The sequence below is a fragment of the Nocardia arseniciresistens genome (assembly GCF_046764875.1).
Classification (GTDB): Bacteria; Actinomycetota; Actinomycetes; order Mycobacteriales; family Mycobacteriaceae; genus Nocardia; species Nocardia arseniciresistens.
The window spans coordinates 342950-398318 of record NZ_JBKORD010000001.1; the positions used below are offsets into that span (position 1 = coordinate 342950).

56 protein-coding genes, 2 pseudogenes and 1 riboswitch (2 of these 59 cut by a window edge) are annotated in these 55369 nt (G+C 66.1%); of the genes and pseudogenes, 25 read left to right on the forward strand and 33 right to left on the reverse strand.

Annotation, left to right across the window (positions count from 1 at the left end):
* A protein-coding gene (locus ACLMAJ_RS01595; RefSeq protein WP_412011621.1) for a VOC family protein crosses the window boundary here: on the forward strand, window positions 1–92 show its 3' portion. It extends 67 nt beyond the left edge of the window; the window shows 92 of its 159 coding nt (coding positions 68–159); its start codon lies beyond the left edge, outside the window; it ends in the stop codon at window positions 90–92.
* An 11-nt stretch (window positions 93–103) separates the two neighbouring features.
* Here ACLMAJ_RS01595 and ACLMAJ_RS01600 read toward each other — a convergent pair whose 3' ends face one another.
* A complete protein-coding gene (locus ACLMAJ_RS01600; RefSeq protein WP_412011622.1) occupies window positions 104–670 on the reverse strand; it encodes a DUF4245 domain-containing protein in 567 nt (188 codons plus the stop codon).
* A gap of 310 nt (window positions 671–980) precedes the next feature.
* Between ACLMAJ_RS01600 and glpX the strand changes: the two genes are divergently transcribed.
* Together glpX and ACLMAJ_RS01610 are read left to right on the forward strand one after the other, a co-directional pair.
* Window positions 981–2024, forward strand: a complete 1044-nt coding sequence (gene glpX, locus ACLMAJ_RS01605; RefSeq protein ID WP_412011623.1) for a class II fructose-bisphosphatase — start codon at window positions 981–983, stop codon at window positions 2022–2024.
* Window positions 2025–2255: 231 nt separating this feature from the next.
* Window positions 2256–3659, forward strand: coding sequence for a class II fumarate hydratase (locus ACLMAJ_RS01610; protein WP_412011624.1), 1404 nt, complete (start codon window positions 2256–2258; stop codon window positions 3657–3659).
* A gap of 109 nt (window positions 3660–3768) precedes the next feature.
* Here the strand turns inward: ACLMAJ_RS01610 and ACLMAJ_RS01615 are convergent, their stop codons facing one another.
* The 3 genes from ACLMAJ_RS01615 to ACLMAJ_RS01625 form a co-directional block, all read right to left on the reverse strand.
* A complete protein-coding gene (locus tag ACLMAJ_RS01615; RefSeq protein ID WP_412011625.1) occupies window positions 3769–4638 on the reverse strand; it encodes an acyl-ACP desaturase in 870 nt (289 codons plus the stop codon).
* 108 nt (window positions 4639–4746) lie between these two features.
* Complete coding sequence (locus ACLMAJ_RS01620) at window positions 4747–5295, reverse strand: LGFP repeat-containing protein (protein ID WP_412011626.1); 549 nt, start codon at window positions 5293–5295, stop codon at window positions 4747–4749.
* 210 nt (window positions 5296–5505) lie between these two features.
* Complete coding sequence (locus tag ACLMAJ_RS01625; protein WP_412011627.1) at window positions 5506–6918, reverse strand: RNA 5'-3' helicase PhoH2; 1413 nt, start codon at window positions 6916–6918, stop codon at window positions 5506–5508.
* 294 nt (window positions 6919–7212) lie between these two features.
* Here ACLMAJ_RS01625 and ACLMAJ_RS01630 point away from each other — a divergent pair, with 294 nt between their 5' ends.
* Window positions 7213–7485 carry a hypothetical protein gene (locus tag ACLMAJ_RS01630; protein ID WP_412011628.1) on the forward strand — a complete coding sequence of 91 codons (273 nt, stop codon included), beginning with the start codon at window positions 7213–7215 and terminating at the stop codon, window positions 7483–7485.
* Here the strand turns inward: ACLMAJ_RS01630 and ACLMAJ_RS01635 are convergent.
* Both ACLMAJ_RS01635 and ACLMAJ_RS01640 read right to left on the reverse strand, forming a co-directional pair.
* Window positions 7469–7909, reverse strand: coding sequence for a limonene-1,2-epoxide hydrolase family protein (locus ACLMAJ_RS01635; protein ID WP_412011629.1), 441 nt, complete (start codon window positions 7907–7909; stop codon window positions 7469–7471). The two genes, ACLMAJ_RS01630 and ACLMAJ_RS01635, sit on opposite strands and share 17 nt — an antisense overlap.
* A 37-nt stretch (window positions 7910–7946) precedes the next feature.
* Window positions 7947–8684 carry a TetR/AcrR family transcriptional regulator gene (locus tag ACLMAJ_RS01640; protein WP_412011630.1) on the reverse strand — a complete coding sequence of 246 codons (738 nt, stop codon included), beginning with the start codon at window positions 8682–8684 and terminating at the stop codon, window positions 7947–7949.
* 105 nt (window positions 8685–8789) lie between these two features.
* Here ACLMAJ_RS01640 and ACLMAJ_RS01645 point away from each other — a divergent pair, with 105 nt between their 5' ends.
* The 4 genes from ACLMAJ_RS01645 to ACLMAJ_RS01660 all read left to right on the forward strand — a co-directional run bounded on the left by ACLMAJ_RS01645 (window position 8790) and on the right by ACLMAJ_RS01660 (window position 13198).
* On the forward strand, window positions 8790–9986 hold the full coding sequence (locus ACLMAJ_RS01645) for an FAD-dependent monooxygenase (protein WP_412011631.1): 1197 nt from the start codon (window positions 8790–8792) through the stop codon (window positions 9984–9986).
* 132 nt (window positions 9987–10118) lie between these two features.
* Complete coding sequence (locus ACLMAJ_RS01650; RefSeq protein WP_412011632.1) at window positions 10119–11351, forward strand: WXG100 family type VII secretion target; 1233 nt, start codon at window positions 10119–10121, stop codon at window positions 11349–11351.
* Window positions 11351–12088 carry an ESX secretion-associated protein EspG gene (locus ACLMAJ_RS01655; protein ID WP_412011633.1) on the forward strand — a complete coding sequence of 246 codons (738 nt, stop codon included), beginning with the start codon at window positions 11351–11353 and terminating at the stop codon, window positions 12086–12088. The genes ACLMAJ_RS01650 and ACLMAJ_RS01655 overlap by 1 nt, the downstream gene beginning before the upstream one ends.
* Window positions 12089–12217: 129 nt before the next feature.
* Window positions 12218–13198, forward strand: a complete 981-nt coding sequence (locus ACLMAJ_RS01660) for an LLM class F420-dependent oxidoreductase (protein ID WP_412011634.1) — start codon at window positions 12218–12220, stop codon at window positions 13196–13198.
* Window positions 13199–13263: 65 nt separating this feature from the next.
* Here ACLMAJ_RS01660 and glyA read toward each other — a convergent pair whose 3' ends face one another.
* Complete coding sequence (glyA, locus tag ACLMAJ_RS01665) at window positions 13264–14559, reverse strand: serine hydroxymethyltransferase (protein WP_412011635.1); 1296 nt, start codon at window positions 14557–14559, stop codon at window positions 13264–13266.
* A 127-nt stretch (window positions 14560–14686) separates the two neighbouring features.
* Window positions 14687–14772: riboswitch (ZMP/ZTP riboswitch) on the reverse strand.
* Window positions 14773–14843: 71 nt separating this feature from the next.
* Window positions 14844–15407: a TetR/AcrR family transcriptional regulator gene (locus ACLMAJ_RS01670; protein WP_412011636.1), complete on the reverse strand. Its 564-nt coding sequence runs from the start codon at window positions 15405–15407 to the stop codon at window positions 14844–14846.
* 97 nt (window positions 15408–15504) lie between these two features.
* On the opposite strand from ACLMAJ_RS01670, the gene ACLMAJ_RS01675 reads away from it, so the two are divergent.
* A complete protein-coding gene (locus ACLMAJ_RS01675) occupies window positions 15505–15969 on the forward strand; it encodes a PaaI family thioesterase (RefSeq protein ID WP_412011637.1) in 465 nt (154 codons plus the stop codon).
* Window positions 15970–16125: 156 nt separating this feature from the next.
* Here the strand turns inward: ACLMAJ_RS01675 and ACLMAJ_RS01680 are convergent, their stop codons facing one another.
* On the reverse strand, window positions 16126–17322 hold the full coding sequence (locus tag ACLMAJ_RS01680; RefSeq protein ID WP_412011638.1) for a DUF885 domain-containing protein: 1197 nt from the start codon (window positions 17320–17322) through the stop codon (window positions 16126–16128).
* 180 nt (window positions 17323–17502) lie between these two features.
* On the opposite strand from ACLMAJ_RS01680, the gene coaA reads away from it, so the two are divergent.
* Window positions 17503–18435, forward strand: coding sequence for a type I pantothenate kinase (gene coaA / locus ACLMAJ_RS01685; protein WP_412011639.1), 933 nt, complete (start codon window positions 17503–17505; stop codon window positions 18433–18435).
* Window positions 18436–18473: 38 nt separating this feature from the next.
* Here coaA and ACLMAJ_RS01690 read toward each other — a convergent pair whose 3' ends face one another.
* Window positions 18474–19262, reverse strand: a complete 789-nt coding sequence (locus tag ACLMAJ_RS01690; RefSeq protein ID WP_412011640.1) for an isoprenyl transferase — start codon at window positions 19260–19262, stop codon at window positions 18474–18476.
* Between the two features lie 113 nt (window positions 19263–19375).
* On the opposite strand from ACLMAJ_RS01690, the gene trhA reads away from it, so the two are divergent.
* The 3 genes from trhA (at window position 19376) to ACLMAJ_RS01705 (ending at window position 22028) form a co-directional block, all read left to right on the forward strand.
* On the forward strand, window positions 19376–20089 hold the full coding sequence (gene trhA / locus ACLMAJ_RS01695; RefSeq protein ID WP_412011641.1) for a PAQR family membrane homeostasis protein TrhA: 714 nt from the start codon (window positions 19376–19378) through the stop codon (window positions 20087–20089).
* Between the two features lie 66 nt (window positions 20090–20155).
* Complete coding sequence (locus ACLMAJ_RS01700; protein WP_412011642.1) at window positions 20156–20359, forward strand: hypothetical protein; 204 nt, start codon at window positions 20156–20158, stop codon at window positions 20357–20359.
* A gap of 49 nt (window positions 20360–20408) precedes the next feature.
* Window positions 20409–22028, forward strand: coding sequence for an adenylate/guanylate cyclase domain-containing protein (locus tag ACLMAJ_RS01705; RefSeq protein WP_412011643.1), 1620 nt, complete (start codon window positions 20409–20411; stop codon window positions 22026–22028).
* Window positions 22029–22039: 11 nt separating this feature from the next.
* Here the strand turns inward: ACLMAJ_RS01705 and ACLMAJ_RS01710 are convergent, their stop codons facing one another.
* From ACLMAJ_RS01710 to ACLMAJ_RS01720, 3 genes are all read right to left on the reverse strand, one after another.
* Window positions 22040–22471 (reverse strand): nitroreductase family deazaflavin-dependent oxidoreductase, encoded by a 432-nt coding sequence (locus ACLMAJ_RS01710; RefSeq protein WP_412011644.1) that lies wholly within the window; start codon window positions 22469–22471, stop codon window positions 22040–22042.
* 45 nt (window positions 22472–22516) lie between these two features.
* A complete protein-coding gene (locus ACLMAJ_RS01715; protein ID WP_412012014.1) occupies window positions 22517–24682 on the reverse strand; it encodes a thioredoxin domain-containing protein in 2166 nt (721 codons plus the stop codon).
* Between the two features lie 301 nt (window positions 24683–24983).
* Entirely contained in the window at window positions 24984–25913 is a 930-nt protein-coding gene (locus ACLMAJ_RS01720; protein ID WP_412011645.1) for a LysR family transcriptional regulator, read from the reverse strand.
* A gap of 137 nt (window positions 25914–26050) precedes the next feature.
* Between ACLMAJ_RS01720 and ACLMAJ_RS01725 the strand changes: the two genes are divergently transcribed.
* A complete protein-coding gene (locus ACLMAJ_RS01725; protein WP_412011646.1) occupies window positions 26051–26872 on the forward strand; it encodes an inositol monophosphatase family protein in 822 nt (273 codons plus the stop codon).
* A gap of 31 nt (window positions 26873–26903) precedes the next feature.
* On the forward strand, window positions 26904–27500 hold the full coding sequence (locus tag ACLMAJ_RS01730) for an NADPH-dependent F420 reductase (protein WP_412011647.1): 597 nt from the start codon (window positions 26904–26906) through the stop codon (window positions 27498–27500).
* Window positions 27501–28095: 595 nt separating this feature from the next.
* On the opposite strand, the gene yjfF is transcribed toward ACLMAJ_RS01730, so the two are convergent.
* Genes yjfF through ACLMAJ_RS01750 form a run of 4 tightly spaced genes read right to left on the reverse strand, consistent with a single transcriptional unit; the run spans window position 28096 to window position 32753 of the window.
* Window positions 28096–29118: a galactofuranose ABC transporter, permease protein YjfF gene (gene yjfF, locus ACLMAJ_RS01735; RefSeq protein WP_412011648.1), complete on the reverse strand. Its 1023-nt coding sequence runs from the start codon at window positions 29116–29118 to the stop codon at window positions 28096–28098.
* Window positions 29115–30209, reverse strand: a complete 1095-nt coding sequence (locus ACLMAJ_RS01740; protein ID WP_412011649.1) for an ABC transporter permease — start codon at window positions 30207–30209, stop codon at window positions 29115–29117. Before ACLMAJ_RS01740 ends, yjfF begins: the two co-directional genes overlap by 4 nt.
* Window positions 30206–31750, reverse strand: coding sequence for a sugar ABC transporter ATP-binding protein (locus tag ACLMAJ_RS01745; RefSeq protein WP_412011650.1), 1545 nt, complete (start codon window positions 31748–31750; stop codon window positions 30206–30208). The genes ACLMAJ_RS01740 and ACLMAJ_RS01745 overlap by 4 nt, the downstream gene beginning before the upstream one ends.
* A gap of 40 nt (window positions 31751–31790) precedes the next feature.
* Window positions 31791–32753: an ABC transporter substrate-binding protein gene (locus ACLMAJ_RS01750; RefSeq protein WP_412011651.1), complete on the reverse strand. Its 963-nt coding sequence runs from the start codon at window positions 32751–32753 to the stop codon at window positions 31791–31793.
* A gap of 136 nt (window positions 32754–32889) precedes the next feature.
* On the opposite strand from ACLMAJ_RS01750, the gene ACLMAJ_RS01755 reads away from it, so the two are divergent.
* Window positions 32890–33939, forward strand: a complete 1050-nt coding sequence (locus tag ACLMAJ_RS01755; protein ID WP_412011652.1) for a LacI family DNA-binding transcriptional regulator — start codon at window positions 32890–32892, stop codon at window positions 33937–33939.
* Here the strand turns inward: ACLMAJ_RS01755 and ACLMAJ_RS01760 are convergent.
* The 6 genes from ACLMAJ_RS01760 to ACLMAJ_RS01785 all read right to left on the reverse strand — a co-directional run bounded on the left by ACLMAJ_RS01760 (window position 33899) and on the right by ACLMAJ_RS01785 (window position 39817).
* Window positions 33899–34165, reverse strand: a complete 267-nt coding sequence (locus ACLMAJ_RS01760; RefSeq protein ID WP_412011653.1) for an aldose epimerase family protein — start codon at window positions 34163–34165, stop codon at window positions 33899–33901. The genes ACLMAJ_RS01755 and ACLMAJ_RS01760 overlap by 41 nt on opposite strands.
* 79 nt (window positions 34166–34244) lie before the next feature.
* Entirely contained in the window at window positions 34245–35081 is an 837-nt protein-coding gene (locus ACLMAJ_RS01765; protein WP_412011654.1) for an SMP-30/gluconolactonase/LRE family protein, read from the reverse strand.
* Entirely contained in the window at window positions 35081–36061 is a 981-nt protein-coding gene (locus ACLMAJ_RS01770; RefSeq protein ID WP_412011655.1) for a hypothetical protein, read from the reverse strand. Before ACLMAJ_RS01770 ends, ACLMAJ_RS01765 begins: the two co-directional genes overlap by 1 nt.
* 50 nt (window positions 36062–36111) lie before the next feature.
* A complete protein-coding gene (locus ACLMAJ_RS01775; protein WP_412011656.1) occupies window positions 36112–37140 on the reverse strand; it encodes a zinc-dependent alcohol dehydrogenase in 1029 nt (342 codons plus the stop codon).
* On the reverse strand, window positions 37137–38294 hold the full coding sequence (locus ACLMAJ_RS01780) for a mandelate racemase/muconate lactonizing enzyme family protein (protein ID WP_412011657.1): 1158 nt from the start codon (window positions 38292–38294) through the stop codon (window positions 37137–37139). The genes ACLMAJ_RS01775 and ACLMAJ_RS01780 overlap by 4 nt, the downstream gene beginning before the upstream one ends.
* A 2-nt stretch (window positions 38295–38296) precedes the next feature.
* Window positions 38297–39817, reverse strand: coding sequence for an aldehyde dehydrogenase (NADP(+)) (locus tag ACLMAJ_RS01785; RefSeq protein ID WP_412011658.1), 1521 nt, complete (start codon window positions 39815–39817; stop codon window positions 38297–38299).
* Window positions 39818–39842: 25 nt separating this feature from the next.
* On the opposite strand from ACLMAJ_RS01785, the gene ACLMAJ_RS01790 reads away from it, so the two are divergent.
* Window positions 39843–40292 carry a substrate-binding domain-containing protein gene (locus ACLMAJ_RS01790; RefSeq protein ID WP_412011659.1) on the forward strand — a complete coding sequence of 150 codons (450 nt, stop codon included), beginning with the start codon at window positions 39843–39845 and terminating at the stop codon, window positions 40290–40292.
* Window positions 40289–40918 (forward strand): annotated as a pseudogene (locus tag ACLMAJ_RS01795) (MmyB family transcriptional regulator); the annotation flags it as partial. The gene ACLMAJ_RS01790 and the pseudogene ACLMAJ_RS01795, both read left to right, overlap by 4 nt.
* A gap of 107 nt (window positions 40919–41025) precedes the next feature.
* Here ACLMAJ_RS01795 and ACLMAJ_RS01800 read toward each other — a convergent pair.
* Window positions 41026–41604: a TetR/AcrR family transcriptional regulator gene (locus ACLMAJ_RS01800; protein ID WP_412011660.1), complete on the reverse strand. Its 579-nt coding sequence runs from the start codon at window positions 41602–41604 to the stop codon at window positions 41026–41028.
* A gap of 146 nt (window positions 41605–41750) precedes the next feature.
* Here ACLMAJ_RS01800 and ACLMAJ_RS01805 point away from each other — a divergent pair, with 146 nt between their 5' ends.
* The 3 genes from ACLMAJ_RS01805 to ACLMAJ_RS01815 all read left to right on the forward strand — a co-directional run bounded on the left by ACLMAJ_RS01805 (window position 41751) and on the right by ACLMAJ_RS01815 (window position 44525).
* Window positions 41751–42137 carry a DUF2218 domain-containing protein gene (locus tag ACLMAJ_RS01805; RefSeq protein ID WP_412011661.1) on the forward strand — a complete coding sequence of 129 codons (387 nt, stop codon included), beginning with the start codon at window positions 41751–41753 and terminating at the stop codon, window positions 42135–42137.
* Window positions 42138–42373: 236 nt separating this feature from the next.
* A complete protein-coding gene (locus ACLMAJ_RS01810; RefSeq protein ID WP_412011662.1) occupies window positions 42374–43564 on the forward strand; it encodes an NAD(P)/FAD-dependent oxidoreductase in 1191 nt (396 codons plus the stop codon).
* A gap of 10 nt (window positions 43565–43574) precedes the next feature.
* The gene (locus ACLMAJ_RS01815) at window positions 43575–44525 is read left to right on the forward strand and encodes a sigma-70 family RNA polymerase sigma factor (RefSeq protein ID WP_412011663.1); all 951 of its coding nucleotides are present in this window, start codon (window positions 43575–43577) and stop codon (window positions 44523–44525) included.
* 16 nt (window positions 44526–44541) lie between these two features.
* Here ACLMAJ_RS01815 and ACLMAJ_RS01820 read toward each other — a convergent pair.
* From ACLMAJ_RS01820 to ACLMAJ_RS01830, 3 genes and pseudogenes are all read right to left on the reverse strand, one after another.
* Window positions 44542–44694 (reverse strand): annotated as a pseudogene (locus ACLMAJ_RS01820) (DUF255 domain-containing protein); the annotation flags it as partial.
* Window positions 44695–44769: 75 nt separating this feature from the next.
* On the reverse strand, window positions 44770–45822 hold the full coding sequence (locus ACLMAJ_RS01825) for a cupin domain-containing protein (protein WP_412011664.1): 1053 nt from the start codon (window positions 45820–45822) through the stop codon (window positions 44770–44772).
* Between the two features lie 841 nt (window positions 45823–46663).
* Window positions 46664–47059, reverse strand: a complete 396-nt coding sequence (locus tag ACLMAJ_RS01830; RefSeq protein WP_412011665.1) for a hypothetical protein — start codon at window positions 47057–47059, stop codon at window positions 46664–46666.
* A gap of 179 nt (window positions 47060–47238) precedes the next feature.
* Between ACLMAJ_RS01830 and ACLMAJ_RS01835 the strand changes: the two genes are divergently transcribed.
* The gene (locus ACLMAJ_RS01835; RefSeq protein WP_412011666.1) at window positions 47239–47976 is read left to right on the forward strand and encodes a response regulator transcription factor; all 738 of its coding nucleotides are present in this window, start codon (window positions 47239–47241) and stop codon (window positions 47974–47976) included.
* On the forward strand, window positions 47973–49328 hold the full coding sequence (locus ACLMAJ_RS01840; RefSeq protein WP_412011667.1) for a sensor histidine kinase: 1356 nt from the start codon (window positions 47973–47975) through the stop codon (window positions 49326–49328). The genes ACLMAJ_RS01835 and ACLMAJ_RS01840 overlap by 4 nt, the downstream gene beginning before the upstream one ends.
* A 126-nt stretch (window positions 49329–49454) precedes the next feature.
* On the opposite strand, the gene ACLMAJ_RS01845 is transcribed toward ACLMAJ_RS01840, so the two are convergent.
* A complete protein-coding gene (locus tag ACLMAJ_RS01845; RefSeq protein WP_412011668.1) occupies window positions 49455–50159 on the reverse strand; it encodes a class I SAM-dependent methyltransferase in 705 nt (234 codons plus the stop codon).
* Window positions 50160–50237: 78 nt separating this feature from the next.
* On the opposite strand from ACLMAJ_RS01845, the gene ACLMAJ_RS01850 reads away from it, so the two are divergent.
* Entirely contained in the window at window positions 50238–51188 is a 951-nt protein-coding gene (locus ACLMAJ_RS01850) for a LysR substrate-binding domain-containing protein (protein ID WP_412011669.1), read from the forward strand.
* Here the strand turns inward: ACLMAJ_RS01850 and ACLMAJ_RS01855 are convergent.
* Window positions 51140–52042 carry a serine hydrolase gene (locus ACLMAJ_RS01855; protein WP_412011670.1) on the reverse strand — a complete coding sequence of 301 codons (903 nt, stop codon included), beginning with the start codon at window positions 52040–52042 and terminating at the stop codon, window positions 51140–51142. The two genes, ACLMAJ_RS01850 and ACLMAJ_RS01855, sit on opposite strands and share 49 nt — an antisense overlap.
* 138 nt (window positions 52043–52180) lie before the next feature.
* On the opposite strand from ACLMAJ_RS01855, the gene ACLMAJ_RS01860 reads away from it, so the two are divergent.
* On the forward strand, window positions 52181–52780 hold the full coding sequence (locus ACLMAJ_RS01860) for a GyrI-like domain-containing protein (RefSeq protein WP_412011671.1): 600 nt from the start codon (window positions 52181–52183) through the stop codon (window positions 52778–52780).
* On the opposite strand, the gene ACLMAJ_RS01865 is transcribed toward ACLMAJ_RS01860, so the two are convergent.
* From ACLMAJ_RS01865 to mca, 4 genes are all read right to left on the reverse strand, one after another.
* Complete coding sequence (locus tag ACLMAJ_RS01865; RefSeq protein ID WP_412011672.1) at window positions 52759–53322, reverse strand: TIGR03086 family metal-binding protein; 564 nt, start codon at window positions 53320–53322, stop codon at window positions 52759–52761. The genes ACLMAJ_RS01860 and ACLMAJ_RS01865 overlap by 22 nt on opposite strands.
* Window positions 53323–53444: 122 nt before the next feature.
* On the reverse strand, window positions 53445–54755 hold the full coding sequence (locus ACLMAJ_RS01870) for an FAD-binding oxidoreductase (RefSeq protein ID WP_412011673.1): 1311 nt from the start codon (window positions 54753–54755) through the stop codon (window positions 53445–53447).
* 176 nt (window positions 54756–54931) lie between these two features.
* Window positions 54932–55201, reverse strand: coding sequence for a hypothetical protein (locus ACLMAJ_RS01875; RefSeq protein ID WP_412011674.1), 270 nt, complete (start codon window positions 55199–55201; stop codon window positions 54932–54934).
* Window positions 55201–55369, reverse strand: the final stretch of a protein-coding gene (gene mca / locus ACLMAJ_RS01880; protein ID WP_412012015.1) for a mycothiol conjugate amidase Mca. It continues 692 nt past the right edge of the window; the window shows 169 of its 861 coding nt (coding positions 693–861); its start codon lies beyond the right edge, outside the window; the stop codon is at window positions 55201–55203. The genes ACLMAJ_RS01875 and mca overlap by 1 nt, the downstream gene beginning before the upstream one ends.

Sequence of the window (55369 nt, forward strand, 5' to 3'; positions counted from 1 at the left end):
TCTACGCACTGCGCGACGAGCCATGGGGCGTCCGACGTTTCTTCGTCCGCGACCCGAGCGGCACCATCGTCAACGTCGTCGATCACAGCTGACCGACGACGACCTAACGCTTCAGCGGCTCGGCGGCGGTGACGGCACCGGCCAGGGTAGTGAAAGCGCTCCGATTACCCGCGCCGGTGATGAGGACACGCGACTGCCCGAAGTCGGCGATCCAGGCCGATTCCTCGGTGGGCTCGGAGTAGACGATCCATTTCTGGTCGCCGATCTGCTCGGTGCCGCTGGCGTAGCGAGAGCCGAGCACGAAACGGGAAAGGGACTCCTCGGTCGCGTTGCTCTGACTCATGCGCATGTAGGTGCCCTGTGGGGTCAGGAAACCTACGGTGCTGACCGGACCGCCGCCGGTGCCGGTGATGGTGTCGCGGCTGCCGGAGTTCGGGGTCCAGCCCGCGGGCAGGCTCGGGTTCTTGATCGGGAAGGTAAGGGTGCGGGCATCCGAACTCAGCGCGGCGGCGACGTCGAAGTGCGGAACCTGGCCTTGGGTCGGTCCCTTGGCCGCGAAGCTGCACTGGCTTGCCAACCCGGCGAAAACCACGGCGATCAACACCAACGGGAACAGCGACCAGAGCAGATCCCGGTAGTCGTTCAGAATGCGTGGCTTTTGGTACGACACGCTCCCCAGTATCCATGCTTGCCACAACGCCGGAACCGTGGCATGGAACCCGCAAGCGATCGGTGCTGATCATTTCGACCGACCCGCAAGCGATCGGTACGCACCATTTCGACCAACCCGCAAGCGATCGGTACGCACCATTTCGACCGACCCGCAAGCGATCGGTACGCACCATTTCGACCGACCCGCAAGCGATCGGTACGCACCATTTCGACCGACACGCAAGCAGTCGGTACGGGTGTACCTGATCGGCAACGGTGACGCTTCTGCGAGAATCACCGGTAGCAACGACCGTAGGAGGCACACCGTAATGACGGCATCTTCGCCCGCACCCAGCCGCCGTGAGGCACCGGACCGCAACCTGGCGCTCGAACTGGTCCGGGTCACCGAGGCCGGTGCGATGGCTGCGGGCCGCTGGGTCGGCCGTGGCGACAAGGAAGGCGGCGACGGTGCGGCCGTCGACGCCATGCGGCAGCTGGTCAGCTCCGTATCCATGCGCGGCGTCGTGGTGATCGGTGAGGGCGAGAAGGACGAAGCGCCGATGCTGTACAACGGTGAGCTGGTCGGTGACGGCACCGGTCCCGAGGTGGACTTCGCGGTCGACCCGGTCGACGGCACCACCCTGATGTCGACCGGCTCACCCGGCGCCATCGCCGTGCTCGCGGTCGCCGATCGCGGCGCGATGTTCGATCCGTCCGCGGTGTTCTACATGCGCAAGATCGCGGTCGGTCCCGACGCCGCGAACGTGATCGATATCTCGGCTCCGATCGCCGAGAACATCCGCCGGGTCGCGAAGGCCAAGGGCCTGCTGAAATCCGACATGACCGTCTGCATCCTGGACCGGCCCCGGCACGCCGAGCTGATCCAAGAGGTCCGCGATGCGGGCGCCCGCATCCGACTGATCTCCGATGGTGACGTCGCCGGCGCCATCGCCGCCGCCCGCCCCGATTCCGGAACCGACATCCTGGTCGGCACCGGCGGCACTCCCGAGGGCATCATCGCCGCCGCCGCCATGCGCTGCATGGGTGGTGAGCTGCAAGGCATGCTTGCGCCCACCGACGACGCCGAGCGGCAGAAGGCCCTCGACGCCGGTCACGATCTGGACCGGGTGCTGACCACCGAAGATCTGGTGGCAGGCGACAACGTCTTCTTCTGCGCGACCGGCGTCACCGACGGCGATCTGCTGCGCGGGGTCCGCTACTACCCCGGCGGCGCCTCCACCCGGTCGATCGTCATGCGCTCCAAGTCCGGCACCGTCCGCATGATCGACGCCTACCACCGCCTCACGAAGCTGCGCGAATACTCCTCGGTCGATTTCATCGGCGACGAAGACGCGAACCCTCCCCTGCCGTAATTTTGGCCGCGCCTCCGCGCGGCGTGTTCGCGGCCCCCTTATGGTTCGCGTCCGAGCGAACCGGGCCGCGAATGACAATGCTCGGTCTCGCTTCGCTCGAAACTCGGTGTTCTGCCAATCTGGTTAGGCTCGAGCGCGACATCGCGTCACCGGTATTCCCTATGGCTGCTGTGCGAATGCCCTCAGGCGTGGCAGCCCCACAGCAGTCTTCTCGGGCATAGGGTCGAGTTCATGACGACCGAGGAGAGTCCGTACCGGATCGAACACGACACGATGGGCGAAGTTCGGGTGCCTGCGCACGCGTTGTGGCGCGCGCAGACCCAGCGGGCCGTGGAGAACTTTCCGATCAGTGGGCGTGGCCTCGAACGTGCACAGATTCGCGCGCTCGGCCTGCTGAAGGCCGCCTGTGCCAAGGTGAACCGCGATCTGGGTCTGCTCGATGCCACGAAGGCCGACGCGATCATCGCGGCGGCCACGGAGATCGCCGAGGGCAAGCACGACGATCAGTTCCCGATCGATGTCTTCCAGACCGGTTCGGGCACCAGCTCGAACATGAACGCCAACGAGGTGATCGCCTCGATCGCCGAGGCGAACGGCGTCGCCGTGCACCCGAACGATGACGTGAACATGTCCCAGTCGTCCAACGACACCTTCCCCACCGCAACGCATCTGGCCGCCACCGAGGGCGCCATCAAGGATCTGATCCCGGCACTGGATCACCTGCGGCTCGCGCTGCTGGACAAGTCGACCGAATGGCGCACGGTGGTGAAGTCCGGGCGCACCCATCTGATGGACGCGGTGCCGGTGACCCTCGGCCAGGAGTTCGGCGGCTACACCCGCCAGGTCGCCGCGGGTATCGAGCGCATCATGGCGGTACTTCCACGCTTGGGTGAGCTGCCCATCGGCGGCACCGCGGTCGGCACCGGCCTCAACGCGCCGGACGGTTTCGGCACGAAAGTGGTTGCGGAACTGGTTCGATCGACCGGACTCGACGCGTTGTCCGAGGCCGAGGATCACTTCGAGGCACAGGCCGCCCGCGATGGCCTCGTGGAGGCTTCCGGCGCGCTGCGCACCGTCGCGGTGAGCCTCACCAAGATCGCCAACGACATCCGCTGGATGGGTTCGGGCCCGCTCACCGGTCTCGGCGAACTGCAACTGCCCGATCTACAGCCCGGCAGCTCGATCATGCCTGGGAAGGTGAATCCGGTACTGCCGGAGGCGGTTACACAGGTCGCCGCGCAGGTGATCGGCAATGACGCGACCGTCGCCTTCTCCGGCGCGAGCGGTGCGTTCGAACTGAATGTCTACATCCCGGTGATGGCGCGCAATCTGCTGGAGTCGATCCGCTTGCTCGCCAATGTCTCCCGACTGTTCGCCGACAAGTGCGTCAGCGGCCTCGTCGCGAACGTGGATCATCTGCGCACGCTTGCCGAATCGTCCCCGTCCATCGTGACTCCGCTGAATTCGATAATCGGTTACGAAGAAGCCGCGGCCGTCGCGAAAGAGGCACTGAAACAGCGCAAGACGATTCGTCAGACGGTCATCGATCGCGGCCTTCTCGATGAAAAGTTCACCGAGGCAGAACTCGACCGCCGACTCGACGTACTTTCGATGGCGAAGGTGAAAGACAAATAACAGCAAATGCCAAGTGCCGCGCGGCATGTATCTACACCGAGGTCGGTGCACCAAACTCAGTGCACCGACCTCGGTGGTAGTTCATTCGCGTTATCCGCGACAGCCTGAATCAGGCCAGCGACTCGGTTCGCAGATGTGCGAGCTCGGCACGGGCCTTTTCGCCCTCGTCACCGAGATCGGTCCGTTCGAAGACATTCCACCGCTTCAGCAGCGGCGCGAAGACCAATTCGTTTTCCTTGGCGGGGTCGTAGATACCCGCCTCGGCGAGCAGCTCATCGCTGCTGCGTCCGTCGGGCAGCGTCACCGTCGGCACATGGAAGCTCGCCACACTGTCGGCGATGGCGCGGATCGTCTGATCCGGTGCGAGCTCGAAGGCCGCGGCGACCAGGTTGGCGAACAAGACCAACTGGAGCTCGTCGTCGACCGCGATGCGCTCGGCGATGGCGGTGACCATCGCGTTCTCCCCGAGCGCGGCGGTGTTACGGTGCCGGATCGCGGCGGCCGACTCCTCGAACGCACAGGTGGCAAGCACATCGAGCAGGTGCAGCGCGGGACGGCGGAAGCCCTTGGTCATGTGGTCCATCCGCAACCGCTCCAGCTCGATCGGATCGACCGAGCGGGTGACCATGAGGTAATTGCGAATCATGATCTCGTGGCGGTTTTCCTCGGCCGTCCACCGGCCGACCCAGCGCCACCACGCACCGGTGCGCAGGTACTTGCCGATCTCGCGGTGATACGCGGGCAGGTTGTCGGCGATCAAGACGCTGACGGTCAAGGCAAGCTTGGCGGTGTCACTGAGCTCGGATTGGCCTGGCTCCCAATCGATGCCGCTGAGGAAGCCGAAGTTTCGGCCGTCGTCCCACGGCACGTACTCGTGCGGCTGCCAGCCGTCAGCGGCTTCGATGTGCCGCCGCAGATTGGATTCCACCTCGTCGGCAAGCTCTTGCAATAGCTCGCGATCGGTCAAGAGATTTTGCACTCACACAACCTAGCCGCTGGGCCCGCGATGCGGGAATCTACAGATGGGAATTCTGGATGGAGACCGGCGTCCGGAACGTACGCGCACTGCCCCGGACGCCGCGGCCGATCAGGCCTTGGGCGTGACTGTAGTCTGGCCGTCCACCCAGGTGATCGTGCCCCCGGTGAAATCACTCTGCTTGCCGCCGGCGATGTCCTTCTCGTCGGTGGTCGGGTAGCCGAGCTTGCCGTTGGCGCCGCCCTCGTCCTCCCATGCCTCACGGATCTCGCCCCACACGATGTGCGGGCCGCCGTCCTGGCGCCAGTAGATGGTGCCGCCGGCGAAGTCCTGGTACTTACCGTCGTCGGGCCCGGTCTCCACGGCTTCCTCCGGGGCGCCCAGCGGACCGTTCGGGCCGCCCGCCGCCTTGTACTTCGCGAGAATCTCGTCGGAGACAACGATCTCCCCACCCTGGGTGGCGATCTTGGTTTCCTCCGCGGCACCTGCGGTGTGCTCCTCGGAGTGCTCCATGGCCATCGACGTGGTCGTCATGGAGGAGGCAGCGTTCTTGTCTTTGTCGTCGTCGTCATTGCTGCAACCCGAGGCAAGCAACAACGCCCCCGTCGCGAGCACTGCGGTGAATCCAGCCGTTCGTCGAGCGAAGTGGTGCATTTCCATCCTCTCGAAAGTGGCTACCGGCGACACCGCGGGCGCGGTGACGTCGCGCGTAGCCTAGGCCGATGTCCGGCAACGACCCGGCGAATGGAAGACCGACTCGCCGGGCCGTTGCTGAACACCTATCGAGGTGGATGATACCCGCTCAATTGTGAGGTGAAGCACACCCTGAATAGTTGCTGACTATCCAGGATTTCGCGAAGACTTGCTTGCCTATGCGCTCGGGCCGTACTCCTCCAGCATCTCGGTCACCAGCGCGGCGATCGGCGATCGCTCGCTACGAGTGAGGGTGATGTGCGCGAAAAGCGGGTGCCCCTTGAGCTTTTCGATCACCGCAGCGACACCGTCGTGCCTGCCGACGCGCAGGTTGTCGCGCTGTGCCACATCGTGGGTGAGTACTACCCGTGATCCGGTGCCCAGTCGGCTGAGCACGGTGAGCAGCACATTGCGTTCCAGCGACTGCGCCTCATCCACGATCACGAACGAATCGTGCAGCGAACGACCGCGAATGTGGGTGAGCGGCAACACCTCCAGCATGCCGCGGCTGAGCACCTCCTCCATCACCTCACGACTGGCCAACCCGTCGAGGGTGTCGAAGACAGCCTGCGCCCACGGACCCATCTTCTCGCTCTCGGAGCCGGGCAGGTAGCCGAGATCCTGACCACCGACGGCATACAGCGGGCGGAACACGACCACCTTGCGCTGGGTGCGGCGCTCGAGCACCGCTTCCAGACCCGCGGTGAGTGCCAGCGCCGACTTTCCGGTTCCCGCACGCCCACCGAGCGAGACGATGCCGATGCTCTCGTCGAGCAACAGATCGAGAGCGATGCGCTGCTCGGCCGAGCGGCCGTGCAATCCGAACGCCTCGCGCTCGCGCACCAGCTGCACACGCTTGTCCGGCGTCACCCTGCCGAGCGCGCTGGAACTGGAGCCGAGCAGCCGGATTCCGGTATGGCACGGAAGTTCCTTGGCTTCGTCCAGATCGATCACGTTCTCGGAGTAGAGCTGATCGACCTGACCGGTACTCACGTCGAGCTCGACCATTCCGGACCAGCCCGAGGTCACCACGTCCTGCGCGTGGTATTCATCGGCCCGCAATCCCACCGCACTCGCCTTGACGCGCAACGGAATGTCCTTGGAGACCAGCACCACCGCGCGGCCCTCCGCCGCGAGATTGAGGGCACAGGCCAGTATTCGGGAATCATTGGTGTCGGTGCGGAACCCGACCGGTAGTACCGCGGGGTCGGTGTGGTTCAGTTCCACCTGCAGTGTTCCACCCTCGGTGCCGATCGGCACCTGCTGATCCAGCCTGCCGTGCTGCAAGCGAAGATCATCCAGGTTGCGCAGGGCTTCCCGCGCGAACCAGCCCAATTCGTGATGGTGTCGTTTGCCTTCGAGTTCGCTGATGACGACCAGCGGTAGAACGACATCGTGTTCGCCGAACCTGGTGAATGCCCAGGGATCCGACAGCAATACCGAAGTGTCGATCACGAAGGTCCTTGCACCGGAACCGTGATAGAGCGAGGGGCGGTCCCCCTTAGTGTCCGAAGCGACAGCGGCGGAATCCTTATTTTTCGCGGAGCGGGAGGGCGCCGAGGGAGCGGGGACGGAGCGTGCAGCAGTCACGGTGGGCTCCTATGTGTCCGCGCGGCACCCGCACAGACGATCTCGCTGGACCGGTCCGTCCTGATGGAATCCGACGTGAGTCAGATGCCACGAGGGCCGGGTGCCGGCCCCCTCGTACTGAGTAGCTCAGTCACGGTCAGGACCTCCCGTACGAATCACACCGACGCGACCCGCACTACCGACGCTACCGCCGAGTGACCGTTCCTCGCTCACGGACGAGTAGGCGTGTCCGTGAATTTGTCGTTAACCCCAGCTCGCGGGAACCCGGCGCACGCAAGGGATAGAGTCGCAAGCATGGACGTGAACGAGGATCTGGAGAAGCTGTCGTCCAAGGAGTTGCACGACAGGGCGGTGAAACTGGCGGTCCGGCACGGGGACGTGAAGTATCTGTGGCGACTGCTCACCTCGATCCCCGCCGCCGAGGCCGCCGCCGGCAATCTCGGCGAGAGCGAGGCCGATATCAAGTACGTGGTACCGATGATCGACGACTACATCCACGCGGGCGATGGCGACATCGCCGAGGTGTTGCGGCCGTTCTACCTGGAGTACCTCAACAAGCATTCCTGACTCGGCCGCGGGAGAAGACCGCTCGCCACAGACCGACCGCGGTACCACGCAGGAAGTTCTCCCAGCTGAAGTGGTCGTGCCACAGGATGATCCGGCCGTCGCGCAGCTCGAAGGTACCCGCGACCCAGAACGCCACGCTCACCGGACCGAACCGGAGGATGTCGGTGCGGTCGGTGAGCACGATGTTGTCGTCCTCCGCCGCGATGTGATGCATCTGCACGGCGAAGCCGAACTGGTCTCGATGCAGGCCACGCAGGATGCGCCTGGCCAGGCCGCCACCCACGTCCGGCAACGAGGTGTTCTTCCAGACCAGGTCGGTGTGCAGAAGCTGCAGCGCCTCCTCCACCGCTCCCATTTCCAGCGCGGCCAAGAACTCGCGCACCGTGATGATCGCGTCTTCGGTCAGTTCGGTCTGTTCGGGCATGTTTCGACTGTATGCCGTGCGGAGGGGCTCCGGCAGGTCAGCCACGGCCGTCGATGAGGACGGCGAGTCCGTCGAGGATGCGGTCGATGCCGAAGTTCAGCGCATTGTCGCGGTTGGCCCCCGAACCGGACTGGCCGACGGTCGCCTGCTCGGCGAAGGCCGCGATTGTCTCGGGGTACCGATCGCCCGCTGCGGCGAGGACGGCACCGAGCTCACGCATCAGCTCTTGTTCCAGTCCTTCGTCGCCCATCGTCATCGTTTGCTGCGCGAGGCTGCGGACGTGCCCGTTCAGCAAAACAATGGTGTCGAGTCGTTCGGCGCCTGCCAGGCCGGTGTCCGCCAAGACCACGAGCGCGGCCTCCATCCACGCCAGTTCGTTGGGCCCGAATGGCCGCGCCCCGAGGGCGAGCTCCAGTGCCCACGGATGCGCGGTGTATTTCTCGAAAATCGTCTCCGCCCACCGTCGCAGGCCGATACGCCAGCGTTGCTCGACCGAATCCGCCTGGATGGCGGCCGTATCCGGCGGCGTGCCCATGGCCGCGTCCAGCATCAATGCGGTGAGTTCGGCCTTGCCCGGCACGTAGCGATACAGCGACATCTTGGTGAAGCCGAGGCGTTCGGCGAGGCGCTGCATGGACAGGCTCGCCAGGCCGTCGGCATCGGCAAGGGCGATCGCCTCGGCGACGATCCCCTCCAGCGATAGCGACGGTTTCGGTCCGCGTTTGGGTCGCTGCTGGATACCCCACAGCAGTTCGACGGCGGTAGGTGACGGCATAACCACATCCTTCCCGAGTAACGGCTTGACTTGTAACTGTGTCTATCATACTCTCATTCGCGTCCACCGGAAACAGATTCCATCGGACACACTAAAGGAGTCATTATGCGCAACAAAACCGTCCTCATCTCCGGCGCCAGCGTCGCGGGCCCCGCCCTCGCCTACTGGCTGCACCAGTACGGATTCGCCGTCACCGTTGTCGAGCGGGCACCGGCACTGCGCGCCGGTGGCCAGGCCGTCGACTTCAAGAGCGAAGCCCACCGCATCGTGCTCGAACGGATGGGGATCTGGGACGAGATCCAGCACCAGCGCACCGGCACGACCGACATGGTGTTCGTCGATGACGCCGGCCAGAAATTGGGCGTCGTGTCCGGCGAATTCACCGGCGGCGACGTGGAGATCCTGCGCGGTGACCTCGCGGCGATCATGTACAAGCAGACCGTCGATGAATGCGAGTACATCTTCGGCGACTCGATCAGCGCGCTCACCGAAAACTCCGACGGCGTGCTTGTCGAGTTCGAGCACGGCCCCGCACGCACCTTCGACCTGGTGTTCGGCGCCGACGGAATCCATTCGCGGGTACGGAAATTGACCTTCGGACCGGAAAAGGATTTCGTCAAGCACCTCGGCCACTACTACTGCATCGCAGGTGCGAGCCCTTGGAGCGTCGATTCCGACGGGCCGCACGAGCGCGCGACCGCCTACGCGCACAACGCCCCTGGCAGGCTCGCGGTCAGCGGCGGCTCGAAAGCGCAGCAGCTCTATATATTCGCCGCGAAAGAGCTCGACTACGACCGCAACAACACCGATGACCAGCGGCGCGTCATCAAGCAGACCTACGCCGATGACGGCTGGGAACTGCCGCGCATGCTCACCGAGATCGACGAGTTCGAGGATGTCTTCCTCGATTCGATCAGCAAGGTGGATATGAAGAAGCTCGGCTACAGCAAGGGGCGGATCGCGCTGATCGGCGACTCGGCCTACGGAAACACCATGGGCGGCTATGGAACCGGACTCGCGATCGTCGGCGCCTACGTCATCGCCGGTGAGCTCGCCCTCAACGCCGACCACACCACCGCCTTCGCCAATTACAACGAGATCATGCGCCGCTACGCCAAGATCGCGGGCAACAGCAACGCGGGTGCGTTCCTGGCACCGAAGACCGCGCGCGGTGTCAAAATGCGCAACTGGTTCCTGAACTCGTGGATGTTCACGCTGATGATGAAGTACAGCGACAACGCGGCGAACGATATCGACCTGCGCGATTACCCGACACTGGTCGCACAGTCCCGTGCGAACTGACACGCTGCGCGGTGCGAGTCCACTTCGGCGTGGCCGGCACCGGAGGACGGGGTGTGTTTCGATGGAACCGGGGCAGGGTCGAGTGCGTCTATAAGGTTAAGACGGCACTGATGGAAGGGCGGAGGGCCGGTCATGAGACCAACCGACGGCCGCGCGATCACCAATCCCGAGAACGCGCAAAACTTTTCGCACGCGGAGATCAAGCAGGCGTCGGTTCAGATGAACCCCGCCGGGCTGGACGGCGCCTTCGAGGCATGGTCGGGCATCGCGGCGGCGGTGACCAAGGCCGGAGAACAGTTCGAAACGGCCATCCAGCTAGCGGTGGACCAGGATTGGGAAGGCGCCGCCGCGGACAGCGCTACGCGGGGCATCCGTGACTTCGCCGAACGAATGAGCGAGCTCGGGCAGTCGCTGGATCAGCAGTCGCAGCCACTCTCGGCGGCGGCGGACGCGGCGGCCCGGTTCAAGGCGGCGGTTCCCGACCTGATCGAAAGTTCCGGAACCACAGGTGATCCGGAAGCACGCAACACCGCGGAAGAGCAGGCCCGCGGCGATATGAACACGCTGTACATCGAACCGTATGGGAACACCGCCCCTGAAATTCCGACGTTGCCGCCTCCGGTGCAGCCCATCGCGGTCGGAATCGGCGGCATCGGCGTCGCAATCGGCAATCCGAGCGGCACTGGTTCCGATGAGCCGACGCCGAGCGGGACCGAGCAGGACAAGCCCACTGGGCGCGACCAACCCAGCGGCCACGACGAGCCCACCGGGCAGGACGAGCCCGCGGCAGTGGACAAGTCCACGGACCAGGCCACACCGGCCGAGCAGGGCACACCGGAACTGTCCGAATCGGACAAGCCCGGAAAGACGGAAGAGGCCGCCGCGCAGCAAGTCTCGCCCGCATCGTCTCAGCACAACGGCACACCGACGACTCCGGCCGGAACGACACATACCCCGGCCGGACCGGCAATGGCCTCGCCACTCGTCCCCACGGCATATCCGGCAACGGCGCCCACCGCCTACACCCCGCTCTCGCTCGACAGCATTCCGAGTCGGGCCGCGACGCCGAGCTCGCCCGGTGCGGCACCGATCTACGGAAGCGAGCCCCGGCCGGGTACGTCGGTCCCCGGCCAACCGGGGCAGACGTCGGGAACACCAGGGCCACAACCCGTCTCGGGATCCGCCGGTCGCCCCGGCGCGACGGTCGGCGCAGGCTATTCGGGCATGTCCGCGCCGCGAACCCGCATCAGCGGGACCGACGACAACGAGCACGATTCACCGAAATACCTGCGCTCGGAGGAACACGCAACCGACCTCATCGGCACGGTCGAACCGACCGTCCCTCCCGTGCTCGGAGCCGACTGATGGCGCAATGGTCGCTCACGGCCGAGCAGTTCGCCGCCGCGTGGTTCGGAACCGGGATGGACCGCTTGCCTTTCCCGTTTCGATTCACCAGCCGCTTCGAGGGCCGCAACGAATACCAGGCGTATCAGCAACGGTTCCGCGCCGAACTGACCCATGAAGACCACATCCACCTGCGGCGTGCGCTCAGCGTGCTCGCCAAACCTGATTGGCGCATCGAACTTTTCGGCATCGATAACAACCGCGACCAGGCCGAGATTCGGGCCGTCGGGTGTGCGACCCGCGGCGGTCCCGGTGTCATCGCCGTGCAAATGCCCGGTTCCGACGGCGGCAAGGTACGCCTGCGCCGCTGCCGGGTCGATCAGCTTGCCACCGAACTGATCCGGCTACTACCCGACCCATCACCTGGCACCGCGACCGAAAAGAGTTACCTACTCGACGATCTCAACGACGACCGTCCCGATCCGTTCGCCACCGCACCCTCGCGCACGGTCAAGGAACGCTACTGCCGCTTCTGGCGTCAGGAATACGACACCAGGGGCACCGCGGTCGTATTGCTCGGCCCCCGCAACAGCGCACCTGTACGCACCGGCAAGCTGCGCTGGATCGATACGACGGAAGGTCGCTACTGCGAGGTTCCCGCCAACCGTGCCCTGATGGTCCGTCCCGCCACCAGCACGGATATCACCCGCTACCTGGACGAGGCCATCATTCGCGGCAAGGCCCGACTCGACGGTTAGACCCGAATTCACCCGGCAACCGCGCAGCATCACGATCGAACGCAATAGTCGCTACTCGTGTTGCGCGGGTTCTGCCAGGGTCAATTCCTCCCTGTATACCGAGCGTGTGTGCCCGTAGCGTTAGCACGCATGAGCATCCGCCTCGGTTATCAGATGCCGAACTTCAGTCACGCAGGCTCTGTCCGCGATCTGTTTCCGTCGGTGATCGCGCAGGCAAAGGAGGCCGAAGCGGCCGGGTTCGACACCACGTTCGTGATGGACCATTTCTATCAGCTGCCGGTTATCGGGCCGCCCGACGAGCCGATGCTGGAGGCGTACACGACGCTGGCCGCGCTGGCGACCGCGACCGAAAGCATCCAGCTCTCGGCGTTGGTCACGGGCAACACCTATCGCAATCCGGCGGTGCTCGCCAAGACGGTCACCACGTTGGACGTGGTGAGCGGCGGCAGGGCGGTGCTCGGCATCGGCGCGGGCTGGTACGAACTCGAGCACCGGCAGTACGGGCTCGAGTTCGGCACCTTCACCGATCGGTTCGCCCGGCTGGACGAGGCGCTGCAGATCATCGTCCCGATGCTGCGCGGGCAGCGGCCGAGCTTCGACGGCGCCTGGTATCACGCGGAAGACGCGATGAACGAGCCGCGAATGCGCGATGACCTACCGATCCTGCTGGGCGGTGGCGGCGAAAAGAAGACCTTCGCGCTGGCCGCCCGCTACGCCGACCACCTCAACATCATCTGCCACGCCGCTCAGCTGCCGCAGAAGCTGGCCGCATTGCACGAGCGCTGCGCCGAGATCGGCCGCGACCCCGCGACTCTCGAAACCAGCTACCTGGCCACCGTCATCCTCGACGAGGACGGTGACCGCGCCCGCAAACACCAGGCCGACCTTTTGGAAAAGCAGGGCGACGAATTGGCGGCGCTGCCTGTCGAACTGCGCGCCTCGCAATCCGATCGCCAATTCGTCGGTAACCCGGACGATGTCGCCGAACAGCTCCAGCGCCGGGTTCTCGACCACGGCATCGACGGCCTGATCATCAACATGGTCGTCAATGGGCACGAGCCGGGCATAGTGGACCTCGCCGGGCGCACTCTTCGCCCACTGGTGCAGTAGGACAACGACAACGTCTCCGCACACCTCATGCGGTATGCGGAGACGTTGTGTTCGGGTGAGTCGGCTCAGCCGAGCAGGTTCCAGTCCTCCAGACCCTGGTAGAGCGGGAGGTCGCGGGCCAGCTTGGTGACGCGGGCGCGCAGTGATTCGATGTCGGCGCCGCCGGCAAGTGCGGTGGCGATGATGTCGGCGACCTCGGTGAACTCGTCATCGCCGAAGCCACGGGTGGCCAGGGCGGCGGTGCCGATGCGCAGGCCGGAGGTGACCATCGGCGGGCGCGGGTCGAACGGAACGGCGTTGCGGTTCACCGTGATTCCGATTTCGTGCAGCAGATCCTCGCCCTGCTGACCATCGAGCTCGGAGTTGCGCAGGTCGACGAGTACCAGGTGCACGTCGGTGCCGCCGGTGAGGACGCTGATGCCCTTGTCCTTGACGTCGGCGCCGCCGAGGCGCTCGGCAAGGATCTTGGCGCCGGACAGGGTGCGCTCCTGGCGCTCCTTGAACTCGTCACCGCCCGCGATCTTGAAAGCGACGGCCTTCGCGGCGATCACGTGCATGAGCGGCCCGCCCTGCTGGCCGGGGAATACCGCACTGTTGAGCTTCTTCGCGTACTCCTGCTTGGCCAGGATCAGGCCGGAGCGGGGACCGCCGAGCGTCTTGTGCACGGTGGAGGACACCACGTCGGCGTACGGCACCGGCGAGGGGTGCAGACCCGCTGCGACCAGACCGGCGAAGTGCGCCATGTCCACCCACAGGTAAGCGCCGACCTCATCGGCGATTTCACGGAATGCGGCGAAGTCCTGATGCCGCGGGTAGGCCGACCAGCCCGCCACGATCACCTTCGGCCGTGCGGCGAGCGCGGTCTCACGCAGCTCGTCCATATCGATCCGGTGGTCTTCCTTGCTGACACCGTAGGAGTGCACCTCGTAGAGCTTGCCGGAGAAGTTCAGCCGCATGCCGTGGGTGAGGTGACCGCCGTGCGCGAGGTCGAGGCCGAGCAGCTTGTCGCCCGGATTCATCAGCGCCATCAGCACCGCGGCGTTCGCCTGCGCGCCGGAATGTGGCTGTACATTGGCGAATTCGGCGCCGAAGAGTTCCTTGGCACGATCACGAGCGAGGGTCTCGACAACGTCGACGTGCTCGCAACCACCGTAGTAGCGACGGCCCGGGTACCCCTCGGCGTACTTATTGGTGAGCACACTGCCCTGTGCCTGCAGCACCGCCCGCGGCACGAAATTCTCGGAGGCGATCATCTCGAGGGTGTCGCGCTCACGCGCGAGTTCACCGGCCATCGCGGCGGCCACCTCCGGATCGAGCTCACCGAGAGATTGAGTATTGACAGAGGAGGTAGTCTGCGTCACCTGATCGAGTCTATTGGCCGTCTGCGCGGCGCCGATCGGGGGGTTCGGCCTCTCGGTAACTCCGTGCTGATCCATCGCAACCTCCGTGATCCGGGACGCCGGGGGTGCGCACCCCAAGAGCCCATGTGCCCGGCACCCAGGCGCGCGGTGCGGGGCGAGGGTGCTTCCCGGTGGTTGCGTCCACCTTCGAATGCGCCAGTCGCGGTCCGATCATCCTAGTCGGAGCGCAGCACCGGGCGACGTTCACCATCAGGTCGGCAAGTGGTCTACGGAGCGGGGAACGGTCAGGCGTGGGCGGCGGGCAGGAGGGCCATGAGGTGCTCTTGGGCGTAATCGAGCGGGCGAGTGGATTTGAGTGCACGGGACTGGACGATCGCGCCTTCGATCGCACTGATGATGAGGCTCGCCAGTGACGCGGCGCGGGCCGCCGGCATGCCTTCGCCTTCTAGGGCGGTCGCGAGGTGGCCGGTCCAGTCGACGAGTGCCGCACCGGCGGCGGCCTGGACGCGGGGCTCGGATTCGGCGAGCGCGGCGCCGACGATCGGACATCCCGCGGTGAACGAGCTCTGCTCGAGGACGTGCTTCCACCAGCCGACCAGCGCGGCAAGCCACTGTTCGGACGGGCCCGCGGCGGTGACCTTGTCGATGACGGCGGTCATCCGGTCACCGGCGATCTTGGTCGCGGTCTCGACCAGTTCGCTCTTACCCGACGGGAAGTGCTGGTACAGCGAGTTGCGCGAGGCGTTGCCGCGGTCGAGCAGCGCGGCGAGCCCCGCGGCGTGCACACCCTGTTCGCGAACCAGCTCGATGGCACTCTCGATCAGCCGGGCGCGTGGTCCTGTGGTCATCGGCGTCCCCATCTCACTAACGCTTGCGTGAACCGATCGGTCCATGCTCCAATCATGACAGATGTGGACCGATCGGTTCACCGAAAGGATGGAACTCATGAGCTCGGAAACCGCGACCGCGCCGCGAATCGACTTCGCCGAACTGTCAGGGCTCGAGCTGCTACGAGCGGCGATGACGATGGAAGGACGCCCGCGTTTCATCGGCGACCTGCTCGGCATGGAAATCGACCTGCTCGAGCACGGCAAAGTGGTCTTCGCCCTCGAAACCCGCGCCGATTTCGCCAACCCGCTCGGCACAACGCACGGCGGCATCTGCGCGACGCTGCTCGACTCGGTGATGGGCTGCGCGGTCCACACCACATTGGACGCGGGCGTCGGCTACACCACCCTGGAATTGAAGGTCAACTACATCCGCTCGGTCCCCACCGACGGCAGGCGCCTCACCGCGACCGGCACCACCATCCACGTAGGCCGCACCACGGCCACCGCCGAAGGCCGCGTCGTCGACGACAAGAACCGCCTCGTCGCCCACGCCACCACCACCTGCGTCATCTTCCGCTGACATGAAATGGCCATCGGCCGTACCGAAAGTCCCTGTAACGCAACCACAGTCAGTTCCCGCTGGAAACCCGCGCCTGCCTGCCCGGGTTGCGGAAGAGGAAGCCGGCTACCTCAAACGACGCGCCCAGTGGGTGCGTGCGCCGCTCGAATACTCGGGTTACATGACGCGCACTGCGCCTGGAGTCAGTGGCTCGTCGAGGAGACGGCGGTAGCGGTCGGCGCGATCCTCGGAGGTCGACGCGCGATCGAGCCAGCCGCCGAGGAGGCGGTAGCCCTCGACGTAGGTACTGATGTAGGCCCGCCACAGCGGTGAGGACAGGAAGCGCAGCGACTGGCGGGCACGCTCGGGAGTGATCAGGCTCCAGCGCTGTAGGAACTGCGCGACCTCGTCGGCGTCGCGATGCCGGTCGTGGAGCAGCAGGGCCGCGTCCTGTCGCACGCCGAGTAGCTTGCCCGAAGCAATCGACAAGCGTTCCGCACGTTCGCCATCGAAGCGCATGCCGAGGTCGGCGTAGATTTCCTGCGCCCACTTTCCCCAGCCGGGTCCGACGATCGCGCCGAGCGCGAGGTCGGCCAGGCCCTCGGCCATGAGGCACTGCGGGGTGTTCACCAGGAAGAGCGTCTGTTCGGCCTGTCCGGTCGCGACAAGTCCGGCTTCCTTGCGGCAGTGCTCGGTGTGGTGGCCGGGGTAGGACTCGTGCGCGATGAGGTGCGGCAGGTTCGCCATGTGCTGTTTGAGATCGGAGTTGATCGCCACCGTGGATTGGTAGTTGCCCAGGTAGTAGTTGAATCCGGACCACGGCTTGTCGCCGACCACTTCATAGGTGACGTGCTCGTTGTCGGGCAGTGGGTAACGCTCTCGCACGAGTTCGCGCAGTGCGCCGGAGAACTCTTCGACACAGGCGCGCAGGCGCTCCGGCGGAATCTCATCGGCCTTGCGGTGTGCGGCGATCCGCTCTTCCAGCGGTCCCTCGCCCGCCAGCACCTCGTCCATTTGCCGGTGGGCGTCCCGATAGTCCTCTTCGTCGCCCGGCGCGATGTCGACATCGAAGTAGGCGCGGACTTCCTCGACGAATCCGATGTCGTCGCTCGCGAACTTGCGACCGGAACATTCCAGCGCGCGCAGGTGCACGTCCAGGAACTCGGTCCGTTCCTGCGCGAGTCCGGCCGTCGGCAGTTCGGCGCGCAGCGCGGCGGCACGACGGGCCAGCTCACGCGGGCGCGGCGCAGGCGCGTTCTCGACCTCGCGGCGCAGTACCGGATCACCGGTATAGGCGTCGACGAAACCTTCCTCCAGCCGGTCGAAGGCCAAACCGAGTTGCAGGTACTCGGTCACGAGCGGATGCGCTTCCATGCCGCTCGACATTAGCCGCTCGCCGCCCCCACATCGACCGGTTACCAACCGGTAGTAGTACCCCACTTTCCACCCGCTGTTGACGCGGAGCAGAATTCGGCTATGCGGCCAGAGCTAGACCGAATCTCACACAGGCGCCACGTTATGTGTGCGTGTTTGCCTAACAGGAGCGTCGGATAAGTGGCACGAATGAGCGAGCCGAGCCCGTATGTGGAATTCGACAGAAAACAGTGGGGCACGCTGCGGAAGTCGACCCCACTTGTGCTCACCGAAGAAGAACTGATCGGTCTTCGGGGCCTCGGCGAACAGATCGACCTCGAAGAGGTCGCTGAGGTCTATCTGCCGCTCGCCCGACTTATCCACCTCCAGGTCGCCGCACGTCAGCGACTGTTCGCCGCGACCGCCACCTTCCTCGGCGAGAAGCATCCCGACGAACAGGTGCCATTTGTCATCGGCGTCGCGGGCAGTGTCGCGGTCGGCAAATCCACCACTGCCCGCGTGTTGCAGGCGCTACTGGCTCGGTGGGACCACCATCCGCGTGTGGATTTGGTCACAACCGACGGATTCCTCTATCCCACAGCCGAACTGAATCGGCGCGGGATCATGCACCGCAAGGGCTTTCCGGAAAGCTACGACCGCCGTAAACTGCTCCGCTTCGTCACCGAGGTGAAATCCGGCGCACCGGAAGTATGTGCGCCGATGTATTCGCATATCTCCTACGACATCATCCCCGACAAGTTCCACTGTGTACGTCAGCCCGACATTCTCATTGTGGAAGGTCTCAACGTCTTGCAAACAGGTCCGCGACTCATGGTCTCGGACCTGTTCGACTTCTCGATCTATGTCGATGCCCGCATCGAGGACATCGAGAAGTGGTATGTCCAAAGGTTTCTCACGCTCAGGGAAACCGCGTTCGCCGACCCGAACGCGCACTTCCACCACTACGCCGGATTCACCGACGAGCAGGCGACAGCCACCGCACAGGAGATCTGGAACTCCACCAACCGCCCCAACCTGGTCGACAACATCCTGCCGACCCGCCCACGAGCCACCCTCGTCCTGCGCAAGGACGCCGACCACACCATCAACCGCCTGCGCCTACGCAAGCTGTAGCCCGTCCGTCAGCCGCGTCGGGCGCTGCGCTCGTGCCGTCAGACTCCGAAGCGACGATGTCGGGCGGCGAAGTCGCGCAGGGCGCGCAGGAAATCCACCCGGCGGAACTCCGGCCAATACGCCTCGGTGAACCATATTTCCGAGTATGCGCTCTGCCACAGCAGGAATCCGGAAAGTCGCTGCTCGCCGGATGTGCGGATGACCAGGTCGGGGTCCGGCTGACCGGAGGTGTACAGGTGCTGGCCGATGGCGTTGACGGTGATCGACTGCACCAGGTCCTCGCCGGTCTCACCCGCCGCCATCTCCTGGCGAACCAGCTTGCGAACCGCGTCGGCGATCTCCTGCCGACCGCCGTACCCGACGGCCACATTCACGTGCACCCCGTCGCGGCCGCTGGTGCGTTCGGCGGCGGTGCGCAGCCGCTTGGCGATCAGCTCCGGGAATCCCTCGAGCGAGCCGACGATGCGCACGCTCCAGTTCTGCTCATGGTCGGACAGTTCCTCGACCACATCGGTGATCACCTCGAAGAGGGTTTCCAGCTCATCGGGATCGCGCTGTAGGTTCTCGGTCGAGAGCAGATAGACGGTGACCATCTCGATGCCCTCGTCGGCACACCAGCCCACCAGCTCGGCGATCTTCAGCGCACCTACTCGATGACCGTGGCTGACATCGGTGAAACCGTTCTCCCGCGCCCAGCGGCGGTTACCGTCGCACATCACCGCGACATGCCGGGGATGTTGTTTGCCGGCCAGCTGCTTCGACAGCCGCGCCTCGTAGATGCGGTATGGCAAACCACGCACCGGACTCGGAAACTCCACGGCGACCAACAGTACGCCTCACCGGCAAGATACCGGCAGCGACCGTGCATCCCGTACAGTGACGGACAGCCCGTAACTTACGGTACCGTAGGTTACTGGACGGTACAAACAGGAGGTAACTGGTGTCCGAATCTGCCGCCGCCGACGGCGCATCCGTCGCGGTTCCCGGGACGGCAGGCCGAGAACCGGCAATACCGCTCGGCAAACCTCGACTGCGCGGCTGGATACACACCTGGGCGGTCGGCATCGCGGCAGTCGCGGTGATCGTGCTGGTCGCGAAGGCAGCGACCATCTCGGCGACCGCGGGCTGGTCGACACTGGTCTACGGGCTGACGGTGTGCGGCCTGTTCGGGATCAGCGCTGTCTACCACCGGGTCACCTGGCCGACCCCGAAGGCACGCATCAGGATGAAGCGCGCCGACCATTCGATGATCTTCTTGTTCATCGCGGGCAGCTACACCCCGTTCGCGTTGCTCGGGCTGCCCGGACGGACCGGGCAGACGCTGCTGCTGGTGGTCTGGGTCGGCGCGCTGGCTGGTGTCGCGCTGAAACTGCTGTGGCCGACGGCCCCACGCTGGGTGGGCGTTCCGCTGTATCTGCTGCTCGGCTGGGCCGTCGTTCCGGTCGCCGGGCAACTGAACTCGCACGTCGGCATCGCGCCGCTGATCCTGCTCTTGATCGGTGGGCTCATCTACAGCGGTGGCGCGATCCTCTACGCCACCAAATGGCCCAATCCGTGGCCGACGGTGTTCGGCCATCACGAGTTCTTCCACGCCGCGACCGTGCTCGCCGCGCTGTGCCATTACGTCGCGATCTGGCTGGTCGTACTGCGCTGACCGGCCGCGCGGCCCGAAGTGAGAATAAGGTCGGACACGAGGTAATCCGATTCGGGGCGGCAGGCAATGGCACAAAAGACGACCGACACCGGTAGACGGGTCACGGCTCGGCAGCTGGTCGGCGGCGTGAGCGCGGAATTCGCCGGCATGTCCGACGAGATCACCAGGAAACTGCCGTTGTCGGCAGCCCTGTCTCTATGCTGCTCGTTCGTGTTCCCCGTCGCTGCGCTCCGCAGCATCGCGCTGCCGGTGAAGGCGATCCTGATATGAACCTGTTTGCCCGGCCGCCGACGACCTCGCGGCAAGGCGTGCGAACGCGATGATCGCCAAGCTGGTCGTCTGGGCGCTGCGGGCACGCTGGGGTCTGGCCGCGGTCGTCATCACCTGCAACCTCAGCGGCCTCGCCGTCATCGTCACCGAGCTGTGGCTGAGCGGCTTCTTCAACAGGCTCGGCCCGGACACCCTGCACGCCATGGCTCTGGTCGCCATCTACCCCGCACTCGGATTCCTCGTCGGTATCGCACTCGCGATCCGCGACCGGACGGTGTACTTCGGCTGGCTCGACGAAGGACGCGAACCCACAACGGACGAGGCACATCGCCTGTTGCGGCTACCCATCGCCATCACAACGCGCGCCCTTGCCCTGTGGCTGCCGGGTGTGATCGTGTCTGCCGTGGCGTTCGCGCGGGTGACGCCCCAAAACGACCTTGCCGTCATGATGTCGATGTTCATCCTGGGCGGATTCGAGTCGGCCGCACTGACTTTCCTGATCGTCGACCGGCTGATCCGGCCGACCATTCCGATCGTGGCCGCGGTGCTCGGCGCGACGATGCACTGGAGCTCTACGGTCTTCGTCCGGGTGGTACTGACCTGGGCCGTGTCGGGGGCGGTGCCGCTGCTGATGCTGATCGTGGTGCTCGCGAATCCGGTATCGAGTACCTCCGACCGCATCCGGACGGGCATCTATGTCGCCGCGGTCGGGATCGGCGTCGGCGCGCTCGCCACCGCGACGCTGGCGCGCGCCGTCGCCGCCCCGCTGCGGATGCTGCGCCGCGCACTCGACCTGATCACCCGCGGTGAACTGGATGTGCGCGTCCCGGTCGGCAGCGCAAGTGAGATCGGGCGACTCGAGCACTCGGTCAACGAACTCGCCGCGAATCTGCGTGAGCGGATGCGGATGCGGGATGTGTTCGGCAGGCACGTCGGCGCGGAGGTCGCCGCACGCGCGCTGGCACGCGGGGTCGATCTGACCGGTGATGTGCGGGTGGTTTCGGCGCTGTTCGTCGATGTCACCGGATCCGTCGAACTCTCCACCGGGCTGCCACCGCAGGAGTTCGTCGCCAAGCTCAATCGGCTGCTCTCGACCGTCGTCGCGGCGACTGAGGAGAACAACGGGCTGGTCAACAAGTTCGAGGGCGATGCGGCACTGTGCATCTTCGGAGCACCGATCGCCCTGGGGGACAATGCAACCCCCGCCTTACGCGCGGCGCGTCGGATCCGCGACGAGGTGATCGCCACCGGCGAGCTGGACATCGGCATCGGGGTCGCGCTCGGCCTTGTCTTCGCCGGAGACGTCGGCACCGATACCCGTTTGGAGTACACCGTCATCGGCGACGCGGTCAACGAGGCGGCCCGCCTGACCACCGAAGCCAAGGAAGTTCCACGGCGAATCCTGGTGAGCGGGTCGGCGATCGCGGCGGCAGCACCCCACGAGCGGTCGAAATGGACGCTTTATGAGAACATCCTGCTGCGTGGCATGCCGGAACCTACGCCGTGCTGGACCGATGTCGACTCCGCCGATGCCACCGCGCAACCCGGGACCAACGGAAGCGACTCGGACGCCGCGCTCGTTGTCACCCAGACTTCCGGCAGCACCGATCCGGCAACCGATCGCAGCCCGATCGCGGAGATCCGCACGGCGGCAACCGAAGCCGAGTGAGGTGGCCCGCGCTACTTACCCGCAGGGGTCAGTGCGATGGTGGGAAACTGACGGTCGGTCTTGGTGCGGTACTGCGCATAGCCGGAGTACATCGCATCGAGCTTCGACCAAAGCTCGGACCTCTCCTGGTCCGATACCTCGGCGGCAACAACCGAGATGATCTCACCACGGACCTGAATCGTCGTCTCCGGCTTGGCTTTCAAGTTGGGCCACCAGGCCGGATCAGTCGCCGAACCACCATTGGACGCGACGACGATGTAGCGCTCGCCCTCACGCAGATACAACAGCGGTGTCGTGCGTTCCTTACCGGTCTTGCGTCCCACGGTGTGCAGCAGCAGCACCGGAGCACCGAACATTCGACCCCCGACCCTGCCTTTGCTCGCTCGATAGATGGCGGCGTTCAACCCGGTGAATACCTTCTGCATCGTTGTCTCGAAGCTCATCTCGCGAGCCTAATAGGCTCAGCCGGAGCGAAGGCGGAGGTACGCTCAATCGCGCTCGACTTCCTCGGCCTCCAGAGCCGACCGGACGTCGTCCCCGGTCGAGACCGGTAGGTCGCAGACGGAGCCTCGGCAGACGTACACCGCCGCCGCGCCATTCACCAGCGGCCGATCGGCCAGCAGTGGCACCGAGTCCGGTTCGCCCGCGATGATTACCGAGCCCCCTGGCGCCCATCGCCTCGCGGCCGAGAGCAATCCGCGCTCGTCCTCGAACTCGCGGGCGCCCGGCGCGGTGGCAGACAGTTCGGCGCCACCAAGATATGCGCCGCTCGGGCCGACAATGGCGACCTGGAGCGGGCCACGCAGGGCCGCCTCGGCGACGGTCAACCATTGACCTGCCGAACGCGGCGCACGGGCGAGCACTATCGCGCCGCGGGTGAGGGTCAGGTCGGCCAGTTCGCGGTAACGCACCGCATCGACCGGATCGCTTGCGGCGCTTGCGGTCAGGAGTGCTTCGGCAAGCGCGGAGGCGCCCGCGGGGGTGGCGCCGTCGATCGGATCGCGCGGGCGGGTGACGAGGGTTTCCGCGTCGTCCGCGGTGTCGAACCAGCTGCCCGGCGAATCGGAGTCGGCGAAGTGCTCGATTGCCTTGTCCAGCAGGCGTTGTGCGTCCGCGAGCGCGCTCGATTCGCCCGTGGCCTGGTGCAGGGCGAGCAGCCCGACGGCCAGCCACGCGTAATCCTCCAGCACGCCGGGAGCCGCGCCTGCGACGCCGCCGAGGGAGGTTCGGAGCACCCGATCATCGACGACATGCTCGGCGAGCAGATAGCGAGCGCAACGCGCTGCGGCCGCCACCCATTCCGGGTGGCCGTGCGCGGCTCCGGCTTCGGCCAGCGCGGTGATCGCCATCCCGTTCCATGCTGTCACCACCTTGTCGTCGCGTGCGGGCTGCGGGCGGCGGTCGCGCGCTTCGCGGAGGGTGTCGCGAATGCGCAGGAAACGCGCCGGGCCGTCCGGATCGACGGGCACTGTCGCCTTGATGGCGTCGGGATCGGTGTATCGGGTGAGGATCGAGGTACCCTGCTCGAAATTGCCCGCCGTGGTGACTCCGAAAACATCTGCGGCCCAGGCACCGTCGATGGAGCCGAGCTCACCGATCAGTTCGGCCGGAGTCCACACATAGGTAGCGCCCTCGACTCCGGGGCCGTCCGGTTCCAGGTGGGTGTCGGCATCCAGAGCGGAGGCGAAACCGCCTTGTTCGGTACCGAGATCGTCGAGCAGGAAGCCCACGGTCTCCTCCGTGACGCGCAGCGCGAGCGGCCGCGCGAGGACCGTCTCACCCCGTGATGCGAAACCCGTCCGTCGCGCCAAATGTGCGTACGCGCGCAGCAATTGGGCGTTGTCGTAGAGCATCTTCTCGAAATGCGGTACCAGCCAGGCATCATCGACGGAGTAGCGCGCGAAGCCGCCGCGCAACTGGTCGTAGATGCCGCCGCGCGCCATCGATTCGGCAGTGTGGGTCACCGCCTCGATTACCGCGGGATCACCGGTACGCTCCCAGCTGCGCAGCAGTCCCTCCAGCAGCGCCGAGGGCGGAAACTTCGGCGCGCCGCCGAAACCGCCGTGCTTGTCGTCCACATCGCGCAGCACGGCGGTCACCGCGTGGTCGAGCAGTTCGGCGGTGATGCCGAAATCGCCCTCGGGCAAACTGGCCGCTTGCGCCCGCAATGCCTCGGTCACCTGAGCGGATGCCTTGGTCACCTCATCGCGCCGGTTGAGCCAGGTGTCGGTGATGGCGGCGAGCAATTGAGTGAAGGACGGCATCCCCCCACGCGGCAACTTCGGGTAGTAGGTGCCGCAGTAGAAGGGTTCACCGTCCGCGGTGAGGAAGCAGGTCATCGGCCAGCCCCCCTGACCGGTCATGGCCACAGTGGCATTCATGTAGACCGCGTCCAGATCGGGCCGCTCCTCCCGGTCCACCTTCACACAGACGAAGTTCTCGTTCATCAGCGCCGCGGTCGCCTCGTCCTCGAAGGACTCGTGCGCCATCACATGGCACCAGTGGCAACTCGCGTATCCGATCGACAGCAGAATCGGCACATCACGCTCCGCCGCCTCCGCCAACGCCGCAGCATCCCACTCGCGCCAATCCACCGGATTGCCGGCATGCTGACGCAGGTAAGGCGATGTCGCACTAGACAATTGGTTCACGATTCCAACCTTCCACACCTCGAGCGCGCACAGCGTGACCCACTCATAACCCCGCGGGGCCGAATGACACGCGACCGGTGAGACACCACATCGCCTCCCATCCGCCCACGTCGCGACCCGCCAGCACATAGGACTAGTTGCATCGTCATTGTCCCAATCGATCCGACCAGCCTGACAGGCAGGCGGCATACAGTTGGCTCCAACCGCGACCAGCGCCAATGCGAAGCACTCGATGCTCAGACCTACACCACGCACCGGCCGGAGCAGCAGCCCCCAGTGGCCGGCCTCTCTGCGTCGGCAGGTGTCAATGCGCCGTCTGACCCTGACCCTGTCCTCTCATCGCACTGGTCAACGCGGTCCGCGCCAGATCGCGTAGCCAGATGTGTGCGGGGTCGGTGTCATAGCGCTGATGCCATGACAGGTATGCCCGGGCCGGTGGCAGGTCGAATGGGAGCGGGAGCAGGACCAGGCCGAGATCTGCGGCGACTGAACGCGCCGTGCATTCAGGGGCGGTGACGAGGAGGTCGGAGCCGCGCACGAACTCGAGCGTGGCTCGTTCGGTGGGCGCGGTCGCCACCACGCGTCGGGTGAGGTCGAGCCGCGCGAGTTCCTCGTCGAGGATGTTGGTGAGTTTTCCGCGCCGCGAGACGGTGATGTGCTCGGCCGCGGCGTACCGCGCGGCGGTGACGGTCTCGATATGGGTGAGCGGGTGATCGTGCCGTACGACGATGACGTGCGGGGTCTCGGCCACCTGATCGGAGCGAATCTCGGGTGCGGTCGGGCGGTCCGCGTTCGCGGCGAGGTCGACTTCGCCGCGGCGCAGCTCGGGGGTGTCGATGCTCGATTCCGCGATGAAGCGCAGACGTACGCCCGGCGCTTGCTCGCGCACGGCGGTGAGCAGGGCGGGGCCGCTGAGGGCGACCAGTGCGTCATGCCAGCGCAGCGTGAAGGTGCGGTCGAGCGTCGCGAGGTCGAGTTCGCGGCTCGGCGCGAGCACGCCCTGGACCTGCATCAGCAGGTCGTGCACCTGTTCCCGGACCGCGAGCGCGTAGGGCGTCGGGGTCATCGTGCGGCCTGTGCGCACCAGTATCTGATCGCCTGTCGTGCGCCGGATTCGGCCGAGGCTGCGGCTCATCGCGGGGGCGGTGACGTACAGGCGCTCGGCCGCGCCGGCCACGCTGCCTTCCTCCAGGAGAGCGTCGAGCGCGGCGAGCAGATTCAAATCCAATTGCATGAGAGTCATGCTAGCCGTGCTTTACATGCACTTGATGTTAATGATTGCCGCTCTTAATGTTCGAGGTGCGGGCGCAAGAAGCCACGATTCCTCGCCCGGTTGACCTCATTACCCTTGCTCGGATTGGAGCACCCGTCATGCCCGAAAGAATTCAAAACACCGGTGTTGCAACATCTTCCGACGCCGAACTGCTCGCACAGACCGCAATCGCCGTACGCGCGGCGAGTTCGGGGCTGCGGGAGCGCTTCGGCGACGTGGTCCGGTACGAGACCCGCGAAGAGCTGATGCACGCGCTTGCCGCCAACGACGATACGGTTCTCGACATCCTGCGTCCCCGCCTCGAAGCCTTGCGCCCGGACGCTCACTGGGTGGGGGAAGAGTTGGACGGCGGCGCGCTGCCGGCCGGCGAATGGTGGGTCGTGGATCCGGTCGAAGGCAACGTCAACCACCTACACGCCCTACCGGAGTGGGCGGTGACCGCCACCCTCGTGCGTGACAACCAGCCGGTGCTCACCGCGGTCCATCTACCCCTGACCAGCGAGACCTACACAGCGCTCGCCGGCGGCGGCGCCCACCTCGACGGTCGGCCGCTGCACGTGTCGGGAACCAAGGACCTCGGGCTGAGCATCGTGGCCACGAGCCAGGCCAGGCCGGACGAGGACGAGAAGGTCGTGCGACGCGTCGGCTCCTCGATCACCGAGATGCTCATCGACGCGCTCGTGGTGCGCATAGCCGTGCCCGCCACCCTGCATCTGGTGAATGTGGCCGCCGGCCGGATCGACGCCTTCTGGCAGTTCGCCGGGGGCCGCGCGGATTTGCTTCCCGGGGCGCTGCTCGTCGCCGAGGCCGGCGGACGGATCTCCGACGCCGAGGGCCGCCCCTGGACCTTGGGGAGCGACAGCTTCCTGGCCGCGGCGCCCGGCATGCACGCCGATGCGGTCGCCACACTCTCCCGCTGACCAGAACCCAACAACCAGAAGGACTTTCACCATGAGCAAGATCGCCATTCTCGGCGTCGGCCGCGTCGGCGGCGGCCTGGCCACCGCTCTCACCCGGGCCGGGCACACAGTAACCGTGGCGGACCGCTTGCCGGGCGCCGCGGCCGACGCTGCCCGGACAGCACAGATCGTCATCAACGCCACGCCGGGCAACAGCTCGCTGGAGCGGCTCGCCGCGCTGCGCGAGCAACTGCGCGGCAAGATCCTCGTCGACGTCTCCAATGCCACCGTCGACGGACCGGACGGACTGCCCGCCGCTCTCGTCTACCCCGGCTCGAGCCTCGCGGAGCAACTCCAGGCAGCGCTCCCCGAGACGCACGTCGTCAAGACGCTCAACACGATGCTGTTCTCGGTGATGACCGCGCCCGCTACGCTCACCCAGCCGCCCACCGCGTTCCTCTCCGGCGAGGACCCGGAGGCCAAGCAGGTCGTCGGAGGGCTGCTCGCGGACCTCGGCTGGCACCAGGAGTGGATCACGGACCTCGGCGGTATCGAGACCGCACGCGCAGCCGAAGCCGCGATTTTGTTCGTACCGCACGTAATCCGATCCACCGGATTCGCACCCTTCGCGATCTCGATCGCTCGCTGATCCGCACAGACGGCGTCGCTGACGGTGCCACCACACCGTCAGCGACGCTCTACCTCGACCGCGAACAATGCCGGACCACTTGAGCCCGAGCGCCGGATTTCGTAAAAATTATGCGACCTACGCGGACGCTGCCCCGCGGGTCGATGCTTCATGCTGCCATGGGATCAGCCTTGCGATCGGATCAGTCGAACCGCGTCCAGCAGGGTCTGGTGGGCGGTCGTCGAGTCGTCCAGGTTCTCATGGGCCTTATAAGACGAGTTGCGCGACCGCGGCGCACACTACGTCAAGGCTCGAATCCCTATCCGAAAAGATCATCCACGCCCTGCAATGCCAGGGGCACGACCACTAGAGGAGACGCGGTCGTCGGTCACGCCGAGATCCAGGACACCGCCGCGACCGAGTGCACGCGCGCACTGATCCGCAAGAAATACGGCATCCTGGGCGCACTCTTCACATGGGCGGGCCGACGCCAGGGTCCGAACCATACCGTCGGCATTTCCATCGCAGCCCCCCCAACCGATACTCGACTGACGAAAATCAGCCCGCGACACCTGCAGAGCGCGCGAGGCGGGCAAATCCATCTACCCGTAGGGACTCAGCCTTGCCCGCGGGCGCGGCCGCCAAGGACACGCTGCAGCAGGATGAATACCAGCAGCAGGGTGCCGATGACGATCTTGGTCCACCAGGAGCTCAGGGTGCCCTGGAAGCTGATGATGGTCTGGATGACGCCGAGGGTCAGGACGCCGAGCACGGTACCCAGGACGAATCCGGTGCCGCCAGAGAGCAACGTGCCGCCGATGACCACCGCAGCGATGGCGTCCAATTCCATGCCGACCGCGTGCAGGCTCCACCCGGAGAGGGTGTAGAAGGTGAACAAGATACCGCCGAGGGCCGAGCAACCACCGCTGATGGCATAGGCGACAATCTTGGTGCGCGCCACGGGAAGTCCCATCATGACCGCGGACTGCTCGTTGCCGCCGAGGGCATAGACGGTGCGACCGAGACGGGTGTAGTGCAGCACCACGAAGGCAGCTGCCACTACGGTGAGCGCCACCAGCATGCCCACCGAGACGAAGACGGTGGAGCCGAGATGGATGCGCTGCTGGGCCAGGTGGGTGTAGGTGGGGTCGGTGATGGTGATCGAGTCGGTGCTGATCACATAGGACAGCCCGCGGGCGAGGAACATGCCCGCCAGGGTGACGATAAACGGCTGGATCTCGAAGTAGTGGATCACCGCGCCCATGCCCGCGCCGAATACGGTGCCGCCCACCAGGATCAGTGCCATCACCACCGGGGCTGGCCAGTGGTACACCGTGACCAACCACGCCGAGATCACGGTGCTCACGGCCAGGACCGCACCGACGGACAGGTCGATGCCGCCGGTGAGGATCACGAAGGTCATGCCGACGGCCAGGACCAGCAGAAAGGCGTTGTCGATGAAAAGGTTCACGAAGACCTGCGGGTAGCCGAACGCCGGGTAGCGCGCGACGCCGACGCCGTACATGATCACGAACAGCGCCGCGGTTACCAGCACGGGCGTATAGCGCTGACCGTGCAGCACAAGGCTTTTCAGCTCCGAGACCGGCCGTTCGGCCTCGTCGACGACGGGGGCGTTCATCGGTTGACCGCTTCCTGTTCGCTGGGCGCGGCGGCTACCGCGCCGTCTTCGGTGTCGGGCGCGGTCGGTGCCGCACGCTGCCGGTCCGGGCGAGCGGGGAACACCTTGGCCCGGAACACCGGTGATTGGACCAGGCAGACCGCGATCACGACCAGCGCCTTGAACAGCAGCGTGATCTCCGGCGGCACGCCGATGGTGTAGATGGTGGTAGTCAGCGTCTGAATCACCAACGCGCCCAACACTGTTCCGCCGAGATGGAACCGGCCTCCGGTGAGCGCCGTGCCCCCGAGCACGACAGCGAGGATGGCGTCGAGCTCGATCCACAAACCGGCGTTATTACTGTCGGCGGCCGAGACATTGGAGCTGATCACGAGACCGGCCACCGCCGCGCAGCAGGCGCACACCACGTACACCCCCGCGATCAGCACGGCCGCCCGGATTCCCACCAGCCGCGAGGCCTCGGCATTGCCGCCGACCGATTCCAGCAGCAAGCCAAGGGCGGTGCGCCGCAGCAGCAACGCGACCAGCACCGTGACCACGGCCGCGATCAGCACGGGCACCGGCACGGCGAGCAGGAAGCCCGCGCCGATCACGTGGTACGGACCGCTATTGACGGTGATGATCTGCCCCTGGGTGATCAGCTGGGCCAGACCGCGCCCGGCCACCATCAGAATCAGTGTGGCCACGATCGGTTGAATCCGGAAGCGCGCCACCAGGATGCCATTCCACAGTCCCAATGCCGCGGCCACGACAACGGCCACCCCGCCGGCCGCGAGCACGCCGCCCATCGATCCCGGATCCGACAGCTTTTCGATGCGCAGGCAGGCCAGTGCCCCGACGATGGCGACCACCGCGCCCACCGACAGATCGATTCCCCTGGTGGCGATGACCAGGGTCATGCCCACCGAGATCAGTACCAGCGGGGCGCCATAGCGCAGGATGTCGATCGGACCGCCGTAGAGATGACCGTCCTGCATACGCACGGCCAGGAAGTCGGGGGTGTGCACGACATCCACGGCCAGCAGCACCAGCAGCGCGGCCACGGGCCACACCAGGCGGTGGCGGATCAGTGCGGATGCCCATGCGCTCATGAGATCGACCCGCTCGCAATGGTTTCCATGAGCCGGTTCATGGTCAGTGTCGCGTCGTTGGGCAGCTCGGCGACCAGTCGGCGGTCGCGCAGCACTTCGACCTTGTGGGACAGACGTAGCACCTCCTCCAATTCGGCGGAAATGAACACCACGGCCATTCCTTCCTCGGATAACGACAGCACCAGGCGCTGAATCTCGGTCTTGGCGCCGATATCGATGCCGCGGGTGGGCTCATCGAGGATCAGCAGCCGCGGCTGCGTCACCAGCCATCGCGCCAGCAGGACTTTCTGCTGATTCCCGCCCGAGAGGGCCTTGACCGGAAGGGCCGGATCGGCGGGGGTGATACGCAGGGCCGCAATGTATTTCGATACCCATTCCGCCCGCTTGCGGGCCGGGATCGGCCGGGCCCAGCCGCGCGCGGCCTGGGCGGCAAGCAGGATGTTCTCCGCCACCGACAACTCGAGGATCAACCCTTGAGTCTTGCGATCTTCGGGGCAGAAGGCCACGCCGTGGGCGACTGCGGTGCGCGGTGATCGCAGCGGGGCGGTCGCGCCGGTCATCGCGACGCTGCCCGTTGCCGCGCGATCGGCCCCGAACAGCAGCCGAACCGTCTCGGTGCGCCCGGACCCGAGCAGCCCGGCCAGGCCGACCACCTCGCCAGCGTGCACCGTCAGGTCGAAGGGCGCGACCGAGTTCCGCCGCCCGCTCACCCCGGTGGCGGTGAGCAGCGGCTCGGGTTCGCCGGTCCGGGTGCGCGGCCCGTCATGTTGTGCGCTCTCCATTTCTATTTCTTCGAGGGTTCCAGCCGCGCTACCGAGCATGCGGGCGACGAGGGTCTTGTGTGTCAGCTCGGCTACCGCGTACTCCCCCACCAGGGTTCCGTTGCGCAGCACCGTCGCCCGATCGCACATGGCGAAGATCTGATCTAGGAAATGGGTGACGAACAGGATGGCGACCCCATCGGTGGCCAGGCGGCGCATGAGCGCGAACAGCTGCCCCGCCTCACCGGCGTCCAATGACGAGGTGGGTTCATCCAGCACCAGCACGCGCGCGTCCAGGTCGACGGCCCGTACGATGGCGATGAGCTGTTGCACCGCAAGCGAATACGAGCCGAGCGGCGCGGCGACATCCACCTCCAGCCCCATCCGGGTCACCAGCGCCGCTGCCGCCCGCCGCATCGCACGGAAGCGCACCAGTCCGGCCCGACGCGGTTCCCTGCCGATGTAGATGTTCTCCGCGACCGAGAGATTCGGGCACAGGTTCACCTCCTGGTAGACGGTGCTCACCCCGGCGCGCTGGGCCTGCTGCGGCCCGGTAAAGCGCACCGGCTGCCCGTCGAACAGAATGGTTCCGGCTTCGGCGGGGTGAATCCCGGTGAGCACCTTGATGAGAGTGGATTTGCCCGCGCCGTTCTCCCCGACCAGGGCGTGGATCTCGCCGGGGAACAGTCGCAGGTTCACCGCCGTCAGCGCGGTCACCGCGCCGAATCGCTTGCCGATGCCGGTCATGGACAGCAGCGGCGCGGTCGTGGAGTCCGACATCGCTTGCACCTCAGTCTCTTCGAGCAATCCCGAGCCTCGATCAGTACTTGCGGCTCGGCAATGCCGCGGCGGCCTGTTCGGGAGTGAAGGTGGTTTCGGTGGTAACGATGCGATGCTCCACCGGCTGCCCCGCCTTGACCTTCTCGAGCAGGTCCATCAGTTGCGGGCCGAGCAGCGGATTGCATTCCACGACATAGCTTTCCTTGCCGTCGACAAGAGCCTGCAGCGCGTCGTGCACACCATCGATGGATACGATCTTGATGTCCTTACCGGGCTTCAGACCGGCCTCCTCGATGGCTTGGATCGCGCCCAGGGCCATGTCGTCGTTGTGGGCGAACAGCAGATCGATCTTCTGATGCGAGGCCAGGAACGCCTGCATGACCTCCTTGCCCTTGGCGCGGGTGAAATCGCCCGTTTGCGAGGCGACGATCTTGAATTTGGGGTCCGCCGCAATCAGGTCGGCGAAGCCCTTCTTGCGATCGATGGCCGGGGCGGAACCCGTGGTGCCCTGCAACTCGGCGATGTTAACGGTCTCATTCGAGCTCCCGTAGGTGTCGACCACCCACTGCGCGGCCTTCTTGCCCTCCTCGACGAAGTCCGAGCCGAGGAAGGTGACATACAACGAGGGATCCTTGGAATCGACGGCGCGATCGGTTAGGATGACCGGGATCTTGGCGTCCCTGGCCTCTTTCAGCACGGTGTCCCATCCGGATTCGACCACCGGCGAGAAGGCGATGACGTCGACGCGCTGCTGGATGAACGACCGGATCGCCTTGATCTGGTTTTCTTGCTTCTGTTGCGCGTCAGCGAATTTCAGATTGATCCCGGCGTCCTTGGCGGAGTCCTGGATGGATTGGGTATTGGCGGTGCGCCAGCCGCTCTCGGCTCCGACCTGGGAGAATCCGAGGGTGGTTCCACCACCTCCCGAACTGCTTCCGCAGCCGGCCACCGCGGCGGTGGCGAGAGTGAGAGCGCTGACGACGATGACGAGCCTCTTGAACACGAGGTGTCTCCCTTGCGACGAACAATTGATGATGGGAAGATCCTGATAGTGTTAACGCTCACATTGATCTCGTCAAGAGTCTGATCAAACCCGTACCCTGGTTCAATCCGAACGAGACAGCCGAAAGGGCGCGCATGTGAGGGACAACGAGAGAGTTGCCGATGGCGCTGCCCCGCAGCGTGACCGGCCCGCGGTCATGATCGACGTGGCCAAGCGGGCAGGGGTCTCCCATCAGACCGTCTCCCGAGTGCTCAACGACAGCCCGCGGGTGCGCCCGGAGACCCGCGAGCGGGTGCTGCGCGCGGTCGAGGAACTCGACTACCGGCCCAATGCCATGGCCCGCGGCCTGGCGAGCCGCCGCTCGAAGGTGCTGGGAGTGGTCACTTTCGACACCGTCCTCTACGGCCCGGCGTCTATGCTGCTCGGCATCGAGCGCGCGGCACGGGCAGCGCACTACGGCGTCAGCATCGCGACCTTGCAGCGCGCCGACCGCGCCGAAGTCCTCGACGCGGTCGAGACATTGGCCGACCAGGGGGTGGACGGCGTCATCATCATCGCGCCGCTGGTGGTCGCGGCGGCGGCGCTGCACAGCCTGCCCGCCACGCTGCCTGCCGTCGCCGTGGAGGCCGGGCAGGACGCCGGTCTGCCGTCCGCGTCCGTGGACCAGGTCGAGGGCGCACGGCTGGCCGTGCAGCACCTGCTGGACCTGGGACACGAAACCGTCTGGCACATCTCGGGTCCCAATGGCTGGCTCGAGTCCCGCGACCGCGTGGACGGGTGGCGGCAGACTCTGCAGGCCGCGGGCGCGGTGGTGCCGCCGATCATCGCCGGAGACTGGAGCGCGAGATCCGGGTACGAGGCAGGCCCGGTGCTGGCCGCACAACCCGGGGTGACCGCGGTCTTCGCCGCCAATGATCAGATGGCACTCGGGTTGTTGCGGGCCCTCGCCGAAGGCGGGCTCCGGGTGCCGGAGGACATCTCTGTGGTCGGGTTCGACGACATCCCCGAAGCGGCCTATCTGTCGCCGCCGTTGACCACGGTGCGCCAGGACTTCGACGAGGTCGGCCGCTGCAGCATGCGAATGTTGTTGAGGCTCATCGAATCTGACGGCGCGCCACTCGAATCCCCGCAGGTCGTGCCCATTCTCATCGCGCGCGACAGCACCACCGCGCCGCGCGCACGTTGATCCGAATCTCGGTGCAGGGGCCCTGCCGCGGCTCGATACGCATGCCGGCGGGCAGATAATCGGGTCCGCGCTGCTCCTGCCAGCTCGGCGCGAAGTCGATTTCAACGGGCTCAGCACCCGGGCCAAGCGAACGATTGAACCACGGTTGCCATCCGGCTTGCGCGGGAAAGGCATCCGCCTCGGTCGCCACTTCGAATGCCAGCGTGAGCCCCTCCTCGGCGACCATGAATCGGGCACCAGCTGCAACACCACCATCCCGACCACCGCCGCCGTTGCCGCCCCCGGCTTCCCGGTGCCGGTGGGAGTCAGCCCTGGAATGCAGGCTGAGTCAGGCCCTGTCCCACTCCGGGAAGAACGAACAGACGCCCGGCCGCCGAATTGTCTGGGGACGACCCTATTCGGGCAGTGGTGACATAGAGGTCGGTCAATTCGGCACCGCCGAAAGCGCACGCGGTGGTCCGCGGTACCGGCAGCTCCACGACCCGGTCGAGGCGGCCGTGCGGAGTGTAGCGGCGGACCGCGCCGCCGTCCCACAGCGCCACCCAGATCGCCCCGGCGGCGTCCACGGTGAGTCCATCGGGCCAGCCGGCACCGGATTCGATGGTGACCCAAGGCTTTCTGTTATGGGCATGGCCGTCGATGAAATCGAAAGTATCGATGCGTCCGGTCGAGGAATCGATGTAATACATGCGCCGGCCGTCTGGACTCCAGCCGATGCCGTTGCTCACCGCGACATTGCCGAGGACCGTCTCGGCCGTGCCGCTGGGTGCTATCCGGGCGAGCGTACCGCCGCCACGCGTCTCGTCGTAGCGCATGGTGCCTGCCCACAGCGCGCCGTCCGGAGCGACGGCGGCGTCGTTGCCACGTCGTCCGGCGACCGGATCGTGAAACAGCCAGTCGAACGAACCTTCCGGGCCACGCAGGCCGATGCCATCACGCAGGTTCAGCACCAGTCCGCCGCCGCTGCGCGGTTTAGCCGCACCGACATGCTGTGGGACGGTAATCGATTCGACCGCACCGGATTCGGGATCCAGGCAGTGGACTCGGCAGTCCAGGATGTCCACCCACAGCAGTCGGCGCGTGGCGCTATCCCAGGTCGGCCCCTCACCGAGCTCAGCCAGCACCGAGGTAAGGATCTCCATCAGCTCAGCGCCACAGCCGATTCCGGCACCGGGAAGCGCTCGAGTTCGCCGGGCAGCCGGGCGCCGAGCGGCGACATCCCGCCGTCGGAGTCGAGCCGCCGCAGCAGATCCAGGACGAGCCGCCCGCGCCGCACCCTTTCCCGCGCGGTCGCGACCACGGTCTCGCGCAGATGCGCACCGGAGGGATAGATGCCGGGGGCCTTGGACAGGCCGAACTTCAGGTAGATCGGCGCGGCCCGCCGAATCAGCTCCGCCGCTTCGTACATGCGCACGTAGCCGCCCAGATCGTCGGGGGTTTCGACGTAGAGATCGAGCGGGACCCGGCTGGTGCGCCGGATTTCGGTGAAGTGCGCGGCGGTGAGATCCGAGGGCACGTTGATCGAATCCGCGCCCAGCCGTTCGTAGACCGCGACGGCGGCCGGGTTCACCGGCCCGATCAGGGCCGACAGTTTTAATGTCGTGTCGGCGGGCAGATTTCCGGCCGCGCGCAGCTGATGCAGCACCCACAGCACGCCTTCGTCGGCGACCAGGATGCAGCGCACACCGAGTTCGATGGCGCGCACGGCATCCTCGACGCAGCCCGCCAACCCGCTGTGCCCCAGAGCCCGTGGGCCGGTGCCACCGGCCGGTGTCCGGGTCCCCGCGCCGATGTCCCAGGTCGCGCGCGGTCCGGTGAACAGGCAGAGCTCGATATCACCGGCGGCGCAAGCGTCGACCATCTCGGTGATCTCGGCGTCGGTGAGCATCCAGATGCCGCTGCCCTGGCTGATCCGATGGATCGGTACGTCGAGCCGGTGAGACTCGGCGAGCACCGCCGCCAGTGCCTCGGGTCCCTCCACGGAGGGAATTTCGGTGCGCCACTGCCCGCCATCGGGGAAGCTGTGCGGCGAAGCGTCCTCCGAACGTGGCTGGGGCACAGCCAGTCCGAGCAGGTTCAGCTGAGAGTGCCCAGGCAGTCTGGGAATTCGGGAATCTGTCATCGAGAGTCCTTCAGATCGGAGGGGATCGGGCGAGCCGACGGGGAATTCCGTCACAGTTCGGCGGAATCGGGAAAGAGCAGCACCTTGCCGACCGCCGGGTCGCCGGAGTCGAGCAGCTTCATGGCTATAGCGAAATCCGTCAACGGCATTCGATGCGTGATCAGCGGCCGCGAGTCAAGAATCCCGGTGCTGAACGCGCGGACCGCATGGGTCCACGCCGCCGGTGGTGCGCCGAACACCGTGCGCACCTGCAACTGCCGCACAACCAGGTCAGTGGGATCGAGACCGATCGCGCCCGCCGCCGGAATCCCGATGAGCACCAGACGTCCGCCACGGCGCAGCAGTGTCGCGGCCGCGGCGGCACTGTCCGGGGCTCCAGCCGCCTCCACGACGACATCGAATTCGCCTTGATCGGACAGATTCTCGGCCAAACGGAACTCGGTCGCGCCGAACGCGAACGCTCGACCGGCGTGCTGGGGGTGACGTCCGACCGCGAGCAGCGCTGCCGGTGAGGTTGCCGCGAGCAGTTGGGCCGTCAGCAAGCCGAGCGTACCGGTGCCGACGACGGCGACCCGCTCACCAGGCCGGACCCCGGCGCACAAGGCCGCCGCCGCCGCACACGCCGCAGGCTCCATCAGCGTGGCCGCGGTCAGGTCGGCGTCGGAGTCGAGCACGTGCAGCAACCGCGCGGGCAGGGTGAGGGTCGTCGCCATCGCGCCCGGCTGGGTGAACCCGGTTTCCTCGTATCCCGCTGTACACAAGGAGGTTTCGCCGCCACGGCAACGGTCGCAGCGTTGGCAGTTCCGGAACCCTTCGCCCACCACTTTGCGGCCGACCAGGTCCACGGGCACCTCGGCGCCGACCGCAGCGACCGTGCCGGACCACTCGTGGCCGGGAATCACCGGATACTGCACATATCCCGCAGGTCGGGTGCCGCGCACGATTTCACGGTCGCTGCCGCAGATGCCGACTGCGTGCACGCGCACCAGCGCCTCACCGTGCGCGGGCGGACGTGGCAGATGCGGGACCAGCTCGAAGGTGTCCGGCCCGTCGACCACCAGCGCCAGTCCGCCGCTCACCGCGGCCCTGCGGGAGCGCGTTTCTCCCAGCCATCGGCCCACAGATCGAAATGTGCGCGCTGTTGCGGAAATTCGGCCGCCGCGTCGGCGTCGAATTCGACTCCCAACCCGGGTCGGTCGTGGCGGTGGAAATAGCCGTCGATCACCTCGGGCGCACCGGTGACCACCTTCTTGATCTCGGCGTCGGCGAAATCGTTGAAGTGTTCGAGTATCTTGAAATTTGGTGTGCTGAAACCGATTTGAAGCGAGGCGGCCGTGAGCACGGACCCGCCGACATTGTGCGGCGCCACCTGCATGTAGTGCGTCTCGGCGGTGGCGGCGAGTTTCCGAGTCTCGGAAATACCGCCGATGTGGCCCAGATCGGGTTGGATGATGTCCACGGCCTGGGTGTCGAACAGTTCCCGGAATTCGATGCGGTCGTGGATGCGCTCACCGGTCGCGATCGGAATATCGGTCTTGGCGGCCACTTTTGACAGTGCCGCGAGGTTTTCCGGTGGAATCGGCTCCTCCAGCCAGGCGGGCCGGAACGGTGCCAGTTCCCGGGCCAGGCGCACCGCTGTAGCAGGGCTGAACCGGCCGTGCATCTCCAGCATCAGCTCGGTCTCCGGACCGATCGCGTCACGCACCGCCTCGATCAAGGCGACCGCGGTCATGGTCTCGGCGTGCGACAGTTCGAAGTGCCCGGCGCCGAACGGATCGATTTTCAGCGCGCGATAACCCTTTTCGATAACGCCTCGGGCCGCCGCGGCATACGCCTGCGGGGTGCGTTCGGTGGTGTACCAGCCATTGGCGTAAGCCTTGACCTGATGGGTGACCGCGCCACCGAGCAACTGCCAGACCGGTACTCCCAGCGCCTTGCCTTTGATATCCCAGCAGGCCATCTCGATAGCGGCGATGCCGGACATGACGATCTCCCCGGCCCGTCCGTAATCGCCGTACTTCATGCGCCGCACCAGATCCTCGACCGCGAACGGATCCGAGCCGAGGACGTGATTGTGCTGCGCCTCCTGGAGATACCCCAGCAGTGCGTCGGTGTGGCCGAGCATGCGGGTCTCGCCGACACCGGTGATCCCCTCATCGGTGTGCACCAGCACGTAAGTCAGGTTGCGCCATGGCGTCCCGACGACGTGAGTCTCGATCTTGCTGATCCGCATAGCTATCCATCCATCTTCTTCGGCCCGCCGACGCGCCGGGGCAGGCCGAGCGGGTTGTCGTCGCGTAGTTCCAGGGGCAGCAGCCGTTCCGGAGTGTTCTGGTACGCCACCGGGCGCAGCCACCGTTCGATCGCGGTAGCTCCCACCGAGGTCGAGGTGGAGGTGGAGGCCGGGTAGGGGCCCCCGTGATGCTGGGCCGCGGTCACCGCAACGCCAGTCGGCCAGTCATCGATGACGATGCGCCCGGCGATTTCCGGGAGACGCGCCAGCAGGCGGGCAGTGGATTCGGTGCCGGTGCGCTCATTTGCGGAGATGTGGACGGTGGCGGTGAGGCTGCCGGGGACTCGGTCCAGCGTCGCGAGGATCTCCTCGTCCGTGTCGTATCGCACCACGACGGTGACCGGCCCGAAGCACTCTTCGAACAGCGGTTCGTGCTCGCCGTCGGCGAGTTCGCTCGCGGCAATCGTGAACGCTCCCCCGCGCACCGCGTGCTCTCCGGCCGCGCCCGGTGCGGGCGCGGCCTCGACGCCCTTCAGTTCGGCGCGTTCGGTGACGCCCCGCAGGAAGTTGTCCCGGATGCGGTGATCGAGCAGAACGCCCGGTTCGACTGTGTCCAATGCGCCCGTGAGCGCACCGACCAGCCGATCGCCGTGCGGGCCGGAAGGAGCAAGTACCAGACCGGGTTTGACGCAGAACTGTCCGACGCCGAGCGTCATCGATCCGGCGAGTCCGGCGCCGATGGCTTCGGCGCGCTCGGCGGCCGCGGCCGCGGTGACGACCACCGGGTTGAGCGATCCGAGTTCACCGTGGAAGGGAATCGGCGTCGGACGCGCCGCCGCCGCATCATGCAGTGCACGTCCACCGCGCACCGATCCGGTGAATCCCGCTGCGGTGACCAGCGGATGCTGGACCAGTCGTACGCCCGCCTCGAAACCGTGCACGAGTCCGACCACCTCGGGGGGTAGCCCGACCTCGGTCGCCGCCCCGCGCAGCGCGGACAAGGTCAGCTCGGAAGTGGCCGGGTGATCGGGATGCGCTTTCACCACGACCGGGCAGCCTGCCGCCAAAGCACTCGCGGTATCGCCGCCAGCGACCGAGAAGGCAAAGGGGAAATTCGACGCCGAATAGACCGCCACCACGCCGAGCGGCACCTGGTACCGCCGCAGATCAGGCTTGGCTCCGTCCGCGTGGTCGATGATGATGCCGAGGTATCCGCCAGCTTCGACGACCTCGGCGAAGGCGCGCAATTGCCCTGTGGTGCGCCCGATTTCGGATCGCATGCGGGGCAGACCCAACGCTGTTTCGGCGTCGCCCTCCGCGGCGAGACGGTCGATGTCGGCATCGAGGACATCGGCGGCAGCGCGCAGGAACCGGGCGCGGCGGTCGCGGTCGGCGAGCGCGTCGCGCGTCGCGTGGGCCGCGCGCACCACCCGGTCGACCTGTGCGGCATCGGCTTCGGTCCCGACCTGTGTGCGCCGCGAGTCCGTTCGGGGGTCCACACTCCATACCGTCAGATCAGGCATCCGCGGGACTCCTTTCGTTGGTCTGATGTGTTCTTCCGATGATGTTAGCGCTAACATTCGAAAACGTCGACGAGCGCGATTTCGCCGTGAAGGGCGGCGGATGAATAACAGGAAGCGCGCGGCCCGCGCGGCCGGCTCCGGCGTCAGCATCGTCACGCTGGAACGGATCGGCCGGGTCGCGGGCGTGACCGCGGTCTTCGCCGCCAACGACCAGATGGCGCTCGGCCTGTTGCGCGCCTTCACCGAACGCGGTATCCGCGTGCCCGTGGACGTGTCGGTCGTCGGCTTCGACGACATCCCCGAGGCCGCCTACCTCTCCCCGCGACTGACCACCGTCCGGCAGGACTTCGACGAGGTCGGCCGCCGCAGTATGGGGCTGCTGCAACAGCTGATCGAATCCGCAGAACCGGCCGAAGAAGCACCACCGGTGGTGCCAACCCTGGCGATCCGGGACAGCACCGCCCCGCCCCGCTGAACTCTGTTGCACAGCAGCGACTTCGGCACACATCCGGCGGCGCGCTACTTGTTGTAGACGTCGAAGGCGACCGCGGCGAGCAGGACCAGGCCCTTGATCACCAACCGCCAGTCACTGCCCACCCCGAGCATCGACATGCCGTTGTTCATCACACCCATGACCAGCGCGCCGACAATGGCGCCGACCACCGTGCCGATGCCGCCGCTCGCGGAGGCGCCTGCGATCCCGCGCTCATAACCCTCGTAGGTGAACTCGCCACCCACAGCCCCAAATTCCGTATCTGGTGGGCCGGACACACGGTGGCGGTGCACAGCAGCGGAACCAAAGCCATCCGCCACCCGGTCGTCGGTGAACTCACCCTCGCCTACGAGACCCTGACACTGGCCTCGGCTCCCGGCGTCCGGATTGTCACCTACCTCGTGGATACCGGTACCCCGTCGGCTGACGCTCTCAATCTGTCGCGACGTGCTCGACGCGTCGTTGTCGCGAACCTGGTTATCGCCGCCACCTTCATCACCGTCCTGGTGATCTGGGACCTCGTCGGACACCTCCCGCTGCCGTTGGGTGTGGCAGGCCACGAGGGGTCCACCGTGATCGTCGGTCTACGTCTGCTGCATTCGGCGGCTCGGCGGCGTGCGCGCAGCAGCAGCAGAGTAGAAACCCGGACAACGCGCCGCCGCCCGCGCGTTCGCACCGGCATGACCGGACGCCCGCGATCACCCCTCCGGGCGAACTACCGCGACTCCGGGCGCAGGCCACTGACGGTGATCGCGACGAGCCGGTCGATGGCCTTGGACGTGGTGAGCTCGGCCGCGGCAGACAGTGCGTGTAGGCAGTAGTTGGCCAGTTCGTCCGGGGCAATGTCGTTTCGGAGTTCGCCGGTATCGGCCCCCGCTTCGATCAGCTGCCGCACCATCTGGCGAAGCTGCGTCTGCGCGTCGACAATCCGCTCGTCGGGGTGCAGGAATTTCACCAATTGCCGGTCATGGCTACCGGTTTGGTGCGCGATGTGCGCGTAGGCGGTGAGCACGGCATCCAGACGCTCCCCCGGGCTGCCCGCACTCTGACGGACACGCGTGAGTTCGCTTATGTGTGTACCGATCTGGCGCGCATGCCACACCCGCAGGATCGCCTCGACATCAGGAAAGTACTTGTACAACGTCGCGCGGCCGATGCCGGTGCGCTCGGCGATCTGCGACATCGTGACCCCGCGCAAACCCTGCTCGAACACCAGCGCCGCGGTGGTGTCCAGGATCGCGTCGTGCACCTGCGAGCGGTGCGCTTCGATCGTTTCGTTCCATAGCTTCGGCACCCCTCAACAATACGCGATGCCTTTGCTGAATACATTGACTCTTGACTATAGACACAGTGTCTCGATAAATTGGGTTCAGGTCCCGCTCTTCCCGACCCGGACGGCGTCCAGGCGTGGCTGGCCACGATCACTCGGATGTGAGAACCATGCCAATCATCGAAGCCCGCATCACCACCGACCGGCCGGACCGATATCTGCGCCAATTCCGCAAGCACGCAACCGCAATGGCCTCACCACGCGCCCACAAGATACGCATGCACGGCAAAAACCCGGTCACCCGGGGACAGGTGCTATTGCGCGTCGAAGCGACCGACGCGCTCACCACGATCCACTTCGATACCTGGGGCCGCTGCATGATCAGCGCCGACGGAGACCTGCTCATCGTGCGCATCGACGCCACCGATGACCTAGCCCTGCAACGAATCCAGGACACCATTACCCGAGACATCGATCGATTCGGCCGAGGCGCACTCATCGCGGACTGGCGCGAACCCGACGACTCCGGCACGACGACCGCCGAGGCTGGGCAATGACCTCGACACATACCCGATCGAGCAGCCGACGTCACGCACCGCTGCTACTCGCGGTGGTCGTGACGGCGATGGTCGCCATCCACCTCGGTTCTGCCGGGTATGCGGTGATGACTCGAGCGACCCGCTGGCAGGCTGAACTCGGATCCGCTCCGGGTGATGCACGTCACCGGTCGGTGCTGTCAGGAATTCGGGGGCTGTCTCGTTCAGGCAGTACGCGAACCAGACAGGAGCGAATCATGAAGCACCGCATCGTCGTCCTCGGGGCCGGATACGCCGGAGCCTTCTCGGCCGGATACCTGGCCCGCCAACTGCATTCCGACGACTTCGAGATCACCGTCGTCAACGCCGAACCCGATTTCGTCGAGCGGTTGCGGCTGCACCAACTGGCCGCCGGACACGATCTCCCACACCGGCCGCTGTCGGAGGTGTTCGGGGGCACCGATATTCGGCTACGGGTGGCGCGGGTAATCAGCATCGACGCCGAGCATCGGACGGTCACGGTGGCCGACGGCGAGGGGATCGATAAGCTCGAATACGACACCCTCGTCTACGCGCTCGGCAGCACCGTCGCCGACCACGGCGTTGCGGGCGTCACCGCGCACGCCTTCCACGTGGCGGCACGGCCGTCCGCCCTGCGCCTGCGCGCCCACCTGGATGAGCTGGGTGAGGACGGGAGCGTGCTGGTCGTCGGTGGCAATCTGACCGCGATCGAGGCTGTCACCGAGATCGCCGAATCCCGTCCGGGACTGCGGGTCAGCCTTGCCACCAACGGCGAACTCGGCGGCTGGCTGGGCCCCAAGGCCCGCCGTCACCTGCTTCGCACCTTCGACCGGCTCGGTATCTGGATCCACGAGCACACCGCCATCGAGCGTGTCGAGGAGGCCGCGGCTTTCGCTGTCGACGGCACCGTTTTCGCCGCCGATGCGACCGTGTGGGCCGCCGGCTTCGCCGTCCACCCGATTGCCGCCGCCAGCGGCATCGAGGTGGAAGCCAACGGTCAGATCACGGTCGACCGTCACATGCGCTCGGTCTCGCACCCGGATGTCTACGTTGCCGGTGACAGCGCCTTCGTCATCGGCGACAACGGACAGCCGATGCCGATGTCCTGCGCGTCGGCGGGATTCACCGGTATGCAGGCCACGGCCGCGATCGTCGGCGACCTGACCGGGCGCAAGAGCAAGGCGACCGCGCTGACTTATTTCGGGAACCACATCAGCCTCGGCCGCAAGGACGGGATCTTCCAGCTGGTCGACAGTGACGCGCGCTCGAAGTCCGGGGCCCTGTGCGGCCGGTCGGCGGCGCGAGTCAAGGCGGCGATCGTGGGAACCAGCGGCTGGGCCGTGAGCCGCCCGACGTTCGGAAAGCCGAATCACAAGTACCGCTTGGCCGCCACCCGAGAGCACGCACCGGCCACGGCCGCCGTTTAGAGTCGCGTCCATGGTCATGGACACCGCCACCGTGGCGCGTTTCGAGGCCAGCCGCAATCGGCTGGCCTCACTCGCCTACCGTCTGCTCGGCTCGGCCGCCGACGCCGAGGACACGGTGCAGGACGCGTTCCTGCGGTGGCAGGCCGCCGACCGGGAGTACGTCGAGGTACCCGAGGCCTGGCTGACCAAGATCGTCACCAACTTGGCGCTGGACCGGCTCCGTTCGGCGCAGGTGCGACGCGAACGCGTGGCCGGCGCCTGGATGCCCGAACCGCTCCTGGACGGCGACCCGATGCTGGGCCCGGCCGACACCGTCGAGCAGCGCGAATCGGTGACTCTGGCGGTGCTGACGCTCATGGAGCGGCTGTCGCCGACCGAACGGGCCGTATACGTGCTGTACGAGGCCTTCGCGTACAGCCACGCCGAAATCGCCGAAATTCTCGGCATCACCGTGTCCGCGAGTCAGCAACACCTCCACCGAGCCCGGCGTCGAATCGGCGTCGCTCGCAACGGCATCGACATCGACCAGGCCGCCGCACGTCGCATCGTCGAAGCGTTCGTCGCCGCCGCTTCTTCGGGCCGGACCGAACGGCTGCTCGCGCTGCTGACCGACGACGCGACCGGCATCTCCGACGGTGCCGGACTGGGACTGGGGCTAGCCGAGAAGCTGATCCAATACTCGACCCCGGAACGGCTCGCCAACGCGATGCGAGTCTTCAAACCGTCGCCGGCCAAACGCAAACTCATCGGTGGCTCGCCCTCGATCCACGCCGTCGTGGTCAACGGCTGCCCGGCCATGCTCGTCACACTCGACGATCGGGTCGTGGGCGTCACGATCCTGGAGATCCGTGACGGCAAGATCGCAGGCGTGCGCGGCATCGCCGCCCCGGACCGGCTCGGTCGCCTCTCCAAGGAATGGCAGCGGCGGGAGCATGATGTCGCGCTGATCGAATCGTGGTGAATCAGCGCGCCGACAACCAATGGCACGACGCGTACCCGACCGACAGCAGAATCGGCACATCCCGCGCGGCCGCCTCCGCCAGCGCCTCGGCATCCCACTCGCGCCAATCCACCGGATTCCCGGCGTGCTGACGTAGGTAAGGCGATGTCGCACTTTCCAATTGGTTCACCCGTCAACCTGGTCATTTCAATCGCCGTATGAGCCGGCCACGCCGTGACTCGCGCTGGATGGGAGCCAGTGCGAGTCACGCTCGGTCGGCGACGGGGTCCAGGGGGTTGCGGCGGTTGACGAGTAGCGGGTCGGAAGGTGTAAAGGGAAAGTTGGGCAGGTCGTCGAGCGCGACGCCGAACGTGGCGGCGAGGACTTTGCGGGAGTAGGCGCTCATCGAGGCGCGGTAGCCGATATCGGCGGGGGTGGGCTGGTCGAAGAAGATGAGCAGGTGGATCTGCGGTGCGTCGATGACCTCGATGTGGTGGGGATAGGCGCGGGGGACGAAGTAGACCTCACCCTCGTTGACGATGTAGGTATCGAGGGCACCGTCAGGATTCATGATCGTCATCCGCGCCGAACCCTTGTGCACATAACCCATTTCGGCGGTAACCGGATGCCAATGCGGTTCGCGCATACCGTCTTCGCTGATTCGCAGGGAATACATCGAGATGTCGTGCAGCGCGGCCCAATACTGTTCACGCGCAGTACGGACCGATCCGGCCGAGGATTCCAGTGGTGGTGCGATTGCTTCGACGGCGAAATGATGAGGGTCGCCGAAATGGGCCGTCGACGGGATGTCGGGTGCGCCTTCGCGGCCAACTATCAGTTTGGCGGTGGTGCTGCGCCGGATGTCAGCGAAGGCCTCGGAGGGCAGGTCGTAGGTGTTGCCGAGGACCGCGTCGGTCATCGCGCCGAGGGCGGCACCGAAGCCGAAGTCTTCTGGTCGCTCATGGCGGAACGCAATGATGAACTCCGCGTCGGTGTCGCCGACGTTCTCCACGTGGTGCAACGCCCCTGATTCGATGTGGAACATCTCGCCGGCGCTGACCAGGAACGAGGAGAATTTACTTCCGTTGTCCAGGACCGACACGAGCGCTTGTCCGGAGGTGCAATAGGTCAATTCGGTGGCGTTGACATGCCAGTGCGGTTCGCGGATAGCGTTGGGAGCCAGCCGGAGTCGTTTGATCGACAGACCGTTCAAGACCGGGAAGTTGTCGGCGTTGAGCCGGTGGATCGAACCGAGTTCGCTGCGGAACATCTCTTCGCCACCCACTAGGGAGGCGACATGGATCGACGGTTTACGCATTGCTCCACCTTGTTCGCAGGGACAAGATTGTGCGCGTCGAACGTGCCTGACAATATGCGTGCGCCAATCATACATACCTGGCGATTGCCGACCTCATTTCATCGAAACGGCGTAGTTCCATTTCGAGGAGTTCACTAGATGGGTATGTGGCGAGTGCTTTTCGTCGGGTTCCACGCCACGGCTGGCGCGGTTCGAGGGAAGGACGCCCTGCGCCTAGGTTTCGGATCCGATCGCCGATTTACGGCGACCCGAGTTCTGCCTGCTGCTCTGCCCTCGAGAAGCGGGCCCGCGAACGCGACGACAAGCGGCCGAGCGCGGCCAACGCGAGTCACGTGCATACTCGGCGGGCGGACCAACCCGGCAACCGGGCAACAACGACGTCGCGCCGCTGCCTCGTTCTGCTGCAATGCCTGTGCCGGTGCGGCCCCGGTCGCGAAGAAACCCCCGGGGCCACGTATCCGAGCGTGCATACCGGTTGGTCTACACGCCCTCACTGTAGGCAAACTTCGAGCAGTGTCACCCGAACCATTCCCACCAGCAGTAAACGGATAGGTCCCGCCGCGTCAGATCCGGCTGGCAACCGTGGAGTGTCGCTCGTCGTTTGCGGCTCACGAGAATCGGAACCTTCGTACACCGCAAGATCACCCCGCGATGTGTCATTGCCTTCGAAAAGGCGTGGCCGATACCAAATCCGCCATCGAATCGGTTCATGGATCGAGGCCGGACGCGGTATAGCCGTCGAAGCCGGATCGGCGTGCTGACACAGATAGGTGACGTCGCACGTCACAGACCTGGACAACGGCGTCGTAAGCCGATGCCCAGGTCCAGCGCCACGGGCGTGCTAGCGGGTGGGTACCGGGATTCCGCAAGCCTCGAACGCCTCTTTGGCCTTGGCGATCTGCTCTTCGGAGGGCTTCCCGGCAGGCCTCGACTCTCGGGAAATGCCCTGGCCGGAAAGACATTGCTTCTGCTCGTCGGTGAGCTTAGGGCGTTCGGGCAAGGGGATTCCGCAGGCCCCGAACGCCTCTTTGACCTTGGCGATCTGCTCTTCGGAGGGCTTCCCGGCAGGCCTCGACTCTCGGGAAATGCCCTGGCCGGAAAGACATTGCTTCTGCTCGTCGGTGAGCTGACGGTGATTGCCCGGGCCATCGGCCGACGCGGTGCCGGCACCCAGCCCCACGGACAGTGTGATCCCGGCCGCGGCGACAGCCAGGAACGAGTAGCGGATGATCCGCATCGGATTCTCCCTTGTATCGAGCATCGACGCGATCTGCGACGACCACCGAAGTCTCGACAACCTGACTGGCGACTCCTTGAAGGATTCCTCGCGATTTCCTGTGGGGCGTCGGTCAATTCACAGGTATTCCCCAGCGATTCTTCAGGTAGCCGAGCAATTTCCGGTACACGGTATGGTTCATGCGCGAACCGACGATGCTGCCGGCACCCGAGTGGGACCTCAGTGAACAGGGCACGAACTCGCCACGGGTACTCGTCGTGGATGACGAGGAGAACATCGCCTATCTGGTCGGTACCGGCCTGCGCATGGCTGGATACACGGTGCGGACGGCGTCCACGGGCCGGGAGGCGCTGGCGTTGGCCGACACAATGCACCCGGATGCGATCGTGCTCGACGTCATGTTGCCCGACGACGACGGCTATACGGTGCTGCGACGTTTACGCGGAAGGGGTTGCGAGGCACCGGTATTGTTCCTGACCGCGCGTTCGGACCCCGCCGAACGGATCCACGGACTGACCAGCGGCGGCGATGACTACATCGTCAAACCGTTCGTCCTGGAGGAAGTGGTCGCGCGTGTCCAAGTCGCACTGCGCCGCAGCGGAGCCATCGCCGACCTGCCGGTACAACGGCGGGTGGCGGATCTGGTACTCGACGACCAGGCGCATCGCGTCTGGCGCGGCGATGACGAAATACATTTGACTGCAACCGAATTCACACTTCTGCGCTGTCTTATGACCAATGCCGGCCTGGTTGTGACCCGCGCGCAGATACTCGACCACGTCTGGCGATACAGCTTCGAAGGCGAATCGGCGATTATCGAAACCTTCATCAGCAGCCTGCGCAAGAAGCTCGACCGCGGCGGCACCAAACTGATCCACACCGTCCGCGGCGTCGGTTACACCATCCGGGAACCATGATGTCGCTGGCACGACGGCTGAGTCTGGCGCTGGTCGCGTTGGTGCTGACGCTGCTGGCCGCGGGCGCGGCGGTCGTACTAATCCAACGCCACTACCTGGTCCAGCAACTCGACCTCCAGCTCACCAAGTTGTCCAACATGCCCATGCCCGGACTGATGGCCGCACAGCACCCGTTTCGACCCGCGAGGTCGACGTTGGCCTTCGGCGACATCTATCTCGGAATCCGAAACGCCGACGGAACACTCACCACCGTGCAGGCACCGACCAATGATGCCGCTCTGGTCCCCGACCTGAACGGCGTGGACGAACTGCCCACCCCCACGGGCCGGCCGACGACCTCCGGCAACGTATCGGAGGTACGGGCGGTGACCGTCCGGAAGGGGGGCACCGACGTCGTCATCGCCCTCTCCGCACAGAGTGCGCAGGACGCCACCAAACAGTTGATCACCACCCTGGCCGCAGCGGGCCTCGTGCTCGCCATAGTGGTCGGCTCGGTGGTCTGGTGGGTGCATCGACTCGGGCTGACGCCCATCGCACGAATGACCGAAGCCGCCGACGCCATCGCCGCGGGAGCCTCTCATCGCCGTATCGAAGGTTGCGCATCGGGCACCGAAGCCGACCGGCTCGGCAAGGCCCTCAATACGATGATCGACACCACCCAGGCCACCGAGGATCGGATGCGACGCTTCGTCGCCGACGCTTCGCACGAACTGCGCACCCCGCTCACGACTTTGCGCGGCTACTCCGCGCTGCACTCGTCCGGCACCCGAACCGACGACGTGCACGACGCGATGCGGCGCATCAATGACGAAGCCCAACGTATGAGCCGAATCGTCGAAGCACTGCTCGACCTCAATAATCTCGACGTACACGGCCTCACCGACCGCGAACGCGTCGACGTCGTGGCCGTGATCGACGCAGTCGTCGAAGACTTGCATGTCATCGCACCCGAACGCCGAATCGAGGTCGACACCCCTCGATCTCTGTTCGCCGACGCCGTGCCGGATCGAGTGACCCAGGCGATCTTGTCCCTGACGACCAACGCCCTGCGCCACACTCCCCACGACACCCCGATTACCATCCGGGTGACCAACGCGACCGGGGTTCGAATCTCGGTCATAGACCACGGACCCGGCATCCCACCCGAACACCTGCCGCATCTTTTCGACCGGTTCTATCGAGTAGATTCCGGGCGGTCCCGCAGCGAAGGCGGCAACGGACTCGGCCTCGCCATCGTCGCCGCGATCATGCAGGCGCACAACGGCGACTACGGAGTCGATTCGCAACCGGGCATCGACAGCACGTTTTGGATCGAATTCCCCGAATACACACCGGCACAAAAGAATCGGTGACGCACCGTAGTCGACGCAACTCCGGCTCGCACTCCGAAGTGCTGAGGATGCTCAGTCCGCGAGCACCAAATCGGCACCCGAAGATCTCCCGCTCAACTCAGCAGGACAACACTCACGCCAAGGGGACTACCGCGCCGAGCCTGCGGCGCGCGCAGGCGCGGCGCTCAAACGAATAGCATCGGCTTGCGGAATCGCGTTGAGTAGATCGAGCCTGTCCAGGAAGTCGAGGTAGGTCTGCCGCTCGATTTCCTCGAGCCCGCGGAAGCGCGGAGAGTCGCGGCGCGGAGCTCGCCAGACCAGCATGGCAGGTCGTGCCTCGCCAAGGGCCGTGGCGTAGCTGAGGGTCGTGTGGTAATCGTGAATCGCGGACGCGATCTTGAAAACATCACCGTGCCAGTCCATTCCGGGCACGCCCGTACGGAATCTTTCGGCCATCGCGCGGTGATAATCGGGGATTACTGAAAAGATGTCGGTCGGCCACACATCGTCCAATACGATCACCGAGCGATCGTGAGTGTGGGTGAGCACGTTGCAGAAGTCACGGTAAGTCTGGGCGAAGGTGTGTAGTCCGTCGATATAAACGAGGTCGTAGGACACCGACGAGTCGAGTTGGGCGAAGAACTCATCGGAGGTACCGGTGAAGAAGTCTACGTTCGCGGTCGATGCCGCCGAGATATCGAATTGGAAGGCAGGATCGACACCGGTCTTGCGTGGAGCCTCGACAACGGCGAACGTGTCCCCGGTAGCGACCCCGATTTCCAGATAATTTCGGCAGCCGATGGCCGCGGCAATCGCGTTGAGTCGCTGCGCTTCCGGATTAGAGCCGGTCATTGTGGGGTCCATCCTGGCACGAGATCGACAGTAACAGCCGCGCCGGTTTCGCGCGGGCAGGCCCGATATCGTCGCAGCGTGGACCCCTTACGCCAACTGCGGTACTTCATCGCCGTCGCCGAAGAACTACATTTCGGGCGCGCCGCGCAGCGCCTCGGCATCGCGCAGCCGCCGCTGAGTCAGCGGATCCGGAAACTCGAAACCGATCTCGGTGCGCGACTGTTCGATCGCGACAGCCGTCGGGTCGAGCTCACCGAGGCCGGGCAGATCCTGCTCGCCGAATCCCGCGATCTGCTCGCGCGCTGGGAGCGGACGACATCGCTGGTCGGCAAGGCGCATCGGGGTGAGATCGACGCGTTGCGTGTCGGGGTGCCACCCGAGCTCGCAGGGCGGGTGCTCGCCGCCATCCTGACCGCATTCGAGAACCGTGACGTTCGGGTAGATCTACAGGAACTGACCACCGCCGAGCAGGTGCGCCTACTCGCCGACCGGCAACTCGACGCGGGGCTGCTGCAACATCCGGTCGACGTGATCGGCCTCGAACTAGGTCCCGCGGTGGACACGCCATTGGGCGTGGTGCTGCCGCGGGATTCGCCGCTTGCCATGCGTTCCTCGCTCACCCTCGCCGATCTGGCCGGGCACGGTCTGGTGATCTTTCCGAGGGCCGCCGCGCCCGGGCTGTACGACGCGACGCTGCGCACCTGCTGGGAGCACGGGTTCCGGCCGACGTCGGTACAGCACGCCCGCAATCCCGAATTCGTGCTCGGTATGGTGCTTTCCGGTCGCGGCGTGGCTTTCGACCAGGGCATGGTCGCGCAAAAGGAACCGAGGGTGGTCTGGCGACCGTTGCCGGAGGGCACGCTGAGCTGGCGACTGTCATTGGCTTGGCCCGCCGCCGCGCCACATCCGCTGGTTGGTGACCTCGCCGAGTTAATCGCGAATGTGGTACAGGGTGACGGCTCCTCACGCCCCGCGCCCGCTCAGGAGGTACCGCAGCGCCCGTGGAACGTGGTGTACGGCAGGCCGTGAGAGATGGTCTCGATCGCATGCCGTGCCGCGGTGCCGATCGCACGGTCCACCTCGGGCAGTCGCTGGGCGAGAGTGTCCGCTCTGGTGAATACCGCTACGGCATAACGACTTCCGCCGGGGTACTCGACGACACCGATCTCGTTGCGCACGCCCGGCAGGGTGCCGGTCTTGGCCCAGAGCCGCACCTCGGACGGAAAGGCCGCCGCGAGGCGGTGCCAGTTGACCTGCTGACGCATGAGATCGCGCACCCATCGACAGGTCTCGGCGGTGCTCGCCCGATCGGTGGCGATGAGCGCGAGCAGATCGGTCATGTCGCGCGGTGTGCTCGCGGTGGTCCGATGCGGGTCGAGGGCGCGGGTGCCGAGAACCTCCGCTGCGCTCAGCTCGGGATACCGCGCGGCGAATTCGATCGGATCGCGAGCTCCGATGTCCTCGGCCATGGTCTGCACGATGTGCCTGGGCGCGCCGACGATCCGCGTGCCGGTGAGCCCGAGCTCGCGCACGAGCGAGCGCACATTGTCGAGACCGACCCGATCGAACAGCAGATCGGCCGCGGTGTTGTCGCTCAGTGCGAGTGCGAAGAACGCGGCGTCGCGCAGACTCAGCTCGACATCGTCCACACACCCCGCCGTGCCGACGCCACCGAGGCGGTCCCGCGCGCCCGCGCGCACCCGATCGGCCGGGTCCAACTGCCCCGCGGCGACCTGGCGGGCGAACTCCAGCACCAATGGCACCTTGACCACCGACGCGAGCACCACCGGTTCGTCGGCACCCGACCCCACTTCGCCGCCGCAGTCGAAACACCTGGCGTGCACCCAGCCTCGTACACCGGCCTGCCGGAATATCTCGTCCACGACTGCCAGCATCCACTGTCGGCCCGACCGAGCGGCAGCCCGCACCATTCGAGCAACACCGCGAACCGACGTGTTGACTCTCCCGTCGTTGGAGGGTCCAGGCTGCCCCCGACAGGCAATTCGACAGGAGGACATCCGGTGAAGATCGATCTGGCCAAGACCGACAAGCACTACTACGGCGCGCGCCGCGATCCGGCGCTGCGAACATTCGACGCCTACGACTACGTGACGGTCACCGGTTCCGGCGCGCCCGGTGGCCAGGCGTACACCGACGCCGTCGCCGGGCTCTACCGCGCCGCCTACGGTGCCGCGAAGATCGCCAAAACCATCGGCCAGGATTTCGTCGTGCCGAAGCTCGAGGGGCAGTGGTGGGTGGAATCCGACGAACCGGCACTCTCGGTGCCGCGCGACCAGTGGCACTGGAAACTGATGATCCGGATGCCCGACGTCGTCACCGCGGACATGGTGACCGGCGCGATCTTCGAGTCGTTGACCGAGGGCGAGGCGATCCAGGCGCTGCACCTCGGCCCCTATTCGACCGAGCCGGAGACCCTTGCCCGCATGGAGGCGTTCATGACCACGGAAGGCTTGGCGATGAACGGCCGCCATCACGAGATCTACCTGTCCGATCCACGCCGGGCTCCGGCCGCGACCACCAAAACCATCCTGCGCCACCCGGTTCGCCGTATTCGCGATCGAGCCCTACCCGCAGGTGCTCACCAGGTCCTGCCGACGTAGCCGAGCAGCCGCCGATGGGCGGGTGCGTCGGCGGCAACGGCGATCTCGTTGTCGAACATTCCTGGATTGCGGAAGCCATTGATGCCGCCCATCTCCTGCATCGTCGCAAGCAACTCGGCGCACAACTCGTCGTCCGCGAGATCGGGCCGGTCAACGGCGAGCGCGATATCCACGCCGTGCACAACCAGTTCGGTGAGATGGACCGTCGCCGCGGCCCGGCCCGGCAGATCACCGAATAAGATGCGCACCGTCCCCGTCAGCGCGTCCGGCCGGTGCCATGCGGCGCGATCCACCGCGGCCGCCGCCGCGTACGCGCTCTGCGGGTCGATGCCGAGCCAGTCGTTGTCCTGCTCGGCCCCCGCGTCCATCCCGGTCAGCGCGGCGGCGAACCGGTGCGTGCCGCCGACCACATGATTCAGCACGGCACGAACATCCCAATCCCGGCACGGCGTCGGCGCGCCGAGCCGCTCGTCGTCCACCGTGGCGACGATCGCCTCCGTCATGTCCAGAGCGCGGTCGATCTGGTCGATCACAGAATCCATCGTCATCCTTCGGTTGGGGTTCGCTGTAGGAGTAGCACACCGGGCCGACATCCAAACCGCGACCAGTACGAACTGGTCATACCGAAAACCCCATCACCGTGCCGAAATTCGGATCGTCGAAGCTATCCGAGCACCGGATAGTTCGCGCGAATCACGCCGTGCGGGTCGCGGGCCCGCTCGAGCTCGCCGAGCCGCGCGAGGGTCGACCGGTCGAAGGCGGCTGCCGCGCCTTCCTCAGGGGCGAGGAATGTGTACGGTTTGAGCCCGCTGATGTGGCCGCCGATGGCGTCGACGATCTCGGTCAGCCTGGCCTTGACGGCCGCCGCGACGTGCGGCAATCCGAGGCCGAGCAGGTACAGCAGGTACGGCTCGGTCACCGGGCCGCGCGCACCGCCGTCCGGGTTGGCCTCGGCCAGTGCGCCGCCGAGGTGGCGGATCTGGATATTGATCAGCGGAGCGACGGGTTCTTCGAGCAGCGACTTGACGACCGCGTCATCGAGGTCGGTGAGCAGTTCGCCGCGCGAGAGCGACGGACTCGGGTCGGCCGGTTCGGCGGTGACATCGCCGAGGCTCGCCACCGGAAGGACGGCACGCTTGTCGGCGATGGGGCCATCGATCGCGTCAAGGCGGGCCAACAGCGCACGGCCTTCCTCGGCGGCACCGAGGTAGACGGCGTCCAGCGCGACCATCGGCGGCGCATCGGGGAACTGGAGCCGATGGAACCACACCGACAACTCCTCGGGAGCCGCTGCGGTGATCTCCTGGAACGCCTCGAATACCTCGTGAGTCCTGTTGCCGGACCACAACACCCGCCCGCCGTACACCGCAGGCGCGGCGAACAACTCGAACTCCAGCGCGGTCACCACGGCGAAATCGCCACCACCACCGCGCAATGCCCAGAACAGCTCCGGATCGCTCGCCGCGGTGATCCTGCCCTGCTTGCCCTCCGCGTCGACAATCTCGAAGGCGCGAACGGCGTCCGAGGCCCAGCCGTACTTACGGCTGAACCAGCCGAGTCCGCCGCCGAGGGTGTATCCGGTCACCCCGACCACCGGGTTGCTACCCGCGAGCCCGGTCAGCCCGTGTGCTCCGGCCGCAGCCTGCACCTGCCCCCACTTCGCACCGGCGCCGACACGCGCGATCCGCTGCCGTGCGTCGATCTCGACGTTGTCGATCCGGCCGGTGCGCAGCAGGATCGCATCCTCGATCCCGCCCGCCGCGCCGTGCCCTGTCGGCTGCGCTACCACCGGCATGCCGACCCGGCGCGCGTAGGCGACCACGGCGGCGACGTCATCGGCGTCCTCCACCTCGGCCACCGCCGCGACCGGCTGCGTGACGGTCAGCGCCCACGGCCGTGCCGCCTGCTCGAATCCGTCATCACCAGGCACCAGGATCCGACCGGCAACCGCACCACGCAATTCATCGAATGTCATTTCTTCGTCCTAACTTTCACATCGTCACCGAGCCGGACGCGCGACTGCGATCCACACCGAATGTCTGCTCGGCTATGCGGTGGATCGGGCCGCGACTACCCAATGACGAAATGGGACCCGCAAATGTGACAGTGGCCGCCCGCGGAGTGCGGACGGCCACTGTGACAGGCGGGAACTCAGGTCTTGTCGGTTCGGCCTTCGGGCTCGTCGACCTCTGCCGACCGGCGGGTGATGCCGGGCTCGGTGCCTTCGTCGGCCTCCTGATCGGGCTCGGGATGCTCCGGCTCGAAGGTGGCGGGCAGATTCTTCAGGTGCCGGTTCATCGAGCGCACCAGCAGCACCGTGCCCGCGAGCAGGATCAGGATGATGACGAGGCCGAGCGGCGATGCCTTACCGAACTCGGGGCCGGTAGGGGTGCCCGGCGTCTGCGCGAGCAGAACGAGCATCACTGATCCTCGATGCCTGCGAACAGGTCGTTCTCGGGGATCGCGGTGCTCACCTTGGTCTTGGCCAGCTCGAATTCCTCGGTGGGCCACACCCGTTGCTGCATCTCCAGCGGAATCGCGAAGAAAGCGCCGTTCGGGTCGATCTGCGTGGCATGCGCACGCAGAGCG

What these genes read in the sequence shown, in the direction of transcription:
- ACLMAJ_RS01700 (WP_412011642.1), top strand. Translation starts at nt 20,156, where the DNA reads ATGGCACAAAAGACGACCGACACCGGTAGACGGGTCACGGCTCGGCAG.
- ACLMAJ_RS01825 (WP_412011664.1), bottom strand. Translation starts at nt 45,822, where the DNA reads ATGCGTAAACCGTCGATCCATGTCGCCTCCCTAGTGGGTGGCGAAGAG.
- ACLMAJ_RS01840 (WP_412011667.1), top strand. Translation starts at nt 47,973, where the DNA reads ATGATGTCGCTGGCACGACGGCTGAGTCTGGCGCTGGTCGCGTTGGTG.
- ACLMAJ_RS01720 (WP_412011645.1), bottom strand. Translation starts at nt 25,913, where the DNA reads ATGCAATTGGATTTGAATCTGCTCGCCGCGCTCGACGCTCTCCTGGAG.
- ACLMAJ_RS01870 (WP_412011673.1), bottom strand. Translation starts at nt 54,755, where the DNA reads ATGACATTCGATGAATTGCGTGGTGCGGTTGCCGGTCGGATCCTGGTG.
- ACLMAJ_RS01740 (WP_412011649.1), bottom strand. Translation starts at nt 30,209, where the DNA reads ATGAGCGCATGGGCATCCGCACTGATCCGCCACCGCCTGGTGTGGCCC.
- ACLMAJ_RS01835 (WP_412011666.1), top strand. Translation starts at nt 47,239, where the DNA reads ATGCGCGAACCGACGATGCTGCCGGCACCCGAGTGGGACCTCAGTGAA.
- ACLMAJ_RS01710 (WP_412011644.1), bottom strand. Translation starts at nt 22,471, where the DNA reads ATGAGCTTCGAGACAACGATGCAGAAGGTATTCACCGGGTTGAACGCC.
- ACLMAJ_RS01785 (WP_412011658.1), bottom strand. Translation starts at nt 39,817, where the DNA reads ATGCCTGATCTGACGGTATGGAGTGTGGACCCCCGAACGGACTCGCGG.
- ACLMAJ_RS01620 (WP_412011626.1), bottom strand. Translation starts at nt 5,295, where the DNA reads ATGGAAATGCACCACTTCGCTCGACGAACGGCTGGATTCACCGCAGTG.
- ACLMAJ_RS01670 (WP_412011636.1), bottom strand. Translation starts at nt 15,407, where the DNA reads ATGACCACAGGACCACGCGCCCGGCTGATCGAGAGTGCCATCGAGCTG.
- ACLMAJ_RS01650 (WP_412011632.1), top strand. Translation starts at nt 10,119, where the DNA reads ATGAGACCAACCGACGGCCGCGCGATCACCAATCCCGAGAACGCGCAA.
- ACLMAJ_RS01705 (WP_412011643.1), top strand. Translation starts at nt 20,409, where the DNA reads ATGATCGCCAAGCTGGTCGTCTGGGCGCTGCGGGCACGCTGGGGTCTG.
- ACLMAJ_RS01765 (WP_412011654.1), bottom strand. Translation starts at nt 35,081, where the DNA reads ATGGAGATCCTTACCTCGGTGCTGGCTGAGCTCGGTGAGGGGCCGACC.
- ACLMAJ_RS01610 (WP_412011624.1), top strand. Translation starts at nt 2,256, where the DNA reads ATGACGACCGAGGAGAGTCCGTACCGGATCGAACACGACACGATGGGC.
- glpX (WP_412011623.1), top strand. Translation starts at nt 981, where the DNA reads ATGACGGCATCTTCGCCCGCACCCAGCCGCCGTGAGGCACCGGACCGC.
- yjfF (WP_412011648.1), bottom strand. Translation starts at nt 29,118, where the DNA reads ATGAACGCCCCCGTCGTCGACGAGGCCGAACGGCCGGTCTCGGAGCTG.
- ACLMAJ_RS01810 (WP_412011662.1), top strand. Translation starts at nt 42,374, where the DNA reads ATGAAGCACCGCATCGTCGTCCTCGGGGCCGGATACGCCGGAGCCTTC.
- ACLMAJ_RS01725 (WP_412011646.1), top strand. Translation starts at nt 26,051, where the DNA reads ATGCCCGAAAGAATTCAAAACACCGGTGTTGCAACATCTTCCGACGCC.
- ACLMAJ_RS01770 (WP_412011655.1), bottom strand. Translation starts at nt 36,061, where the DNA reads ATGACAGATTCCCGAATTCCCAGACTGCCTGGGCACTCTCAGCTGAAC.
- ACLMAJ_RS01745 (WP_412011650.1), bottom strand. Translation starts at nt 31,750, where the DNA reads ATGTCGGACTCCACGACCGCGCCGCTGCTGTCCATGACCGGCATCGGC.
- ACLMAJ_RS01655 (WP_412011633.1), top strand. Translation starts at nt 11,351, where the DNA reads ATGGCGCAATGGTCGCTCACGGCCGAGCAGTTCGCCGCCGCGTGGTTC.
- ACLMAJ_RS01630 (WP_412011628.1), top strand. Translation starts at nt 7,213, where the DNA reads ATGGACGTGAACGAGGATCTGGAGAAGCTGTCGTCCAAGGAGTTGCAC.
- ACLMAJ_RS01680 (WP_412011638.1), bottom strand. Translation starts at nt 17,322, where the DNA reads ATGGAAGCGCATCCGCTCGTGACCGAGTACCTGCAACTCGGTTTGGCC.
- ACLMAJ_RS01730 (WP_412011647.1), top strand. Translation starts at nt 26,904, where the DNA reads ATGAGCAAGATCGCCATTCTCGGCGTCGGCCGCGTCGGCGGCGGCCTG.
- ACLMAJ_RS01760 (WP_412011653.1), bottom strand. Translation starts at nt 34,165, where the DNA reads ATGGTCGCCGAGGAGGGGCTCACGCTGGCATTCGAAGTGGCGACCGAG.
- ACLMAJ_RS01790 (WP_412011659.1), top strand. Translation starts at nt 39,843, where the DNA reads ATGTGTTCTTCCGATGATGTTAGCGCTAACATTCGAAAACGTCGACGA.
- ACLMAJ_RS01640 (WP_412011630.1), bottom strand. Translation starts at nt 8,684, where the DNA reads ATGCCGTCACCTACCGCCGTCGAACTGCTGTGGGGTATCCAGCAGCGA.
- ACLMAJ_RS01875 (WP_412011674.1), bottom strand. Translation starts at nt 55,201, where the DNA reads ATGCTCGTTCTGCTCGCGCAGACGCCGGGCACCCCTACCGGCCCCGAG.
- ACLMAJ_RS01635 (WP_412011629.1), bottom strand. Translation starts at nt 7,909, where the DNA reads ATGCCCGAACAGACCGAACTGACCGAAGACGCGATCATCACGGTGCGC.
- ACLMAJ_RS01645 (WP_412011631.1), top strand. Translation starts at nt 8,790, where the DNA reads ATGCGCAACAAAACCGTCCTCATCTCCGGCGCCAGCGTCGCGGGCCCC.
- ACLMAJ_RS01660 (WP_412011634.1), top strand. Translation starts at nt 12,218, where the DNA reads ATGAGCATCCGCCTCGGTTATCAGATGCCGAACTTCAGTCACGCAGGC.
- ACLMAJ_RS01675 (WP_412011637.1), top strand. Translation starts at nt 15,505, where the DNA reads ATGAGCTCGGAAACCGCGACCGCGCCGCGAATCGACTTCGCCGAACTG.
- ACLMAJ_RS01845 (WP_412011668.1), bottom strand. Translation starts at nt 50,159, where the DNA reads ATGACCGGCTCTAATCCGGAAGCGCAGCGACTCAACGCGATTGCCGCG.
- ACLMAJ_RS01865 (WP_412011672.1), bottom strand. Translation starts at nt 53,322, where the DNA reads ATGGATTCTGTGATCGACCAGATCGACCGCGCTCTGGACATGACGGAG.
- ACLMAJ_RS01805 (WP_412011661.1), top strand. Translation starts at nt 41,751, where the DNA reads ATGCCAATCATCGAAGCCCGCATCACCACCGACCGGCCGGACCGATAT.
- ACLMAJ_RS01815 (WP_412011663.1), top strand. Translation starts at nt 43,575, where the DNA reads ATGGTCATGGACACCGCCACCGTGGCGCGTTTCGAGGCCAGCCGCAAT.
- ACLMAJ_RS01780 (WP_412011657.1), bottom strand. Translation starts at nt 38,294, where the DNA reads ATGCGGATCAGCAAGATCGAGACTCACGTCGTCGGGACGCCATGGCGC.
- ACLMAJ_RS01830 (WP_412011665.1), bottom strand. Translation starts at nt 47,059, where the DNA reads ATGCGGATCATCCGCTACTCGTTCCTGGCTGTCGCCGCGGCCGGGATC.